The following is a 55899-nucleotide window of genomic DNA, read 5'->3' as shown; positions in this document are numbered from 1 at the left end:
CTTCAACGCGCTGCACGGCGCGCCGGGCGAGGATGGCACGGTGCAGGGCATGATGGACCTGATGGGCCTCACCTATACGCACTCGGGGCTCGCAACCTCGGTCATCGCCATCGACAAGGAGCTGACCAAACAGGCGCTCGTCCCCCATGGCGTGCCCATGCCGGGCGGCCGGGTGGTCGAGACCGAGACCCTGTTCACGAAGGACCCGTTGCCCCGCCCTTACGTGCTCAAGCCGGTCAACGAAGGGTCCTCGGTCGGCGTTGCCATCGTCACCGAGGAGGGTAACTACGGCAACCCCATCAGCCGTGAGGCCAAGGGCCCCTGGCAGGAGTTCGACACGCTTCTGGCCGAGCCCTACATTCGCGGCCGCGAACTGACGACAGCGGTGATCGGGGAGCGCGCGCTGCTCGTCACTGAACTCAAGCCCAAGTCCGGTTTCTACGACTTCGATTCCAAGTACACCGACGGCATGACCGAGCATGTCTGCCCGGCTGATGTGCCCGCCGAGATCACCGAGGCGTGCAAGGCGTTGGCACTGCGGGCCCATCAACTCCTGGGGTGCAAGGGCACCAGCCGTTCGGACTTTCGCTGGGATGACACGCAAGGGGTGGAAGGCCTGTTCCTGCTGGAGACCAATACCCAGCCGGGCATGACCCCGCTCAGCCTCGTGCCCGAACAGGCCAAGGCCTGCGGCATCGAGTATCCCGACCTTGTCGAGGCGATCATTGCCGAGGCGCTTGCCGATGCCGCCGCCAGGAGCAAGGCGGGCGCTTCGCCGGAAGGGGCATCTTCGCCATGAGCCAGACGATCAAGCGCAAGGGCAAGACTGCCCGCAAGGCCGCTGCGGCACAGGGTAACCGCGCCAAGGTGCGCAGCGCCAAGGCCACCGGCGGCAGCGCGCTCGACATGGCGATGGGCTGGCTGCCCTTCACCGAAGCGCAGCTCCAGCGTCTGTTCGTGCTCGCGATCCTGGCTGCCGTGGCCGCGCTCGCCTGGGTTATCGCCTCGGCTGCAGGCGTGCCGGGCATGGCCGAAGCGCGCTTTGCGCAGATCTCCAAGCAGGCCGGTTTCGAGGTCAAGCACATCGAACTGCGGGGCGTGAAGAACATCAACGAACTCAAGATCTACGAGCGGGCGCTCGCGCAGAAGTACCGCGCGATGCCGCTGGTCGATCTGGAGCAGTTGCGCAGTGAACTGTTCGAACTGCCCTGGGTCGAGGATGCGCGCGTGTCGCGCCAGCTGCCGACGACCCTTGTCATCGACATCGTCGAGCGCTCCCCCCGCGCGGTGCTGCGCAAGGCTGATACCTATGCGCTGATCGACGAGACCGGGCACGAACTCGAAGTGATCGACCGGTCGGCGGCCAAGGGCAAGCTCATCGTCTCGGGCGAGGGGGCAGGGCAGGAGATCATCCAGCTCTCGCACCTCCTGGAGGCCGCACCCGCGCTCAAGCCCCGCGTGCGCGAGGCGCAGTGGGTCGGGAACCGGCGCTGGAATCTCGTGTTCGAGACAGGCCAAGTTCTCGCGCTGCCGGAAGGCGTCAAGGAATCGGCGGGGGCTCTTGTCACCTTTGCGCGTCTGGACGGCACCAACCGCCTGATCGGGGGCAGGGCCATCGCCATCGACATGCGCGCGCCTGACCGGGTCTACCTGCGGGTGCCCGAGGGCGAGGTTCAGGAGATTTCGACCAAGGGCGGCGCGGTGGCGCTTGCCTCGGGCGGGAACGGGCAGTGAGGCACCGCGCGGCGCTTGTGCGCGCGGCAACAGGGGAAGGGCACGCCTGATGGCGGCGACACGCATCAGCAAGGTTTTCGGGGCGGTCAACATTGGCTCGTTCCGCATTTCCGCAATCATTGCGGGCATCTCCGAGAGCGGTGAGCTTGTCGTGCTCGGCTCGGGGCATCGCGCCAGCCAGGGCATCAAGCGCGGCTTCGTGACTGACATGGCCGCGGCGACCTACGCGGTGCGCGACGCCATCGAACGCGCTGAGCGCATGGCGGATGTGTCGGTCCAGAAGGTGTGGATCGGCTGTTCGGGGGCGGGGCTTGCCAGCCGTCTCCAGCCCTTCGATGCCGAGATCGGCGGACGCCGGATCGAGCAGGAGGACATCGACCAGCTGCTCGTCGCCGCGCGTGATGCGATCCAGCCCGACGGGCGCATGGTGCTACACGCCCAGCCCGCGCAGTACCGGCTCGACGGCGCGCACGGCGTGGGGGATCCGTGTGGTCTTCATGCCGAGCGGCTTGGCGTCGATATCCATGTCATGCTGGCTGACGGTGCTCCGATCCGCAATCTGACCGAGGCGGTGCAGTCCGCACACCTCGAGGTCGAGGCGGTGGTAGGCTCGCCGATTGCGGCCGGGCAGGCCTGTCTTTCGCCCGAAGAGCGGGACCTGGGCGTCGCGCTCGTCGAATTCGGTGCGGAGGTGACCAATGTCTCCCTCTATGCAGGCGGCATGCTGCGCGACATGATCTCCATTCCCATCGGGTCCGCCGATATCACCGACGCGATTGCCTCGGCCTTTGGCATCCGTCGCTACCAGGCCGAGCGCCTGAAATGCGTGAACGGTTCGGCCATCGCCTCGCCCCACGACCATCGCGAGATGATCCCGGTGAACGCTCCGGGCGAAGAGGGCACGGGCCCCATCGCGCGCCACGCCGACGACAAGAACCGCATTCCGCGCGCCGAACTGATCGGTGTCATCACCGGCCAGCTGGGAATGTTGATGGAAGAAGTCAGCAAGGCGCTGAAAGTCATGCAGTTCTCCAGCCAGCGCGGCAAGCAGGTGGTTTTTACCGGCGGCGGCGCGGAACTGGTGGGGCTGGCCGATTACGCGCAGGCGGCGCTCGGCCGTCCGGTCCGCATCGGACGCGTCCCGCACCTTCCCGGCCTTGCCGAAGCGCACCTCAAGCCCGGCTTCTCGACGCTGACGGGACTGGTTCTCTACGCCGCGAATGACCCGGTCGACATCCGCAGTTTTGCCCGTCCTTCGAACAGAACCGTGAAATTGGGCTGGAACACAATGTTTTCCCGGATCTTTCAGGCGGTTCGAGAGTATTTCTGAACGCGCCTCCTGGCCGTTCGGTTCCCCGCCCAAATAGTGGCTGTGGACAGGACGTGCGAGAGGCGCGACAACGTGGCAGAAACCGCCGGTATCGGGCGTTTTTGCCTGTGGACAACACAAGGCTATCCTTTGCCTCGCCAAGTCGAAGCGTGCAATCAGGATGGTCGAGAAATATCTGACGCGCATGTGTCTGGCAGGAGTCACTAATGAGCATTAACATCGGACTGCCGACGATCGACGAACTTCGCCCGCGTATCGTCGTCATCGGCGTAGGCGGGGCAGGCGGCAACGCCATCGCCAACATGATTGAGGCGCAGGTCGAAGGGGTCGATTTCGTCGTCGCCAACACCGATGCGCAGGCTCTCAACAACTCGATCGCGGAAACCCGCATCCAGCTCGGCCACGAGATCACGCAGGGGCTCGGCGCAGGGGCGCGTCCCGAGGTCGGTCGTGCGGCCGCCGAGGAATCGCTGGAAGAGATCGGCCGTGTGCTCGATGGCGTGCACATGGTCTTCATCGCGGCCGGCATGGGCGGCGGCACCGGCACCGGTGCAGCCCCGATCATCGCCCAGGCTGCACGTGAACGCGGCATCCTGACCGTCGGCGTCGTCTGCAAGCCATTCCTGTTCGAAGGCACGCGCCGCATGCGCGCGGCCGAAGCGGGCATCGAGGAACTGCAGAAGAACGTCGACACGCTCATCGTCATTCCCAACCAGAACCTGTTCCTGATCGCCAAGGCGGAAACGACCTTCAAGGAGGCCTTCCAGCTTGCCGACGAGGTTCTGCAGCAGGGCGTGCGCTCGATCACCGACCTGATGATCATGCCGGGTCTCATCAACCTCGACTTCGCCGACGTGCGCTCGGTCATGGGCGAGATGGGCAAGGCGATGATGGGCACCGGGGAGGGCGAAGGCCCCAACCGCGCGCTCGAGGCGGCCGAACACGCCATCGCGAACCCGCTGCTGGACGGCGTTTCGATGCAGGGCGCCAAGGGCGTCATCATCTCGATCATCGGCGGCGAGGACATGAAGCTTCTCGAAGTCGATGAAGCGGCAAACCATATCCGCGAACTCGTCGATGCGGATGCGAACATCATCTGGGGTTCGGCCTTCAACCCCGAGCTCGACGGCAAGATCCGGGTTTCGGTCGTCGCGACCGGCATCGAGCAGACCGCCGAGCAGGCCGACGCTCCGGCGCGCCCGATGGCGATCGGGGGCGGCCGCGGTCCGGTCCGTCCGGCCGTGCAGGCGCCTGCCCCCAGTGCTCCCGCCCCGGCACCGGCTCCGGCGCCCGAGCCTGCTCCGCTCGATCTCTCGACCCCGGCTCCGGAAGCCGAGAGCGAGAAGACCCCGGAGGCGGCCAGTGGTTCCAAGCCCTACGTGCCCGAACCGTTCTCGCCGTCGGCGGAGCTGGAGCTTGGCGCGACCGAAGAGCTCGAGGACGAGGACGAAGGTCAGGACGACACCGACGAGAGCAACTACGCCAGCATTTCGGGCTCGCGCAGCTTTGCTCCGCGCAGTCCGCAGCAGACCCCGCCGACCCGTCAGGACGAGCTGTTCGGCGGTGAGAACAAGGCGGCCGCACCTGCGCCGAGCCCGGCACCCGCTCCGGCTCCGCAGCGCCCGGTCGGCGGTGGTGGCAGCACCCTGTTCGAACGTATGACCAGCCTTTCGCGTCCCAAGCCCGCCGCGCCCTCGCGCGAGGCCGGTGAGAGTGAGGACGATAGCGGATCGCTCAGCATTCCGCGTTTCCTCAACCGCCAGAACAACCAGTAAGGCCAGGCCTGAGGGGCGCCCGGCGCAGAGAAACTGTTCCGGACCGTTCTTTGCCAGGCCTCACAGTATGAAGGGCCGCGGATGCGCATAGCAGCGCATCTGTGGCCCTTTGTCTATCCGGTGGGCGGTATCCTGCTTTGCGGGATGGGGCGGGCCGTGGGGGCGCTGCGGCCAGAGCGCTTGGCCTGCGGGCATCATGAGGATATGGTGTATCCCAGATAACAGATGGTCCGAGGTCGCCGTGGCTGCGCGGACCCCATGACACGAGATGCAAGGTCCCAGATGATCCGGCCCAAGGCCCCGAGCGTACTTCGCGCCGCGCTGCGCGCGTCCATTTCCGCTTCCCGTCCCGCGTTCCCCATCCTTCGCTATGCGCTGGGCTGCGCCTTGCTGACCGGGGTTTCCGGCCTGGCCGTGCAACCGGCTATGGCCAGCGAAGTGGTTCAGGCGCTTCCCGATCCCAACACGGCGCGCCTCGGCGATGCGCTGACACGCCTGGCGCGTGACCAGAACGATCTGGAGGCCTTGCTGGACGCGGGCAACGCCGCGCGCGAACTGGGTGACTTCGATGCGGCCAAGGGTTTCTTCGAGCGGGCGCAGGAGGTGGCGCCGCGCGATGGCCGGATCGCGGAAGGTCTGGCCCGCACCACGCTTCGGGCGGGCGATCCAGTCGGCGCGATCACGTATTTCGAGAATGCCCGCAAGGCCGGGCGTCCGATTGCGGCCCTGGCAAGCGATCAGGCGCTTGCCTACGACATGGTCGGGGATACGCTCGCCGCGCAGGCGCTCTATCGCCGCGTGCTTTCGGGGGGGGCGCTCACGTCGGATGAGGAAAGTCTGGTGCGCCGGCGGCTTGCGGTCAGCCAGGCGATCAGCGGTGATCTCGAGGGTTCCGAGGACACACTGATGCCGCTCTTGCGGGCGCAGGATAAGCCCGGTTGGCGCACGCGCGCTTTCACGTTGGCGATTGCGGGGGAGACGAAGGAAGCGGTGAAGCTGGCCGAGCGCATCCTGCCTGCGCCGCTCGCCGAGGACGTTGCGCCCTATCTGCGTTACATGCCGCGCCTGACCGCGGCCCAGCAGGCCGCTGCCGCCAATCTGGGGCGCTTCCCCAGAGCATCGGAGATCGGTCGCGACAGCGCGCGGATCGCGGCCTACGAACCCGCTCAGCCTATCGTGCCTGCCGCTACGGCGGGCTCGGGCGCGCCTGCCGTCAGTACGGCAAAGCCCGTAGGGGCGGCCGAGGCACAGGCGCCGAGCCGTCCTGCGCGCCGGGCACGACGCTCGCTGCGTCTGGGCGAACGTAATTTCGACGAGCCCGCACCGCGTGAAAGCGCGCGTCGCCCGGTTCGCAAGCCGGAGGCAGAAGCCGAGGTCGAACGTGTGGCGCCGCCTGAGCCCAAGCCCGGCATCGAAGTGGTCCCGGGCGATGGCGGCCCTGTGCTGGGTGCCAATGGCGAACTTCCTCCGGTTTCGGCGACCGCTTCGGCTGCTGCGCGTGACCGGATTGCCCGCGCCGCGCCGACCCCGGCGCCGCTGCAGCCGGCGGGCCCCATGGCGGCGCCAGCGGCTGCTGCATCCTCAGCCAGTGTCCCGGCTTCACCGGCAACTGCGACACCCGCTGTTGCTGCAACGGCAAGCCCGGCCTCGGGGGGCTCGATTCCCTCGCGTTCGACTGTGCCCGGATTCGATCTGGCGCGGGCAAGCCAGGTGGGGGCAAGCCAGGCCGGTGCGCCGCCTACGCGCAGCGGCGAAGGTCCCTCGAGCGCAGCGGAAGAGGCCGTTGCGCAGATGTCGCTCAGCGAGGCTTTCGCGGACCTCGGCAAGCCGCGTTCGCCCGATACCCCTGTCTCGGGCGCGGTCGATATCCGCAAGGTGACACCGGCGCGTCCAGCGCCTCCTCCGCCTCCGCCCAAGCCCAAGAAACCGGCGCATCCGAGCCGGATCTGGGTGCAGATTGGCGTTGGCCGCGACACCGATGCCATCGCCTTCGACTGGCGGCGCTACACGCGTCGCAATCCTGCGCTGTTCAAGGGGCAGGACGCGCATATCACCGATATGGGGCGCACCCATCGTATCCTTGTCGGCCCCTTCGCCACGCGCAAGGCGGCGGATGGCTTCGTCGAGGATTTCGCCGAAGCGGGCAACGGCCGGGCGCTGGTCTGGACCAGCCCGGCGGGCCAGGTCGTCGACGCGCTTGACGCTGGGGGCTAGATTTTCCAAGGGAGCACAGCGCGCTAACGCTGCCTTTGGAACGGGGCGGGAACAGCTGTCCCGGGATCGGACACGCAGCGTGCTTATCCACATCCTGTAAACAGACTTGTCGGGTTTTGCCCCGGTGATGGAGGCCGCTCCATTGTGCTGACAGGGGCAGGCAAAGCATCCCTCTATCCGAACACGCGGATAGGGGGCTGCTTAGCCAATATGAGAATTGTGCGCGACACTATCGGACACGACGACGACGCCGCTCCCGTGGAGATGCTGGCGTCGCTCTTCGAGGCGCGCGACTGGCCTATTGCCCATGCCAGCGAGGACGAGATTTCGGCCGAGCTGAAGGGTGCCTGGACGACCTACCAGTTCCAGGCGATCTGGCGGCGTGAGGACCATGTCCTGCAGCTTCTGTGCCTGCCTGAGCTGCGCATTCCCGAAGAAAAGCGAGCCTACGTCTACGAGGCGCTGGCGCTGATCAACGAGCAGCTGTGGGTTGGCCACTTCGATCTGTGGTCGAACGGTTCGGTCGTGCTCTACCGCCACGGGCTGATGCTGGGGCAGGACGGCCTTCTGGGGCCAGGTCAGGCGCAGATGGTGGTCGAGGCCGCGATCGAGGAATGTGACCGCTTCTACCCGGTCTTCCAGTTCATCCTGTGGGGCGACAAGACGCCGCAGGAAGCGCTCGTGGCGGCGCTCGTGGACGCGCACGGCGAAGCCTGATCCGGTCCATTTCGGACTAAACGGGAAGGGGCAGGGGCGCCCTTCCGTCGCGCCAGCGGCGCTACCGAGGTGCGGCGCTGGCCTTGCCCGATCCGGTTCCCGTCCCTAAGTCGAAGCCCGATTTCGACTGACAGCAGACAACGGGAAACGCACCATGGCGAACTTTGAATCCATCCTCATCTACGGCTGCGGCAACATGGCCGGTGCCATGCTGGACGGGTGGCTCGCCGGTGGCATTCCGGCCTCGACCTTCACGGTCTACAACCGTACGCCCAAGCCCGTGCCCGAGGGTGTCGAGCAGGTGAACGAGGTCCCGACGGGCCGTGATTTCGATGCCGTGATGATCGGCGTGAAGCCGCAGGTTCTTCCCACCGTCCTCGACACGATGGAGCCGCTGGTCGGGCCGGGCACGACTGTCTTCTCGATCCTGGCGGGTAACGAACTGGCGAGCCTTGCCGCGCAGTTCCCGCGCGCCCACGCGGTCCTTCGCATCATGCCCAACCTTGCCTGCGCGCTTGGAAAGTCGCCGATCGCGCTCGGTTCGAGTGGTCTTGGCGAAGAGGAAAAGGCCGAGATCACCAAGCTCATGGAGCCGCTGGGCACGCCGGAATGGCTTGAGGACGAAGAGCAGTTCCACGCCGTTACCGCGCTTGCGGGCAGCGGTCCGGCCTATGTCTACCGCTTTATCGACGCGCTCGCCAAGGGCGCGGCCGAGCTGGGCGTGGAGCCGGGAACGGCGCAGCGTCTCGCGACCGCGATGGTCGAGGGTGCGGCCTCGCTGGCGAGCGCGTCCCCGCTCACCGCGGGTGAGCTTGCGGACAAGGTGGCGAGCCCGGGTGGCACGACGCGTGCGGGCATGAATGTGCTCGACGAGGACGGCGCGGTGAACGCGCTGATGCTCGCCACGCTGACCGCTGCGCGCAATCGCAGCGCGGAAATGGCCGAGGAAGCGCGCGCCAAGGACTGAGCCCGGCGGGGCGCTTATGTGCCCACGACACATTTCGTTACACGAAAGCGGCGCCGGTTTTCCTTGAAAACCGTGCCGTGAAGGCAGATATTGGCAAGGTATCGGGAAGCGGCATCATGCGCGCTTCCCCCAAGGGAGTTTAACATGGCAAATTGGAACGACCCCCAGCCCCGTCAGGGCTTCGGTGCGTCTCCGATTGATGGACGCACCGCTGGCCGCGCCACCTACGATGCGGGCCTGCGCAAGTACATGCTGTCGATCTACAACTACATGGCCTCGGGCGTGCTGCTGACGGGCATCGTGGCGATGCTCTTCGCCTCGTCGGGGCTGGCCTATTCGGTTCTGACCACGCCGCTGCGCTGGGTGGTCATGCTTGCCCCCTTCGGCTTCGTCCTCGCGATGAGCTTCGGTCTCAACAAGATGAAGACCTCGACGCTGCAGATCCTCTACTGGGGCTTTGCCGTGGTCATGGGTCTGTCGCTCTCGTCGGTCTTCCTCGTCTACACCGGGGAATCGATTGCAACGACCTTCTTCGCGACGGCCGCTGGCTTCGCTGGGCTGAGCCTGTTCGGCTACACCACGAAGAAGGACCTTTCGGGCTTTGGTCGTTTCCTGATCATGGGCCTGGTCGGCATTCTCGTGGCCATGCTCATCAACCTGTTCGTGCAGTCGAGCGCGCTCCACATGGCGATCTCGATCCTGGGCGTGCTGATCTTCGCGGGCCTGACCGCCTACGACACCCAGAAGCTCAAGATGCAGTACCAGTCCCTGCAGGGCACCGAATTCCTGGGCAAGGCCGTGATCATGGGTGCGCTGACGCTCTACCTCGACTTCATCAACATGTTCCTCTTCCTCCTCAACTTCCTCGGTCAGCGCGACTGAGGACGCGGGAAGAGCCTCCTTTACCGCGTAAAAGCGGTAAAGCGTGGAAACAATGCGATGCCCGGTGCGAAAGCTCGCGCCGGGCATTTTCTTTGTTGGACAGAGCGCGTAATATGGTTGGTAACGAGGTAACTTCTTTCTTGAGGGTGGGTACGAAGGTGAAGAGCACGCTTTCCGGGCTTCGGCGGATGCTGAGTGGCGCAAGCCTGATGGGGCTCGCAGCCCTGGCCGCCTGTGGCCCCAAGGAGCACGTCGTGACCGCGCCGCCACCGCCGCCGGTCGTGGTCATTCCGCCCAAGCCCACGCCGCCCAACGGCGCGCAGCTGACCATGAACATTCCGCCGGTGAACGAGCAGGGCGAACGTCACACCGTGAACTACGGCATCTCCACACCGCAGGCGGTGTGGAACCTGCGCTCGGCCTACAATGTGGCCGCGCTCAATTGCATCGAGCCCAAGTATGCGCCGATCCTTGAAGGCTACAAGCGCTTCCTCACGCTCTATGATGCCTCGCTCGACAAGGCGAGCGCGGCGATCGACCGCAGCTTCCGCCAGGGCCATACCCGCCGAGATGCGATCAAGGCGCGCGAGAGTTACCAGACCCAGGTCTACAACTACTTCTCGCTTCCCCCTGTCGATACCGGCTTCTGCGAGGCCGCGATGGGCGTGACGCAGGACCTGGAAACGGTCGATCCCAGCCAGTTCGAGACCTGGTCCTTCATCGGACTGGCGAAGATGGAAAAGCCCTTCAAGGAATTCTTCGACGCCTTCGAGCAGTACCGCGCCGATCTGGCGGCCTGGGAATCGGCCTATGGAGGCGGCCTTGTCACCGTGCGTCCCAGCTTTGAACAGCAGACGGCCCGCGCTCAGGAAACTTACGAGCAGTAAGCTGGGGCTGCGAGCCCGCCCTGACGTGGCTGGAGCGCAGTCCTCTCGCTCGCGTTTTGCGAAAAAGGGGGCTTTTCAAGCGTCCCAAGCTTCGCTAAGGGGGCGCTCCTGCCACGGCAAAGCCTGGGGCAGGGCGATACTGGAACGGGGCCGTAGCTCAGATGGGAGAGCGCGTCGTTCGCAATGACGAGGTCAGGGGTTCGATCCCCCTCGGCTCCACCAGTACCACACGCCAGATCACGATCCGGTACAGGCCGGATTTCCGCCCGGTCGCCATGGCCGGGTTTTTTGTTTATGGGCATAGGGCGCACCGTGGCGCGCGACGTGCCCCTTTTTGGAACCGTTGGGACCCCTAGCCCATGCATTTTCTCGACCAGGCCAAGATCTACATCCGCTCGGGCGCCGGTGGCCCCGGAGCGGTCTCGTTCCGCCGCGAGAAGTACATCCAGTACGGCGGCCCCGACGGCGGCAACGGCGGCAAGGGCGGTGACGTCGTGTTCGAGGCCGTACCCGGTCTCAACACCCTCATCGACTTTCGCTACACGCAGCACTTCAAGGCGAAGCGCGGCGGCCATGGCATGGGCAAGAACCGCAATGGCGCGGCGGCTGACGATCTGGTCATCAAGGTCCCCGTGGGCACGCAGGTGATTTCGGACGAGGACGGCGAGACCGTCCTGCTCGATCTCGTCGAGGCGGGCCAGCGCGAGGTTCTGCTCGAAGGCGGCATGGGCGGTCGTGGCAACGCCAGCTACAAGACCAGCACTAACCGTGCCCCGCGCCAGCACCAGCCGGGCATCCCCTATGAGGAGATGTGGGTCTGGCTGCGCCTCAAGCTGCTTGCGGACGTGGGCCTTGTCGGCCTGCCCAACGCAGGCAAGTCGACCTTCATCAACAAGCTCTCGAACGCCAAGGCCAAGGTCGGGGCCTACGCCTTCACCACGCTGCGGCCGCAGCTGGGCGTGGTCTACCACAAGGGCCGCGAGTTCGTGCTGGCCGACATTCCGGGCCTGATCGCGGGCGCTGCGGATGGGGCAGGAATCGGCGACCGGTTCCTCGGGCACATCGAGCGCTGCCGCGTTCTCCTTCACCTCATCGACATTTCGGTCGACGATCCGGTCGAGGCGATGAAGGTCGTCGAGCAGGAACTGGAAGCCTACGCGGGCGAACTGGCCGACAAGCCGCGCCTTGTCGCGCTCAACAAGGTCGATCTGGTCGATGACGAGCTCGCCGCCGAATACGCGCGCGAGCTGCTCAAGGCCGGTGCGCATGAGGTCTTCCCGATCTCGGGTGTGACCGGGCAGGGCCTTCCCGCGCTGCTCGATGCGGCGATCGAGCATCTGCCAGCCGCCACGGTGACCGAACGTCCCGAAGGCGAGCAGGAAGAGGCCAACGAGACGCCCTGGTCGCCGATCTGATTCGGCGCTTGAGCCAGACGGGCATCGGCTCTGGCCGGGCCGCCATCATGGAATGACGCGAAGAGCGCGCAGGAGGCCAGGTGCCCCCTGCGCGCTCTTCGTTTGGGCCGGAGCGGCCCGCATTTGCGGCCTTCGTCGCCCGACAGGTGATTCGCCATTCGCGCGCGGGATCTGCGTCAAAATGGCCGCGACGGATCTTGTGCAAGTGCGAAAAGAGGGATGTGAGAGGGAACATCCCAGATGTGGCTGCGTTGAAAATTGCTCACAGCACGAAAAGGGGACTTTCGTGCGGCTTCCACGTGCCGAAACGCCGGTACGCTGCGCCGGTTCGTTGGGTCCACCTTTGCACTCTTGCGCAATTCTTCTAGAAGCCGAGCTTATGCCTATTACCAAACTTTCCGACCTCGCCGATCCTGAACTCAATCCCTGTCTCGTCATCAAGGTGGGTTCGTCCCTTCTTGTCGACGATGACGGGGTCCGTACGGTCTGGCTCAACGGCCTCGTCGGTGAAATCTCCGAAGCGCGTCGGCGCGGGCAGAATGTCATTGTCGTGTCCTCCGGCTCGGTGGCTCTGGGCGCGCGTACGCTCGGCCTCGACAAGGGCGGGCGCGGCTCGCTTGCAGATGCGCAGGCTTCGGCCGCCGTCGGCCAGATCGCGCTCTCGGGCATGTGGGCCCAGCTTCTGGGCAACCACGGCCTGACCGCCGCGCAGATGCTGGTCACGCTGATGGATCTTGAAGATCGCCGCCGTTACCTCAACATCACGGCGACCATCGAACGCCTGCTCGATGCGGGCGTCGTGCCGGTCATCAACGAGAACGATTCGATCACGACGCAGGAGCTGCGTTTTGGCGACAACGACCGCCTGGCCGCGCGTGTCGCGCAGGCCGCGGGCGCCAGCTCGGTCCTGCTGATGTCGGACATCGACGGCCTCTATGATCGCCACCCCAAGGAGCCGGGCGCCACGCGGCTCGAAGTGGTCAAGGGCATCACGCCCGAGATCAAGGCCATGGCGTCCACCGAATCGAATTCCGGCATGGGCTCGGGCGGCATGGTCTCCAAGCTTCAGGCTGTCGAGATCGCTGCGATCGCGGGCGCCTGCGTTGTCATCGGCAACGGCTTCCACGAACGACCGGTCGAGCGCGTCATGGGCTCGCGCGACGAGGCGGGCGTGGGCACGCTGTTCCTGCCGCGCCGCCGCCGCGGAGCGAGCAAGCCGGGCGCGCGCAAGGTGTGGCTGGGCGGACGCCTGCGCACCAAGGGCAAGATCATCATCGATGATGGCGCGATGAAGGCGCTGATCCACGAAGGTGCGAGCCTGCTCGCCAAGGGCGTGATCGATGTCGACGGACGTTTCCGCCGCGGCGATCCGGTCTCCATCGTCAATTCGGAAGGGACCGTTGTCGCCAATGGCCTGTCCGAGTACGACGCCAAGGAGATCCACGCGATTCGGCGCCTGCACTCGAATGAACAGCAGACGGTCCTGGGCTACGCGCCGCGTTCCTCGGTCGTTCATCGCGACCTCATGTCGATCAAGTATGTGCCGCCTGTCGCCTGATTTTCGGGCACGGGATAAGGCCTGAAGGACTACACACCGCATGCACAGCGAGAGCCCCATCGTCGCGCTTACCGGCGCGACGGGTTTTGTTGGCCACAGTGTTCTCACAGAAGCGCTCGCCCAGGGCTATCGCGTGCGCGCGCTTACACGGCGCGAACAGGAGCCTCGCGAGGGCGTCACCTGGGTGCCGGGCGATCTCTCGGACACCGCCGCGCTCTCGGAACTCACGCGCGGGGCCGAGGCGACGATCCACGTGGCAGGCGTGACCAACGCGCCCGATGCGGCGGGTTTCGAGGCGGGTAACGTCGCAGGTACGCTCAACCTCATCGAGACGGTGGTGGCCAAGGGCATTCCGCGCTTCGTCTTCGTCTCCTCGCTCTCGGCGCGCGAACCGGGCCTGTCGGCTTACGGCGCGTCGAAGGCGCGTGCGGAGAAGCTCCTGAAGGCAAGCCCGCTCGACTGGACCATCGTGCGCCCGCCGGCGATCTTCGGGCCACGCGACAAGGAGATGATGGAGCTGTTCCGGGCCGCGCGCTGGGGGCTTGTCCCGGTTCCGGCCGAGGGGCGCGCCTCGATGATCCACGTCGAGGATCTGGCGCGCCTGTTGGTAGCTCTTGTCGTGCCCGGCGAGGCGGTCCACCGCATGACCTTCGAGCCCGACGACGGCAAGCCCGAGGGCTGGGAGCACACCGAGATGGCGCTGGCCATCGGGCAGGCCATGGGGCGCCGTCCCAAGGTGATCGGCCTGTCGCAAAAGGCGCTTGAACGGGTCGCCAGCCTCGACAACTTCGTGCGCGGCACCAAGGCCAAGATGACCAAGGACCGCGCGGCCTATTTCGCGCATCCCGACTGGGTAGTTTCGCCCGGTGCGCGGCCGCCCGAGACGCTATGGCGCCCGCAGATCGAGACCCGTGAGGGCCTTCGTTCGACTGCCGAGTGGTACCGCGCCAACAAGTGGCTCTAGGGTTCGGGTCCCCCTTCCAGCAGGGTGCTCTCAAAATTCTATGCGCGCAGTGTCATAAACAGGTACTGGCCCCGCAAGGCGGCGGCGGCTAAGCGCAAGGCCATGCAGAGCCTCGTCAAACGCCTCAATCTCGACCCCTACATGCTGGCGCTTGTCAGCATGGTGGTGCTCGCCAGTTTCTTTCCCGCGCAGGGCATCTGGGCGCAGATTGCCGACAGGGCGACCGATGTCGCCATTGCGCTGCTGTTCTTCCTCCATGGTGCCAAGCTCTCGCGCGAGGCGGTGATCGCGGGCGCCAAGGCGTGGAAGCTGCATCTGGCGACCATGGCGATCACCTTCGTCCTCTTCCCGATTCTGGGGCTGGGCCTGCGCGCCATTCCGGGGATGGATGCGAACCTGGGGACGGGTCTCCTGTTCCTCACGCTCCTGCCTTCAACGGTGCAGTCCTCGATTGCCTTCACCGCGATTGCTGGCGGCAATGTGGCTGCGGCCGTGTGCGGGGCTTCGTTCTCGAACCTTGCCGGCATCTTCGTGACGCCGCTTCTCACCGCGCTGTTCATTACCGGGCAGAGTCAGGGCTTTTCGACCGATCCCGTCATTGCCATCGCCTCGCAGCTGCTTTTGCCGTTCGTGGCGGGCCATCTGCTGCGGCCGGTGATCGGGGGCTTCGTGACCCGCCACAAGAAGATGGTGGGCTATGTCGATCGCGGCTCGATCCTGCTTGTGGTCTACACGGCTTTTGGGGCCGCCGTGCTCGATGGCCTGTGGCAGACGGTGACGCTGGGCGAGCTTGCACTCATCGTCGTCATCGCGCTTGCTCTCCTGGCGGTGGTGATGACGGCCACGAACCTGCTGGGCCGGGCCATGGGCTTCGCGCGCGAGGATCGCATTGTCATGCTCTTTTGCGGTTCGAAGAAGAGTCTGGCGAGCGGTGTACCTCTGGCTGGCGTGCTGTTCCCGGCGGCGCAGGTGGGCGTGGTGATTCTGCCCGTCATGTTCTTCCACCAGATCCAGTTGATGGTCTGTGCGGTGCTCGCGCGGCGCTATGCCGCCGAGACGGCCGAGCTGGAAGCCAAGGGCGAGGCGGCTTCGGCCTGAGGGGCTGCAAAGGCCGGTCGATAACCCGTGGCGCGCTCTGGACGGGGCGCGGCGGCCGTGCCTAACGGCGCGCCATGAGTATCATCGCAACCGTCATGAATTCGACCACCGGCCTCGCCATCCAGAAGATGAAGTTCGAGCGCATGCCCAAGCCCTGGGTGACCTTCCATCTGGAGAACGGCGAGCAGGTCACCGCCGACCGCGTTCACGTTGGCAAGCCCGCACCGGGCAAGTTCATCACTCCGGTCGAGGTCTGGGTTACGCCCAAGGGCTGAACAAGGGCCATTAGCAAGTGTTGATCCCAGGGCCATTGCCCTCGGGCTCCCCGAACTGTTCAGGCCATCTCTCCCGGGGCAATGCCGGGAGAGAGAGGTGAGGGGGAGCGTTGCAGCTGGCGGGGTTAGATTTCTGGCGCAGGCGCGATAACCCCGCGGCACTCGCCAAAGCCGATGCTTCGGCGTCCTTCGGCCATGAAGCGGCCTTTCAGCACGACTTCGTCGCCATCCTCCAGAAACGTGCGCTTCTCTCCACGCGGCAGTTGCAGCGCTTCCGCACCGCCGCGGGTGATCTCCAAGAGCGAGCCCTTGCTGCCGGGCTCGGGGCCGGAGAGCGTACCGGTCCCTAGCAGATCGCCGCTTTCGAGCGCGCAACCGTTCACAGTATGGTGCGCCACCATCTGGCCCAGCGTCCAGTACATCGCGCGGGCCTGCGTGTGGCTGAGCACCTGCGGCTCTTGCGCGCGTGCGCGCATCGCGGCGCTGGAGAGTGTAACCTCGAGGTCGAGCGCGAGCGCGCCTTCGCTCTGGTCCTGCGGATCCTGAAGATAGGGCAGAACGCCCGGGTCCGCTTCGGCGCGAGGAGGCTGGGCGATCCGGAAGGGGGCCAGGGCTTCAGTGGTCACGATCCAGGGCGAGACAGTGGTGTGGAAGCTCTTGGAGAGGAACGGGCCGAGGGGCTGGTATTCCCAGGCCTGAATGTCGCGCGCGGACCAGTCGTTGAGCAAAGTCAGGCCGGCCATGTGCCCCCAGGCCTGCGCGAGGGGGATAGGCTCGCCTTGCGTGTTGCCCGGACCGATCCAGAGCCCCAGTTCCAGTTCGAAGTCGAGACGCTGGGTCGGGCCGAAGCGTGGCGCGTCGACGTCGATCCCTCGGGTCTGGCCGTTGGGGCGGATGACCGGGGGGCCACTTGGCCGGATCGTTGAGGCGCGGCCGTGATAGCCTATCGGGATGTGCTTGTAGTTGGGCAAAAGCGGCTGCTCGGGGCGGAACAGGGCGCCGACTTCGGCCGCATGATGAATGCCGACGTAGAAGTCGGAATAGTCGCCGATGCGGGCCGGAAGGTGCATCTTGGCGCGGTGTGCAGGAACAAGCAGGGGCGTCACCTCAGGCTGTTTCGGGGACCCCGTCGCCAGCAGCGCGCTGACGGCGCGGCGCAGCGCCCGGCGTGTTCCTGATCCCAGTTCCAGAAGGGGATTGAGCGTGGGGCCCGAGGCGGCCTCCGCAGCGGTCTGCGCCTCGCCTTCCAAGAGGCCGCTGTGCGCCAGCGCAGCGAGGTCGAGGATCATCGCGCCAATGGCGATGCCCCCGCGCGGCGTCTGCCCGTCCACGGAAAAGACCCCGAGGGGAAGGTTCTGGATCGGAAAGTCAGGGTGCGTGTCGGCACCGTCCACCCACGAACCAAGGTCGGGGGCGTGGGTCTCGTCGATGGTGAGTATGCGGGTGGGCATGGGGTCCTCTCGCCTCGTCTTTTGCCCGGCAGCCTAACGCGCGAGGGGCAAATGCAAAACCATCATCGCGCGAGGTCTCAGGACGGCTCGGCCTCGTCCGAGGCGGGCGGGGCCAGTTCAATCGGATCGGAGAGGCGGATGCCATCGAGGAGTTCGGCCGTGGCGTCGCGGACCTGCAGCATGAGGGCGCGTGTGCGGCATTCGGCCTCAGGCACGCAGTTCTTGCAGGTCTCATGTGCGTTACGGCTCGCACAGGGCACCAGCGCGACCGATCCGCGCACGAGCCGCACCAGGTCGCCGTAGCTGATCTCCTGCGGCGCAAGGGCCAGCCAGTACCCGCCATCCTTGCCGCGCTGCGAATCGATGAGCCCGGCACGGGACAACTCGGATAGGATCACGGTCAGGAACTTGCCCGGTATGTTCTGGCTCTCGGCGATTTCGGTAAGCTGGATCGGGCCCTGTCCATGCCGGTCGGCCAGATGCTGCATGGCGCGGATGGCGTACCGGGTCTTCTGCGCAAGCATGGGGAACGCGACTCCGCAAAGCAGGAGGAAACAAAGAGTCCTCCTTGGGGTGCAATGGCTTGTAGCGTCAAGTCGGGCAAGAGGAAGAGGCGGCGGGCGCTGGCCCGACGCGCGAAAACGCAGGTCCCAGCCGCAGGTTTCCGCCCTTCCGGAAAAATAAAAGCCGATCGCGCAAATGTCCAATACCGGAACTTTTGGGGGGCGCCCTCCGTTTAGGATGCAACAGACACAGACTTTTCGGAGACGGACCTATGACACTTCTTCTTATCCTTCTCGTCGGCGGTATCCTGGGCTGGCTGGCCTCGATCCTCATGCGCACCGACGCGCAGCAGGGCATCTTCCTGAATGTGGTCGTGGGCATCGTCGGCGCACTGATCGCCGGCTTCATCATCACCCCGCTCATTGGTGGCGCGCCCATCACCAGCGGTTCGTTCGATCTCATGAGCCTGATCTCGTCGTTCCTCGGCGCGGTTGTCCTCCTGGCGATCGTCAACCTCTTCCGCCGCGGTTCGGTGCGTTAATCCGGACAGGGACGGGCCCTTCAATGAAGGGCCCACCCGGCCAAAGGGGACGGCAGCCGTTTGCGGCTCCTGTCCCTTTTCGCCGTTCGGGCTTCCCGCAGGCGCGCCTTCGCCGCCCGAGATGTTCAAAATGTTTAAAATGCCACATTTCCACGCTTGAATTGTGGCGCTGCAACACAGACATAGGCGCTGTGTTTTGCGTAAGGCCTGGCGGAACGCGGCCGGGCTTCGCACACGAAGGCTTCGACTTCGGGGCCACGCGTTCGAAAACTCGAGAGAACAGGAAAGACTAGCCATGACCATTTCGCTGATGCCGCTGCCCTACGCGCACGACGCCCTCGAACCGCACATCTCGAGCAAGACCCTCGAAATCCACCACGGCGCGCACCACAAGACCTACGTCGACAAGCTGAACGCGGCCATCGAAGGCACCGAGAACGCCGGCAAGTCGGTCGAGGAAATCACGAAGTCGGCTTCGGGCGGCCTGTTCAACAACGCGGCGCAGACCTACAACCACGGCTTCTACTGGATGAGCCTGTCGGGCGAAAAGACCGAGCCCAGCGAAAGCCTCGCGGCGGCGATCACCAACGACTTTGGCTCGATGGACGCGCTCCTCGAAGCGCTGACCAACGAAGCGGTTGGCCACTTCGCCAGCGGTTGGGCCTGGCTCGTCGTCGACGCGGGCAAGCTCAAGGTCATCTCGACCCATGACGCGGCCACCGCGATCACCGAGGACGTGAACCCGCTTCTCACCATCGACGTGTGGGAGCACGCCTACTACATCGACCAGATGAACAAGCGCCCGGCCTACGTGAAGGCGGTCCTGGAGAACCTCATCAACTGGAAGTTCGCCAGCGACAACTTCGACCGCGGCACGCCCTGGACCTACCCGGCCTGAGGCAGCGCGGACGAACCCGGTTACCGCGCCGCCCGTACCGGCAGGCGCGGACCGGACCGCATGGAAAAGGGGGCGCTCCCGGCAAGGGGAGCGCCCCCTTTTTCGTGGGCTGGCGGCAGCGGAGGCGGTCCTGCGGAAGGTTTGACGGCAAAAAGGCGGGCAAACGGGACAAGACTGCTGCCGGCTAGGGGAATTTCGCAAGCAACGTCGCTGCTGGCAGGGGTAGCTTCCCCGAGGCCTGCGGACAGGGCCATCCTCGTTCCAGGAGTGCCATGCGCGGTCTTCTCGTTCCTGCCTTTTGCCTGCTTGCGACAGTGTCGGCGCCTGCCCATGGGGCGCAGGCGGATCTGTGGCAGGGCACCATTGCCTTCACGGCAGCCCCGACACCGGGCCGCGAAGCGGGCGGTGAAGAACGCAGCGGCGATCAGAACCAGAGCAGCTACGCGCTGCGCCTGCGCATCACACGCCGGGAGGTGCCGCTGGTGGGGCAGGTGAGCGCGGAAGTCGAAAGCAACTACCGCCCCGATTACCTGAAGCGCGGTCCGCAGTCGCGGCTGCGGCTCCATTCCGTCCTCGGCAATGCGCCCATCGTGCTGGGGGAAAAGGTCGCAGGGGCGCGCGCCGACACGCTTCGCCTCCGTCTCGACATGTTCCATGACAAGGTGTGGAGCGTGTGCCGGGCCGAAGATGGCAGTTGCCCGAAAAACCCTTCCGGTTTCTTCGAAGGCGAAGTGCGCCGGGATGTGACGGTGGGGGCAGGGGCGGTCTATGCCACCCACCTTCAGGTTTCCGAGCCCGATATCGAGCTGCGGCTCGCCGCGAGCGCCCGTCGCCTGTGGTCAAGCCGTGCTGAACGCAACCGCTGGACCCCGCGCGCGCAGGCGAGTGTCCTCGTCGGACCCCTTGGCCCGGGGATTCGGCCTTTCGTGCAGGCCGCCTACGATCTGCGGGTCTATGACCGGCCGTGGTCGGGAATGGACCGCGCGCGGCGTGACCGCAACCTGCAGATCGGGGCAGGGGCGGACCTGGAGGAGTGGGTCGGCCACGGAATCGATGCGCTCCAGATCGGTGTTCTCTACTACCGCCGCCGTTCGAACCGGGCGAATGCTGGCTACACGCGCGGCTTTTTCGCCCCGCGCCTCACGCTCGCCCGGCGGTTCTGAAAGTGTCTGGCGCGGCCGCTAGTGCGCCGCGTCCACGTCGTCGGAGCGATGGGCCAGCGACAAGACTTGTCCGAGGTCCTGGCCCGTCCAGTCCGGCTCGGCGTTCAGCCGGGCCAGCAGCGCACGTGCAGCTCTGGCCTGGCTGCCCCCGTGGGGGTTGTAGGCAACCGGCTGGAGATGGCGCAGCGCGCGCTTGCCCTTGCCCAGACCGATCAGGGTCGTGGCAACATTCATCTGCAGGCTGAGATCGAAGGGGGCAAGCTCACTTGCGCGCTCGAGCCCCTGCACCGCGAGCTCGGGCGGCTTGACCCCGGCCTCGGCAAAGCTGCGGTAGTAGTAGACCAGAGGCAGCGGGTGATCGTTCTCGATCTTGTTGAGCGCCAGGAACGGTGCGCGCGCCGCCTTGTAGGCCGCTGCGTCGGCCTCCTCGGCGTCGCGTGCCTTGGCAAAGAGGGCATAGCCCTTCTGGAGGTAGGCGTTGACAGTGCGCGGGTCGGCGGCGAGCGCCTGGTCGGCCGCTGCGATGGCGGCATCGTAGTGGCCTGTGTCGTACTCGGCTTCAGCCAGTTCGGAGAGGACGGCCGGGTCGTTGGGATACCGCGCCGCAATTTCGCGCGCTTCGGTGACGATTTCGGCCGCAGCCTCGCTGTCGACACCACGCCGGCTCTCGATGGTGAGCGGCAGGATCTCGGCCTCGCCCTCACGCAGGCGCGTGATTGTCACGGCTGCGGCGGGGAGGTTTTCCGGGCTGAGATTGATGGCTGAGATGCGCCGCTGGTCGAGATAGTCGTCGAGTTCATCCTCAAGCGTCTCGAAGTCGCCGAAAACCTCCTCGGCTGCCGCGCGCTCTCCGGTACCTTGCCCGATACGGGTGAGATAGGCGCGCATCTGTCCCTTTCGGGACGGTGCAAAGGTCAGGTAGTGGTAGAGCAGCCAGCTGCGGCCATAGAAGGCATCGTAGCCCTTGCCGCGGTGTGCCTCGTAGAGTTCGGGATCGAGCAGATCCTCGACGGGCACACTCTTGGCGTTGAACAGTTCGTAGCCGCGGTGCTGCGCGGCACGCCCCATCAGGATCGAGCCGTCGCGCTTGAAGGTGCTGGAGGCGAAGAATTCGGCCGCGCCCTCGCTCATCCAGCGCGGCATGGTCAGGCTCTGGCCCGAGAGCAGGAAGTGGTGCGCGTATTCGTGCAGGAGGGTGATCAGGGCCGTATCGGGCGTGCCGGATGTTGACCCGAGACGCGGCACGATGGCGAGCGACTTGCCCGCGCGCGGCACGTAGAAGCCGTTGACGTACTTGTCGTCGCCCCCGTGGAGGCGGCGCACCTCTCGTTCGCCGCTGACCACGAAGATGGTCACCCTGTTGGACGGGCTGGGTGGCTCAGCGGTGTCGCCAGTCACCAGTGCCATGGCTTGGTGGAAGCGCTCCAGCCGGGTGGTGAAGGTCTCCAGATCCTTGCTGCTGTCCTTGGCATAGACGACGAAGTGCGGACTTGCCGCCTTATACCAGTCTGCCGCCATGGCCGAGCCTGGAAGAAAAGTGGCGGCCACGCAGGCCGCCAGCGCCAGTCGTTTCATCAGTCCCCCCGTTTCAAGGGAGGTACTAAAGCTCTCGGGCCCTTGCTTGGCAAGTGTCTTGCCCAGTTAACGCTTTGCAAGACATGGCCCGTCTCGGGTGTGCGGGGCGCTCTCAGCGCGCCCCGATCTTCTCCGGTTCATCTGCCAGCATACGCGTGAGGTCGGTCCGGGCACGGGCCACGCGGCTCTTCATCGTGCCGATCGGACAGCCCGCAATGTCGGCCGCCTCCTCGTAGCTGAAGCCCGAAGCGCCCACCAGCAGGACAGCCTCGCGCCGTTCAGGCGCCAGCTTCTGGAGGGCCGTTTCCATGTCGCCCAGATGCACCGGCCCTTCCTGGTCCGCTTCCATGACCAGCATGCGCTCCATGTCGGCGTCCTCGACGTCGGTCTGGCGCTTGGACTTGCGCAGCTCGGACAAATAATGGTTGCGCAGGATCGCGAAGGTCCAGGCCCGCATGTTGGTGCCGACCTGGTAGCGTTCGCGCGCGGTCCAGGCCTTGACCGCGGTCTCCTGGACCAGATCATCGGCAAAGTCATGACGGCCGCACAGGCCACGTGCGAAGGCGCGAAGGTGCGGCAGCACCCCCATGAGTTCGCGGCGGAATGCCTCGTCGCCCGAGGTCGGCGTGATCCGCTCAGGCATCGTCGCCGTCGTCCAGCTTCTTCAGGAGGTCCTGGAAGCTGTCCGGCAGCGGTTCGTCCACCACGGAGTTGTACAGCTTCCTCAATCCACCGGCCCAGCCGGGCTCGCCGTCACGGCGCACCTCCGGCGGGAGACCCGGTGTCTTGCCGGGTTGGCCATTCGATTTGGGGTGGTCCAAAGCTGACTCCTTGCTTCAAAGCTCCTTGCGGCCCGCGGGCGCACCGGTCAAGCCTTGCGCGGGCAGCGTGCCGCGCAATTCTCCTCCCAGCGTGCCGGGCAAGGCGCGCCCGGATCGTTCGTGTCATTCTCGGCGCCCGGGCTGCCTTGACCGGCTGGCCTGCGGGCGGATGAAGCTGCGCAACGCTGCGCAAATTGCTCTTACACACGGAACCATTGGGGAGCTGCATGGTTCCCGAATGACGAGTGTCTCGCAATGTGCCGCCGAATTAGCCGAATTAGAAGAATTTAACGGGTAGGCTGGAGGCGGCCGGCATGCCATGGCACTGGCACGTTTTCACCGCGCCAAGCGGCCGAGGTTCGGCCGCCGCGGATCTTGGGGGTATGTACGGTGGTTGACCAGCCTCTGCTGGACAGGGTCGAAAAGCAGGCATGGTTCCACAAGTATCCGCGTGGCTGGCCGTTCCTTCTCTTCGTCATTGCAAGCGTGACGACGGCCGTCTCGGTCATGGCGATCGAGCGTGCGGACCGAGAAACGCGCCGCCTTGCGCTGGAAAGCAGCATGACCGAGGTCTCGTCCGCGCTGCAGCGCCGTGCCACCGAGACGATCGCCCTGCTGCGCGCGGGCAGTGCGCTCTTCGCGACGCAGGAGGATGTAAGTCAGGACCAGTTCGCCGAATTCGTAGGGGACATGCAGCACGAAGGCGATCTCTACGGGTCGCTCGGTATCGGCTGGGCCCCCCTGGTAGAGCGCAAGGACCTGCCGGCCTTTGAAGTGGCCGAAGCCGAGGCGGGGCGGGTCGATTTTCTCGTCCATCCACGCCCGGAACCGGACGACGAACTGGTGGCGCCCATTGTCTATCTGCGCCCTGCAAGCGCAGCGAACCTACGCGCGATCGGCTTCGATATGTACTCCGAAGACGTGCGCCGTGCCGCGATGGAAAAGGCGATGGAACTGGGGCGGCCGATTGCCTCGGGCAAGGTTCGTCTGGTCCAGAACAGCCGCGGCGATGATTCGGCCGGGTTCCTGATCTACATGCCCGTTCTTGTCGACACCTGGGGGGGCAAGCGGGTCAAGGGCTTCATCTATTCGCCGTTCGAGGCGAGCGAATTTCTCGATTCGGCAAGTGAGTTGTTCTCCAGCTCGCGCCTCGAGATGTCGATCTACGACGAGAAGGTGGACCCGGGAAATCTGCTCGCCGAACACCGTGTCGAAGGGACGGGCGGGCCCATGCTGGCCCGCCGCCTCGAGGTCGCAGGGCACCACTGGGTGCTGCAGGTACGCGACAAGAAGAGCGGTCTGCTTTCGCCGCTTTCGCGCATCACGCTGTTTTTCGGGGCGATTGCCTCGCTCATGGTCATGGCGATCGGGCGGCTGATCACCAAGCGCGCGGCCGAAGACCGGCGGGTGCTCGAATGGCTGCGCAGCCAGGCTTCGATCCGGGATTCGCTGACGCGTGAACTCAACCACCGGGTGAAGAACACGCTGGCCAATGTCCTGTCCATCGCCGCGCTGACCCGGCGCCGCTCGAAGGACATCGACGACTTCACCGACAGCCTGACGGCGCGCATCCGTGCGCTGTCGGCGACCCATGATCTGCTTTCGCAATCGGACTGGGGCTTTGCCGCGCTCGGCGATGTCGTGGCCTCCGAACTGGCGCCGTACATGGAGGGCAGTGAGAGCCACGTCGAGATGTCGGGGCCGGACATCAAGCTTGCGCCCAACGATGCGATGTCGCTGGGCCTCGCCATCCACGAGCTGGCGACCAATGCGGCCAAGTATGGCGCGCTCAGTGTCGGTGAAGGCCGGGTTCACGTCGACTGGGCTCTTGTCAGCCATGACCTGGCAACGCTCCGTTGGCGTGAAGAGGGCGGCCCGCCGGTGACCGAGCCGGTCAAGCGTGGGTTCGGGCGCGATCTCATCGAGAAGATCGTGGCGCACGAGTTGAAGTCGCAGGTCAATCTCGAGTTCAAGCCCGGCGGCGTCGAGTGCGAACTCAAGGTGCCGGTGCGTGTCTCGCGCGACTTCGTGCTGCGCAGCCAATAGCCCTGAAGGGGCCTGCCGGAAAAATTCGGGTGGGCACCGCTTTTTCATAGTTTTCAGATATATAGTTGTTTCTTAGGTATTTTCCCGAGGGTTGCTTTCGGGGCTTGGTAATGCTGCAGCGCAAAAGCGGGTCGCAGCCGCAACTAGAGCCGAGAACAAGACCAGAAGGAAAACGAAACATGGGTTGCACCACCAGGGCCAGCCGTTGGCTTGCGCAGGCGGATGAGATCGCACTTGTCTGCAGCGATGCCGAGGACCAGCAGCAGGGCGCCTGCCTCGTGGCGATGATGCAGTTCCTGCGCCGGCACCAGAATCTGGACGCGACCGCCGAGGCGCGCGCCGCGCGGTTTCTCTCCGTGGATGCCTATGCCGATGCGGCGCTGGCGTTGTTGCCAGCGCGCTGCGCGTCGATGATCTCGCAGGCAGGACGTGGCGGGCTGGCCTGCGCGAGCGTGCGGCTCGATGGGCACAATGGCTTGGAGGCGACCGCGACAGCGCGCACGCCCGGGCTGGCTCTTGTTGCGGCCTATGCGCAGGCACTGGTCGAGGCGGAGCTGTCGCTCGCCGCCTGAGACAGGCCACCTGCGGGCATGAAAAAAGGGGCCGTCCTTCTGGGCGGCCCCTTTTTTCAGGAACATGGGAGCGGGAAGCTCAGCCCAGGGGCTTGCTCAAGCCGAAGAACAGCGCCTGGCTGATCGCCGCGCGCACCGTCGCCTCCTTGAAGGGCTTGGTCACCAGGTAGGTGGGCTCCGGGCGTTCGCCGGTGAGCAGGCGTTCGGGGTAGGCGGTGATGAAGATCACCGGCACGTCTCCGAACTTGAGCAGGTCTTCCACCGCGTCGATCCCCGAGCTGCCGTCGGCCAGCTGGATGTCGGCAAGGACGAGTCCGGCGGGTTCGCGCTCGAACATTTCCAGAGCCTGCGTGCGCGTGGCGGCCGTGCCCACGACCGTGTGGCCCACGTCCGAGACCAGACTTTCGAGCTGCATCGAGATCAGGGGTTCGTCCTCGATGATGAGGACGCGCGTTGCGCTCTCGCCCTCGATCTCGGCGATGGCCTGCGCGATCAGGGCGTCGACGGCGTCGGGCGTGACGTCGAGGATCGTGGCGGTATCCTCACGGCTGAATTCCTCCACCGTGTTCAGGAGCAGGGCCTGGCGGTGGGTTGGAGCAATCGTCGAGAGGCGCGCCTGGGCGGCCTGCTCGTGACGGTTGTCGGCAAGGTCTGCGCCCAGTTCGCCTTCGACGTGGCCTGTCGTCCAGATCCGCGTGAACGCGCCATAAAGGGCCGCGCGGCTCTGTGCGATGGCGCTGCGCAGCTCGGTGTCGGCCAGTGCCGCCTCCAGCGTTGCGCGCACGTAGGTGTCACCCGACTGCTGGGAGCCGGTGAGCGCACGTGCATAGCGGCGTAGATAGGGAAGCTGCAGTGCGATCTGATCTGAGACGGACATCCGTATTCCTCGTCCTTGCAATCTGTATTTCCTGTGTACCCGTCCTTGCTCCCTGAAGAGGGGCACGGCGTTGGGTGCGGCGCGATCGGGCAGGGGCTGTACCGGAAGGGGTGTCCGGGGCCTTTCCCGAGCCAGCATTGGCGCGCGGACCTTGTTCAAGGTCTGGCGCGGAGCCGGCTTGAGAGCAACATCAAAATTTTTCCTCCGTGCGACCAATCCCGGGAACCAATTTCCGGAAGCGGCGTTACGCCTGTGTTGCCGCCGGAGACCACCCCCACCCCCCGCGATCCGGCGTCAACCTGATCCCAAGAGGCCTCCGATCACGAGCGTGATCGGAGGCCTCAAAGTTTGGGCAAGGCATATGTTCCCGTGCTGGTGCAATTTTTTGAAGGCGTACCGCGGTTGCATGGCACAAACTCAGTTCATCGCGCAGAGGGAACGCTCTGTCGCCGCAGAGGCGTTCGATGTGTGCATTCCGGAACTTTTCGCGCCCGCGTCACGTTGGCTTCACAACGGAATTCAACGGAGGGTAATCCAGATGACCGCACAGCTGAGCGAAGCCGGCGAAACCACAGCGCTTACGGACGGGGAGTTCAAGCGCGCGCTTGCCGACGTCGCACCGCACCTGCGTGCCTTTGCGCGGGGCCTTTGTGGCAACCGCGATCGGGCCGACGATCTGGCGCAGGAGGCCATGCTGCGGGCCTGGGCCGCACGCGAGCGCTATGCCGCGGGCACCAACTTCAAGGCCTGGACTTTCACGATCCTGCGCAACCACTTCTATTCCGAAGCCCGCCGCGCGCGTTTCCATGGCGAGTACGACGAACTGGCCGCCGAGCGTATCCTGCGCACCGATGCGACTCAGGAAAGCGCCATCGAACTGGCGGACGTGCTGCGCGCGTTGGAGGCGATCCCGGCCAACTACCGCGAGGCTCTGATCCTGGTGGCCGCGGGCAACCTTTCCTACGAGGAAATCGCGAGCATCTGCGATATCGCGCTGGGCACGGTGAAGAGCCGTATCTGCCGTGCGCGCGCCATGCTTTCCAAGATCATCGAGTCGGGCCAGCTGCCGGACTCGCGCCACGAATTCGTGCTCACCGGTGAGGCCATCGACGCCTTCTTCGCCGAGCTGGGCAAGGTTTCCAATGTCGAGGAGCTGCGCCGCATCGCGGCCTGATCTTCCCTCATTCGGTGTGCCCCCTTTGAGGGGGCTCCCCCCAGCCGGACCCTGATACCCCATGCCCCATGCGGCCAATATCCTGATCGTCGAAGACGAATTTCTGCTCGCCCTGCAGCTTGAAGACATCCTCATGGATGGCGGCCACGCGGTGGTCGGAACCGTAAGCGAGCGATCTGCGCTCGATACGCTGGCTCAGAACCAGGTGCGGCCCGACATTGCTCTGGTCGATCTCAATCTGCGTGACGGGCTGACCGGGCCGGAAGTGGCGCGTGATTTGTGCGACAAGTTCGGGGCCCATGTCATTTATGTGACGGCCAATCCTGCTCAGATTGGTGATCCGGCCTCGCGTGCGGTGGGCGTGGTTCAGAAGCCATTCGGGCCGGAATCGATCCTTGCGGCCATTCGCTACGTCCTGGATGGGTGTCCGGAGACGGCGCGACCGGCCGGGCTCGACAAGCTTTCAATGGCGTCGCGCTAGGCGCGGGACTATCCTGTTTTCGAATAAGGGCGCTGTTCCGAAAGGGGCGGCGCCCTTTCTCGTGCGCGGGCTGTGGAGGGGAGCAATCTATCAAGACATGCGGAAGAGGGGCTCAGGATAGGGGGCTGCTGCCTGTACCCTGTCCATGAAAAAAGGCCTCTTCCGCATGACGAAAGAGGCCTCCTCTCAGGAGCGATTCCGGCGGGGGGATGTCGGCTCGCTCTCTCTCCCAGGGGTACGGGGCGAGCGCGGTGGGGGTGTGGCGCTCGCCCGGTGTCTCTAAGGCTTACTCGCGCTCGTCGCCCGGGCCCTGGTCTTCGGCGAGTTCCAGTTCCTTGGGCTTGCGCTTCTCGAAGACCTTGGCGATCTTGGCTTCGGTCTCGGCGGTGAGGCCTTCGGCGGCGGCGGGGAACATGTCCTCCTCCTCCTCCTCGATGTGGTGCAGGTAGCGATGGCGCATGTCCTTGAAGGTCATCAGCCAGGCGTTGCTGCTCATGTCGGTGTCGGCCAGCTCGGCAAGGAAATCGTCGATCTCCTTGTGCTCGGCGACCGAGTGGCGCGCTTCGTCGCGCAGCTTGGGGTCGGCGAGCATGGCCGCGTAGAGCGATTCCTCTTCGGCCGCGGCGTGGGCCTGCAGTTCCTTGCTGAGCGCGGCGAAGAGCGTGCGGCGCTCCTCGCTGTCACCGTGCGTTTCGCCGAGCTTGGCCAGCATGTCGCGGTGACGATCGTGGTCGGCCTTGAGATCGGCGAAGATCCGTGCGTCTGCCATGGGGCGTCTCCAAATCCTGTGGTTGTCGGTTTTGCCGATAACAACGGGCAGGAGACGCTTTTGTTTCCCGAGGATGCGCCCTTTTTAGCGCTGTTCCACGCTGGCCCGCGCGATAGCCGAGCGCAAGTCGCGCTCGCCATACGGCTTGGTTACCACGGGAACGCCGGTGAAGTTGCCTTCGGGCAGCGTCCGCTCGCCATAGCCACTGGCGAAGATGAAGGCGATGCCCCTTTCGCGCAGGGCTTCGGCGATCGGCGCGCTGGTGTCCTTGCCCAGGTTGATGTCGAGCATGGCAAAGGCGATCTCGGTGTGTTCGAGGATATCCATCGCGGCCGCCACCGATCCCGCCACGCGGCAATCGGCAAAGCCACAGGCGCGCATGTGGTCCTCGGCCTCCATCGCGATGATGACATTGTCCTCCACGATGAGGGCGGCGCCTTCAGGCAGCTGTGCGCGAAGGTCGGTCCCCTCGGGCACATCGACCACGCCCTGGCGTGGGTCCGCACCGGGTGTTTCGAACGTCGCGACATGGTCATTGGGAATGAGGAAGAAGGCCTGCATTCCGGCCTCGGGGTAGATCACCGAGGCGCTGCCACCCAGTTCGTGCGGGATCGTGCGCTCGATGATGGTCGAGCCGAAGCCGCGCCGGGTGGGCGGGGTAACGGGCGGACCGTCCTCCTCGCGCCAGTCGATCTCCAGAGCGCCATCGTCGCTGCGCGCGATGGTGACATGGACCGTGCCCTGGCTGTCCGACAGCGCGCCGTACTTGCACGAGTTGGTCATCAGCTCGTGAATGACCAGTGCCAGCGTGGTGAAGGCGCTGGGGGCGATAAGGGCATCGGGGCCCTCGATCACGACGCGGTCCGTGCTGTGGCTGGCATAGGCGGCGGTTTCGGTGCGGATGAGGTCGTAGAAGGAGGAGGGGCGCCAGTCCTTCTCGGTCACTTGGTCGTGCGCGCGGGCGAGGGCATGGATGCGGCTGCCCACGATCTCGGCGAACTCGTCGATGGTGCTGGCGCCGTCCTTGCTCTGCGAGACCAGGCCACGGATGAGGTTGAGGATGTTGCGCACGCGGTGGTTGAGTTCCGCGATCAGCATGTCCTGCTGCTGGCTTGCCTGCTCGCGCTGTGCGTGGGCGGCGTCCGACATGCGCAGGACGACTTCGAGGAGCGTGATGCGCAGCGATTCCGCCGCGGCCGTCTCTTCCTCGGTCCAGGGGCGTGAATAGCCGCGGCGCTCTTCCTTCCAGAGGTCGAAGCTTTTTCGCGGGGTAAGGCGCGCGCCGTTCGGTCCGAGTTCGACCGACTTCTCCGGATTGCCCGCCCAGTTCACTTCGCGCAGCTGCTCCTTTCGGAACAGGACGATGTAGTCGCGCGGGGAGCGGCTGACGGGAAGGGCCATGACGCCCGCCGCCTTGTCGGCCCATTCGCGCGCAGGCTCGAAGATCGACGTGATGTTGTCGGTCGCCCACACGGTGCTGGCGCCTGCGGTGTTGAGGAAGCGGGCAAGCTGGCCGAACTGGGCGCGGGTCGGGGTGAGACCGTCGGCCATGAATTCGCCGTCGACCCAGCCGATGGCACCGTCAAAGCCGATCACCCGTCCGATCGACTCGCTGAAGTCACCAAAGGCGTCGAGCAGCGAACCGCCACCGGCGACCCGGCTCATGATCTCGTCGTGCAGCTTCATCGAATCGCCGCGGCGTTCAAAGGCCGCGTCGGTTTCCTTCTGCTCGAGCAGGTAGGCGAAGAACTCGCCGAACAGTTCGGCTGCGGTACGTACCGAGTAGGACAGGCGCAGCGGGCTGTAGTGATGGCAGGCCATCAGGCCCCACAGCTTGCCCCGGCGCATGATCGAGACCGACATCGAGGCCTTGACCCCCATGTTGCGCAGGTACTCGATATGGATCGGGGAAACCGCGCGCAGGCCCGACATCGAAAGGTCGAGCGGATCGCCCGTCGGCCCCGTGGCCGGGATGACCGGCACGGTGGGATCGTCGATGTCGGTGATGATGCGCAGCAAGTTGCGGGTGTAGAGCTTGCGTGCCTGCTTGGGGATGTCCGAAGCCGGGAAGTGCAGGCCCTTGAAACTGTCGACAAGGCCGTTGAGGCTCTCGGCGATGACTTCGCCTGCGCCTTCTTCCGAAAAGCGGTAGACCATGACCCGGTCGAAGCCGGTGAGGCCGCGCAGGTGGCGTGCCGCGCTTGCGCACAGCTTCTCGATCGATTCGGTCTGGCGCATCCGCTCGATCATCGGGCGCACGTAGGAGACGAAGTCGCGGCGACGCCCGCTCTCGTGCTCCTCGATCTCGACCACGAAGGAGCGGCCCGAGGTGTGCACGGCAAGGTCGAAGAGGCGCCCATCGTTCAGGAGATCCACCTCGAAGATGCGCTCGACCGTGTTCGAGGAGCCCAGGATCTGCAGGCGCGAGCGGATGTCGTGCATGGCGCTGGGCGAGAGGAACTGCGCGGCGTTGAGGCCGATCAGGTCCTGCGCGCTCTGCCCGAACAGGGCATCGCAGTTGCGCGAGGCATGGTTGATGATCCAGTCGCTCGAGAACGAGATCAGCCAGCCGAAACTCTGGATCCGTCCAATGATGTGGATCGGTTCCAGGTCGCAGGTGGTGAGGTCGACTTGGTGTTGGTCTTCAGCCATCGGCGCGAGGTGTCTCCATGTTCGACCCGACGGCGAAGGCGGTCTCGAAGTGAGCGAATGTGGCAAGGGCAGCGGCTTCGACCGCACGCTCTTCGGACGGGCCGAAGCTGCGCGCGCGCGCCCAGGTGTTGAGGGCCTTCCAGACGGCGTGGCCGGTATCGTCTTCCATGTAGCGCGAGGGCAGGCCCGTTTCCCGGCCATGGTAGCCTTCGGCGCGGATCACCGCGTTGCCGAGGCGCGAGCCGGCGATGACGTAGGCCACTCCGGCGCCGCCGCAAGGGGCGTGAACGCAGGCATCGGGTTCGGGGGCGGGAAGGGCGGGCATGGACAGGCCGCGTTCGGCAAGGTCGGCGGCGAGCATGGCGGGAAAGTCCGGGCAGGGCATGTCGAGCTCTTCCTCGACGAAGCGGCGGAACGGCGCGTCAAGGCTCTTCACGGCCACGGCGTGCGCCGCAAGAAAGCGCGCGCAGTCATCCGCAGCGCCCAGATCGAGGGCGCCGAAGGCCGCATCGAGCCGGTCGTGCGAAGCTCGTGTCACTGCGCGCAGATGGCTCAGCATGAAGAAGTCTTTCGGGCCTTTGTCATCAACGTCGGGAAATCCATTGCATGATCGAATAGTTGAACCGCCGCCATTTGCAAGGAGGGCTAAGTGAGGGGGGAGCGTTCCACGCACCGCGACCGGACGCCGCGTTCTGTGCGCCGCGTTCGTGAGGTCGAACGTCAAGGTTCGAGAAATGTTCCTGAGGCACGCAATAGCAGCGCGTGAGACGCCTGTCTGTGCATTAGCGCACAGAACTCGAAAGTGACAGTTTGTGTCAGGAACATGCGCGGGAGCGGCTCGTTAGGCAGGGATCAACACATGTGACTGGCGGCGCGCAGGCGTCGGGAAGACCTTATGGACGTTATGGCCCTGAACAACGACAACGCCCTTCTCGAGCGGCTGGAAGCGCACGATCGCGACGCGCTGTCCTCGGCACTGGAGGAGGTTCGCTTCGAATCCGGCGCGGTGCTTTACGAGCCGGGCACCAATATCGACTACTGCTATTTCCCGACGGGTTCGGCGATCTGCTCGTACTTTGTCGAAATGGACGAGGGCGTGGCTGTCGAGACCATCCTGATCGGCCGGGAAGGCGCTCTTGGCGGGGTGGTTAGCCATGGCAATCTGCCCGCCTTTGCCCGTTCCAATGTGCTGCATGGCGGGCTCTTCCAGCGTATCGCGCTGCGCGATCTCGACCGGTTGAAGCGCGACAACCCGGCGGTCGGGCACCTGATGAACCGCTACAGTGATTGCGTCATGGCGCAGGTCTTCCAGTCGATCGCCTGCAACGCGGTCCACACCATCGAGCAGCGGGCGGCCAAGTGGCTGGTTGCGGCCGTGGCGCGCATGGGCCGCCCCAGCGTGACGATGACGCAGGAACAGCTTGCCTCGATGATGGGGGTCGGGCGCAGCTACGCCAGCCGGGTCCTCCAGCGCTTCAAGCGCGATGGCCTGCTGCGCACACGGCGCGGGGGCATCGAGGTGCTTGACCGCGATGGACTCGCCAAACGGGCCTGCTCCTGTAACGATCATGTCGATGCGCACTTCGAGCGGGTCCTGGGTGGGCTTTACTGATTGGCTAGAGTTTGGCGGCCTGGCGGCTCGCCAACGGACACGAAAAGGCGCGCAAGGACAGATATATCCTTGCGCGCCTTTTCATATCCTGAGGTCCGTTCGCGCGGCACTCGGCAAACCGCGCGAACGGAACGGGAGTTTATCAGAAGCGGACGCTGACCGTGCCGCGGTAGGACTGGTAGCTCAGGTCATTGCGCCACACGGTCGTTTCGGCATGGAGCGAAACCGCGATCTGGCCACCGGTGGTGATGCCCACGCCAATCTCGCCCCAGTCCTGGTCGTCGCCGGGCAGCGCGAAGAAGGCGTCGGGGCCACGGCCACCCACGAAGTTCGCGCCGAAGAAGCCCGGCTTGTCCTGGAAGTCATGGACATAGGTTGCCGAGATATAGGGCTTGATCGCCCCGTTGGCGGCGAGGCGTGCGCCGGCACGCGCCTGGGCGCTCTCGTAATCGTCCATCTCGTACTGCAGGGCGGGACCGCCGCCGACTTCCTTGGTGCGGGTGAAGTCGACCGAAGCGTAGCGGAAGGCAACGCGCGGGGTGAAGCTCAACGCGCCGCCCATGCCGATCATCTGGCTGATGCCCGCCTCGCCGCTCAGCACGAGAGGCGAATCGTCGGCGCGCAGCGACCATTCGCTGGTACCGATCATCACGTCGCGCTGCGTCTTGAAGTCCCAGAAGCCGCCGCTCAGTTGGGCATCGATGCCAAAGCCGCTCGCCGACCGGGTGCCGCCATAGAAATTGACCTGGAACATGTCGCCGGTGACGTCACGCGTGGGATAGCCCGGGTCGCCCTCCATGCGGGTGTACGAGAGCGCCATGCCGAGGAAGCCGGTGCCCCCGTCCGAGATCTCGAGGCCGCCAGCCAGATAGTAGCCGTCGAACTTGTCGCCGGCATAAGGCCGGGCGGTCGGGGCACCATCGCTCTTGCCGTCGATGTAGCCACCGGCCACGAAGGCGCTCATCGTGTCGGGCAGGGCGCCCTCGATGACCGAACCCGGGGCGCCGCCTGCGCCCGCCATGGACGGGGCCGTACCGGCGGTGTTGCTGGTGTCGAACGCCGACAGGGCGCCGCTGGGGCTGCCGTAGTAGGAGAGGGTACCCCCCGAATTGCCCGCGGTCACGGTCGCGATACGTTCGCGCAGGAAGCGCGAATTGGTGTCCAGTGCGGCGGTGGCCATCGACTGGAGAAGCGGCTGCTCACGCGGGGCCAGCTCCTCGAGCGTGCCCTGGATGCCCGCGATCCCCATCATGTCGAGCGGCCCGTAGACCCCGGCAAGGTTGCCGTAGTACGCGCGGTTCTGATCGAGCAGTTGCGCGTAGGCGGACTGCACGTTCGAGGAGGGATCGATGACATCTGCATAGAGCCCGGCCTCGATGGTGACGAGGACCTCGGTGTCGGTGTAGCTCAGCTCGGGCGTCAGGATGGCGCTGATCGCGTTCCAGTTGTCGAACTCGCCCTCGATGCCGCCCGTGGCGGTGAGGATGGTGTATTCGTCGCCGTCGCGCACCATGCCGGTGGGATTGAACATGACGAGACCGCCGATGTCGGCCATGCCGTCGAGCGGAACGTCGGCGGGGTCGAGTATGGTCGGGTTGACCGCGATCAGGTCGGATGTGCCCGAAGGCCCGAGGTCGACGAGGTAGGTGCTGCCCGAGGAGAGGATCACGTTGCCATTGAACGTCAGCGTGCCGATCTCGCCCACGCCGCCCGGCGCGATCACGCCCGCAACGTTGGTGAAGTAGGGCGTGGTGATCATGCCCGAACCCTGCAGGCCGCCGGTCATCAGCATGTAGTCGCCATTGGTGGCCAGTTCACCGTCGACGCGCACCATGCCCTGGTACTGGTTGATCGACATGAGCGAGGTGAGCGAGCCTTCCTCGGTGATGTCGAGGGCGGCGCCCGCACCGTCCATGGAGAAGCGGTCGATGGTGACCGCGCTCGAGAGCGTCGTCGTACCGTCTGCGCTCAGTGTCACGTCGTAGTAGGTCGGACGCACGCCGTTCGCGGGATCGCCCGCATCGTTGTCCGGTACGAAATCGCTCGCACCGGGAAGGCCGTTGGCGATGGTGGGCGCGTCGAGGACAAACGGTGTATCCGTGGCCTGGGCCGCGTCGTCGGCGCGGGCGAGCAGCTCCCCGATGGCGACGGTCGCACCGGCATCGGTGGTGACCGGCGTGCTCGCATCGACAAGTTCGCCGTCGATGTAGATGTCACCAGTCGCCATGTCCTCGCAGATGTCGTCGCCGCCCAGCTGGAAGCAGGCGTGGCCAAACGAATCCGGGCTGCCCGCCGACCCGGCGCCAGGGGCATCGGGTACGCCGTTGACGAGGTTGCCGTCGGCGTCGAGCACCATGTAGTTGGGATCGGTGATAGTCACCCAGTGCTCGGGATCTTCCCAGGCTCCGTCCCCCTCGACAGCGCTGGCGTAGCGGTAGGGGTTGTTGGCCGCGATCCAGTCCCAGTACAGATAGAGCGGCTGGTAGAAGCTCATCGTGCCATACGTGCTGAAGGGCTGGGGGCCGAAGAAGCGGCTGCCGCCCGAGAGCACGCCGATGACGACGTCGATGTCGTAGGTTTCATCCAGGATCAGCGGACCGCCCGAGTCGCCGCCTGCGGTCGTGCCCTCGTTGGGCGTGGCCGCATCCTTCCACAGGTTGAAGTCGTAGGGGTTCGCGTCCGGCGTTCCGCGCAGCGGGTCGTCGAAGTCGAGCATGTAGAGGTTCTGCGGGAGTCCTGAGGTGCTGCCGAACAGGAACAGGTCGCGCTGGTCAAGGCTGGCGAGGGCGCCGAGCATGTTCTCGGCGGCGCGGCGGCGGTAGTCGATGCCGCCGGTGTCGCCCGTCGAGCCCGAGCCGTTGCGGCCATAGCCGGTGATCTTGACGTGGTAGCCGGTGCCATTCTCGTCGGTGATCTCATCGGGCGTGGGCAGCGGCGAGAACATCAGCGCCCAGGTCGGTACGTCGGCGGCAGGCGTGTCGAGCGAGGCCATCGCGACGTCGCCATAGAGGAACGAGATCGCGGCGGGTTCGAGCGAGGCGGGGTGATAGTTCACCCAGTCCGCGTTGTAGAAGGCCAGGTCCGGGTTGGTCTGGTTTCCCCCGAAGTACCAGTCGAGAAGGCCGTTGTAGTTGTCCTGCGCGAAGCCGAAGCCGATCGGCACGCCGCCGGTGGTGGAGCCGTAGGTGGTGGGATCGCGATCGTTTACGCAGTGCGCGGCGAAGATCACCGTGCGCGGGTTGATCAGCGTTCCGGTGCACAGGCCGATGAAGCCGTTCTGCTGGTCGATGATCATCTGGCCAACGCCGTTCACATCCTCGGGGTCGAGGCTGGTGGTGCTGTCGCCGGGGTCCGCGACCACGATGTGCGGCGCGTTCACGACGTCGGGCGCCTGAATCTGGCGGTAGGCGGCTTCGAAGACGGTGGTGGCATCACTGCCCGCGCCATGCGCGGTGTTCCAGGCCTGCCCCGGCCGCTCCTGCGCGCCGGCCTCGACCGACAGGAGCGCGAGCCCCGCCGCCGAGCCCAGAAGCAGGCTGCGGCGCATCACCTTGCGAGACGAAACTTGTGCAATCCTCATAAAAGCCCCGGTTCTGCTGTGCCGGCTGCCTTCGCGAGTGTGCATTCCTGACCCGCTACGGCGCGACCGGCGGATTACGGCCCGGCCTTCGGTGGCCGGTGCCTTGTGATGGATATGTATCGTGTGCCCATCGAGCCACGGTGGCGCGTTGGACGGTTGCAAGGTTCGGCAGACCGGGGCGGATCGCAATAGGGATTATCGGTAGTGTCTAAGTATTTGCCGAAGGGTGTTGCAATTTGGTCATTCTGGTGTGGCGAGGGATAATTAAATCAATGGCTTGTTGCATGTCTTCGGGGGGCGGTTCCCGCAATTGTGGTCGGTATTTTATCTGACGCAACTTGTCACTTTTCGCTCTCGCGGTGGAGGATCGGCTAGTGCGCGGCGCGGAAGTTGCCGAACAGCAACTGGGCGTTGTTGCGCGTGCGGGTCGGGGCGCTGATGAAGAAGTAGCGCGGAAGCTGGCCTGTGAAGGCGCGGGTGTCGGCAATCTTCTGATCGTCGAGATAGACCCGTAGCATCTCGCCCTCGACCGCGATGGAGACGTGCATGACTTGGTTGGCGTAGTGGCGCAGGTCGAGGCGTTCGGCGTGGTAGTAGTCGGTCGCGCTGCTGGAGACGTTGCTGCTGCCCGTGTAGTTCACGTGGACCGACGCGATGGCGCCGTGGTTGTGGGCGTCCATGATGTAATCGGCAACGCTGTTGTCCCGCGCGAAGCCGAAATAGAATCCCGAAGCATCGCGCGCAGTGTCCGCCGCTGTGAGCACGTCGAATTCGACCGTGAAGCTTTCGGGCAGGGCCTTGCTCTCGTTCAGCTTGTAGGTGGCAAAGGGCTGGAGCTTGAGCCAGTTGCCTGCGATCCCGCCGACCGAGACGACGGCGCCCGAGCCGTTGGTCTTCCAGGCATCGGGCATGGTGCCGAGCGGTGCGTCGGCAAAGTTGGTTGCGACGATGGTCCGGCTGCCGGGGGTGAAGGCGAAGCCTTCGTTGATCTGCAGCCTCTGGCCGCCTGCGGCACTGTCCTGCGAGCCCGACGTGTTGCCGCCGGTGCCGCGCACCTGCCGCTCGACTTCCTGCTCGACCTGGTTCTTGATCGCTCCGAAGACGTCTCCGAACTGTGCGGACGCCGGAGCAGTTGCCAGCAGCAGGGGACTGGCAAGACCGGCAAGGAGAAGCGGGCGGGCAAGATAGCGCATTGAAAAGGTTCCCGAACAGCCTGAAGGAGTAAGGTGGGGCGTCGTAGTTGCGAGGCCCATCCTGTTCAAGATGTTCGTGAAGTGTGACGTGGTGTGGCCCCATGCGTGCGCGCGGACCTGGATCCCGCATTTGCGAGGAAGCATTCGTTTGCATGTTGCGCGCTAGTGTGGCGCATTTTTTTGTATGCAGGCGTGAGATTGACTGCGCCGACGCCGCATCTGCTCGGTACAAAGTGGGGCGGCGGGCGCATCTGCCCGCCGCCCAAACGGAATCAGTAGCGGTCCGCGTTCATCACCTTGGTCCAGGCTGCGACGAAGTCGGAGACGAACAGGTCCTGAGCGTCAGCCGAAGCATAGACTTCCGAGACCGCGCGCAGCTCCGAATTCGAACCGTAGATCAGGTCGACCGGGGTGGCTGTCCACCGGGCCTCGCCGCTCGCGCGGTCCTTGCCCTCGTAGAGGCCGGGGGTGGCCGACTTCGACCAGACGGTGTCCATCGTCAGCAGGTTGACGAAGAAGTCGTTGGTAAGCTGGCCGGGACGGCTGGTGAAGATCCCCGCCGTGGACCCGCCTGCGTTGGCGCCGAGCGCGCGCATACCGCCGACAAGAACGGTCATTTCGGGGACGGTCAGGCCCAGCATGTCGGCCTTGTCGACCATGGCATCGGCCGGTGCGTAGTTGGCACCTTCGCTGTAATAGTTGCGGAAGGCATCGGCCTTGGGCTCCAGATAGGCGAAGGAGGCCGCGTCGGTCATGTCCTGCGTGGCATCGACACGGCCGGGCGTGAAGGGCACCTTGACGGGGTGTCCGGCATCGCTCGCGGCCTTTTCGATCGCGGCCGCGCCGCCCAGAACGATGAGGTCGGCCATGGAGATCGGCGAGCCTGCATCGGCCGCGCTCGCGCGGACCTTCTCCAACTGGTCCAGCACCATCTTCAGTTCGGCCGGATCGTTGACCTCCCAGGAGGTCTGCGGATCGAGCCGCAGGCGCGCGCCGTTCGCGCCGCCGCGCATGTCGGTGCCCCGGTACGTCGCGGCCGAGGCCCAGGCGGTGCGCACGAGCTGCGGCACGGTGAGCCCTGAGGACAGGATCGTCGACTTGAGCGCATCGGCCTGCGCGTCGCTGAGCGGGGCGAAGCTGGGCTCGGGCAGCGGGTCCTGCCACACGAAGGTTTCACCCGGGACGTCGGCGCCCAGATAACGGGCCTCTGGGCCGAGGTCACGGTGGGTCAGTTTGAACCAGGCGCGCGCGAAGGCCTTGGCGAACAGGCTCGGGTCCTGCTGCCAGCGTTCGAGTACCGCGCGGAAGCCCGGATCGCGCTTGAGGGCGATGTCGGTGGTGAACATGATCGGCGCGTGGAACTTGCCCTCGACATGGGCGTCGGGGACGAGGCTTGCGGCGGCCGGGTCGGTCGGGATCCACTGCGTGGCTCCGGCCGGGCTCTTGGTCGTCTTCCACTCGAAGTTGAGGAGGTTGTCGATGTACTGGGTGGTGAATCGGGTGGGGGCGGCGGACCAGGCGCCTTCAAGCCCCGAGGTCAGCGTGTCCTCGGCGTTGCCCTTGCCGCAGCTGTTCTTCCAGCCAAGGCCTTGGCTCTCGACACCCGCCGCGGTGGGCTCGTCACCCAGGCAGTCCTCGGGCTTGTGCGCGCCGTGCGCCTTGCCGAAGGTGTGCCCGCCCGCGATGAGCGCCAGCGTTTCCTCGTCGTCCATCGCCATCTGGCCGAAGGCGACGCGGATGGCCTGCGCGGCCGAGACCGGATCGTGGTTGCCACCCGGACCTTCCGGGTTGACGTAGATGAGGCCCATCGTGGTTGCCGCGAGCGACTTCTGCAGCTTGCCGTCCTTGGTGTAGCGCTGGGAGCCCATCATCTCTGTTTCCGGGCCCCAGTAGACGAGGTCGGGCTGCCAGGCATCGACGCGCCCGCCGGCAAAGCCGAGCGTCTTGAAGCCCATGTCTTCCAGGGCCACCGTGCCCGAGAGCACCATGAGGTCACCCCAGGAGAGCTTGCGCCCGTACTTCTGCTTGATCGGCCATACGAGGCGGCGGGCCTTGTCGAGGCTGACATTGTCGGGCCAGGAGTTCAGCGGATCGAAGCGCTGCTCGCCGCCGTCCGAGCCGCCCCGGCCATCGCCCACGCGGTAGGTTCCGGCCGAGTGCCAGGCCATGCGGATGAAGAAGGGGCCGTAATGTCCGTAGTCGGCCGGCCACCAGGGCTGGGAGGTGGTGAGGACCTTGCGGATGTCCTCCTTGACCGCGGCAAGGTCGAGGCTGGCGAATTCGGCGGCGTAGTCGAAGTCGGCGCCGTAGGGGTTGGACATCGCCTCGTGCTGGCGCAACTGGGCGAGGTCGAGACGCTGGGGCCACCAGTCCTCGTTGGTCATGCCGTGGATCTTGGCGCGGACCGAGGTGTCCTCTTCCATCACGGTTTCGTTCTCGGCCGCGGCGAATGCGCCCTGCGGAGCCAGAAGGGTGAGCGCACTGCCCAGAAGGGCGGCGCGAAGGGTCATCTTTGTGTTCTTGGGCATGGAGCCTCTCCACCTGTTGCGACGAACGCGGCGCTGGTTTCAGCGCGCTGGAGAAAGGGTAGGCCCGTGCGCGGGCGGGCCCAAACGGGGAGGCCAGATAAGTGTGATCGATTGTACCGATCAAATTGGCAAAGTTTCAGCAATATTGCGATTGGTTCGCGTTCGCGCCTGCGCCAAGTTCCGGTTGGAAAATAGAAAATTTGCGAGGAGCGCGATGAAACGCATTGAATGTGCGACCTAAGGATATGTCGCGGGTAGGGCCGATCCGGCAAGCATCGTCATCTGCCACGATGCGATCCTGTCAATTTCGGGCTTTCTACCCTGCACGCCTTGGGTTTTGCGACTCGGGTGGCTATGTCCTCGGCCTATGCAGACAGGAACCTTGATATCGTTAACCCTCTACTTTGTCCTGATGCTTGGCATCGGTCTCTATGCTTGGAAGAAGTCCACCGAGGACTCTGAAGGCTATCTGCTGGGCGGGCGCAACCTGCACCCAGCCGTCGCGGCGCTCTCCGCCGGGGCCTCGGACATGTCGGGCTGGCTCCTCATGGGACTGCCGGGCGCGCTCTATGCCTCGGGGCTGGTCGAAGCCTGGATCGGCATTGGCCTTTTCCTGGGCGCACTGGTCAACTGGGTGGTCGTTGCCCCGCGCCTGCGCGAGCAGACGGTTTCCTACGGCAACGCGCTGACCATTCCCGAATTCCTCGCCAATCGCTTCCCCGACAAGGCGACGCTGCTGCGCGTGGTGTCGGCGGTCATCATCGTCGTCTTCTTCACCGTCTATACCGCGGCCGGTCTCGTCGGCGGCGGCAAGCTCTTCGTTACCAGCTTTGCCGGGCTCTTCGGCGATGTCGGCATGAGCGACTACATGTTCGGGATCTGGATGACCGCGGGCGTGGTGCTGGCCTACACGATGATCGGCGGCTTCCTCGCCGTTTCGCTCACCGACTTCTGCCAGGGCTGCATCATGGTCGTCGCGCTGATCCTGATGCCGATCGTGGTCCTCTGGGGCGGGCAGGGCGATGGCTTTGCGCAGATGGAAGTGACGCTGACCGAGATCGACCCCAACTTCCTCAGCCTCACCCATGGCCTGACTTTCATCGGCTGGCTTTCGGCCGTGACCTGGGGCCTGGGCTACTTCGGGCAGCCGCACATCATCGTGCGCTTCATGGCCGTGCGCAGTGTCGAGGACGTCAAGGTTGCGCGCAACATCGGCATGGGCTGGATGCTGGTCTCGCTGATCGGCGCGCTGGGCGTGGGCCTTGCAGGCCGCGCCTACATGCAGCGCAACGGCATTCCGCTCGACGATCCCGAAACGATCTTCATCGCGCTTGCGCATCTGCTCTTCCACCCGCTCATCACCGGCTTCCTGCTCGCCGCGCTCCTTGCCGCGATCATGAGCACGATCTCCTCGCAGCTGCTGGTCTCGTCCAGCTCGCTGGCCGAGGACTTCTACCGCCTGTTCCTGCGCAAGGACGCATCGGAGCGCGAGATCGTGAACGTGGGGCGCGTGGCGGTCCTGATCGTCTCGCTGGCGGCCATCGCCATCGCGGGTGATCCCGAGAGCGAGGTGCTCCAGCTCGTCTCGAACGCCTGGGCCGGTTTCGGCGCGGCCTTCGGACCGATGATCCTGCTTGCGCTGACCTGGCGCGGCATGTCGGGTGCGGGCGCGGTTTCGGGCCTCATCGTGGGCGCGCTGGTCGTGATCTTCTGGATCGCCATGGAGTGGAACGCGAGCTTCCTGGGCGGACCCGGGGTCTACGAGATCATTCCGGGCGTGATCGCGTCCACGCTCGCCATCTTCGCTGTCAGCAAGATGACGTCCAGCAAGGAAGCGGCCGCAGCCATGGCGTGATCGCCGGCTGGACACGAGCCTGAACAGACAAAAGGGGCGTCCCGGGATCGGGGCGCCCCTTTTTTCGTGCAACGCTTCGATGGAGGCGTCAGTCGCAGCTGGCGACGGTCAGGCCTTGCGCGTTGCTCAGCTCCTGGTTCTGCCGCCCGCGCACGTTGAAGGCGCTTTCGTACCGGATCGTGCCAGTATCGAACAAGGCAGCGACAATCAGCGGCTGGTAGGTGTAGCTGGCTTCCACGAACATGATCGCCGTGTTCGAGGAAGCGGCAATGCGGTGCCCGTTGCGGCCCATGCCTTGTGACAGCGCGTTGTTGGTACGGCCCGTGCCTTGGGTGCCGTAGGCGGGATCGAAGTCGCCTTCGCCCCAGCAGCGCTGCCAGCGGATCATCTGGCCGGCATTGCGTCCGCTGCGGCCGTTGGTCTCCAGCGAGGAGAGGACGATGCGGCCATTGGCCTCGAAATCGATGCTCTCGCCGATGGAAGCGGCTCCGGCGAAGACCTCCTGGACGTTGGCCTCGTCGATCCCGCCCATGACGCGCCCGGCGTTGTCGGCCACGCTCATCGCGATCTCGCTCACGCGCAGCTGCGCGCGGGCGTAGTTGGCGAGTTCGAGGCCGGTACACAGGACCATCAGGAAGAGCGGCGCGATGAGGGCAAACTCGATGATCGCAACGCCGCTCTCATCGGCTCCGAGTTCCTGCAGGCGCGAGGGCAGGGGCTTCATCGCCGCCGCTCCCCGCACAGGACCGGGGGTACGGCCTGGGCGCTGTAGGGCTGGTTTCGAAAGGCGCTCTTCGCGGTGAGGGAAACCGCCGCGTCGCCGCCTGTGAAAAGATGGACGGGAAGCAGGCGGTCGACCTCGATCGTGGCCTCGTAGAAGGCGATGTCGTTCGCGCCGCCGATGCCGCTGCGCCCGGCATCGAGGTCGTATTCGCCGTTCCCGTTGCTGTCGAGCCAGCAGTCGCCGTCGTAATAGTCGAAGCGACCATTGCCGTTGACGTCGGTCATCAGCTTCTCGGCATTCCCGATGCCGCTGAACTCGTAGTAGTTCCGAATCGTGATCTGCGGAGTGGCATTGGGGGCAATGCTGGCGAGCTGTGCGCGGATCTGTGCGGCCACGCGCTCCTCGGTCGTGTCCCCCTCGGTCATGAACTCGGGCTCTTCCACGGAGGCGCGCCGCGCGGCGTCCGAGAGCGTGCCCTGCAGCACCGAGAGCACGTAGGACTGGTAGCCCAGGTCAAAGGCGCCCGTCAGGAGCACCATCAGCGGGCCGATGAGAAGTCCGAACTCGACGGCGGTGACGCCGCCCCGGTCCCGCCTGAGGCGGCGCAGGAGGGGAGGCAGCCTCATCGCGTCAGCCTCAGGTTGCCGATGCCGCGGCCGATGTCCTCGAAGATCTGTTCGAGGTCAGAGCCATCGCTGGTGTAGAACTGCGAAGAGCTGGTGGCGCAGCTTTCGATATCGTCGGTGTCGGTCACATCGAGCGCGATGACCCAGATCGTGATGCCCATCGACTTGGCAACCGTGCAGGCCGAATCGAAGCGGCTGATATGGCGGTTGCGCATCGCACCCGAACCCTGCACGCGCTGCTGGAAGCGCTGCAGGCCATAGGCGCTGTAGAGGTCGTTGGAGCCATCGGCCTTGTCGGTGTCGAGACGGCCATCGGTCATGAAGACGATGTGCTGGCGTACGGGCACGTCGTCGCGCTCGGTGGGGTTGTCGCTGGAGAAGAAGCCCGTGCGCGAGATGAAGCGCACACCCCAGAGCATGCCGATGTCGTGATAGGTGCCGCCCGTCACGCGCGCGGTCGCATCATTGATCGCGGTCTGGAAGCTGCTTTCGGAATTGTACTCACGCAAGGTTGTCGCCTCGGAGGGGCAGCCCGACTGGGTCTCGGCCTCCTGTACGGCGGGGTCGTAGCGGCCAAACTGCAGCTCGGGCTCATTGCCCGCGTTGCCCGCACGGGTGTCGATGTCGGCGCGCGAGATGCTTGTCTCGATCTCGAAAGGATCGAGCGTGTTGCCGATGGAGGGGCGCTCCTCGATACAGCCGTCGCCGCTGGTCCGGAAGTTCTGCGTGTTACCGCCCGTGCTGCCGCCACCTTGCCCGTTGTTCCAGGAGGATTCGTTGATGTGGACCGTCTTGGTCGCAGCCCGATTGTAGCAATATTGGTTGCCGTAGTAATAATAGCACTCACGCTCCACGTGCACATAGGACTGTTCCTTGAGGATGTCCTTGTTCATCAGTGAGCGACCGACGTTCACCGTGTGCGAATAGGGCATGATGCCGAAGCGCGTGACGGAGCCGTTGTCCTCGTCGAGCGCGCGGTAGAGGCCCATGGCGCCCGAGCGCAGGCGCCGGATCTTGGTCGAGCCGCCCGAGCTCGGCGCATCGTTCATCGAGCCGGTGACGTCGAGCACGAGCATGACGTCGTTGTGGCCCATGTCGCGCTTGGCGTTGCACTCGACCGTGACTTCGGTCTGGGTGTAGCCGAAGATGCGCATGAGCGACATCGGCACGGTTGCCTGCGCTGTCCCGAGGATCTCGTTGCTGTCGTCCGGGTTGGGGGTCGCCTCGAAGGCAACTGCGCGTGTTCCCAGCAAGCCTTCTTCGAAATTGAAATCGAAGAAGCGGTCGGCTTCGTCCTCGGCGGTCCGGTTCCAGCGCGAGCCTTCCATGATCTGGCGCCCCGCGAGCACCCCGGCATCGCATGCATTCTGCAGCTTGCCGCGCACCAGGTAGGCCACGCTCATGTCGAGCCCGCCTCCGATGATCGCGATCAGGGGCAGAAGCGCGGCCGCGACGATCAGAATGGTATTGCCGTCGCGCTCGGCGATCAGGCGTTTGAGGAACGGCGGCATTGCCATGCTTCGGGACTCCGGCTTCACTAGTGCCGCGTGGTTAATTCTCCATTTGTAAAGAATTCGATAAATTACAGATTAAGCCCAGTAATTGGTGATGAACGCAGGTCTGCTCCAGTCGCGATTTCCCGTGGCTGTCGCGCTGCTGGAAGGTGTGTCATATAGCCCGCGCCGTGATGGTCTGGGCTGGTTCGTGCCAAGCGGGTAGGGCGCGGGCGGGCTATGCCTCCCTTGCAGGCCTGACGTGCTACCGGCGCAGGTCCCTCCGAAACGCCTTGGCCTATGCCGACCTTGACCCAACCGGCGCTTTTGCGTAAGGGCGCGCATCTCCTCCGGACATGGTTCGGGGGGACAGCATAGAGCTGAACACTGCTTGTGTGTGGTTTTTGGTGGGTTTCCAGCCTCTTGATGGTGGAAGCCGCAATCCTTCCGGATTGCCTTATGGTCCGATTCGGTCCGCAAGTCGCCACGAAGCCCGCGAGCAGAGTAATCCGGTGCCGACTGGGCCGGGTGGAGTGTTTTTCGGCTCGCGCTGGATACGGCGTAACGCGCAGGTGTCTCGGTTCAGAGGCTGGCGCGCAATTTGCCGAATTCCGCGCGACGCGTTTGCACTCTTCCTTTCCAGCCTTGCATCGGCCCTGAGACCCGGGGTGCGAAGGGTCCGTCCCGTGGTCGGGTTTGCGCCACGGTGCGGGCCGGATCCATCGCACTCCCATTTGAAAGAAGAGTATAGATGCCCACTATCAACCAGCTGATCCGCAAGGGTCGCGAGCCGCAGAAGGCCAAGTCCAAGGTCCCGGCCATGGAGCAGAACCCGCAGAAGCGTGGCGTCTGCACCCGCGTGTACACCACGACCCCGAAGAAGCCGAACTCGGCACTTCGCAAGGTCGCCAAGGTGCGCCTCACCAACAGCCGTGAAGTCATTTCGTACATCCCGGGCGAAGGCCACAACCTGCAGGAGCACTCGGTTGTGCTCATCCGCGGCGGCCGTGTGCGCGACCTTCCCGGTGTGCGTTACCACATCCTGCGCGGCGTGCTCGACACGCAGGGCGTCAAGGACCGCAAGCAGTCGCGCTCGAAGTACGGCGCCAAGCGTCCCAAGTGATCCGGCAGCGGTGCGTCTCGCGCATCGCTCCATGACATTTCACGGTTGGTGATGCGCTTCGGCGCCCGACCGCAAGAACAAGGAATTCAAAACGATGTCACGTCGTCGTCGTCCCGAGAAGCGGGAAATCCTGCCGGATCCGAAGTTTGGTGATCTGGTCCTGTCGAAGTTCATGAACAACCTCATGTACGACGGCAAGAAGTCGGCTGCCGAGCGTATCGTCTATGGCGCGCTCGACACCATGGAAACCCGCGCCAAGGCCGATCCGGTCCAGCTGTTCCACGATGCCCTGAACAACGTGAAGCCGCAGATCGAGGTCCGCAGCCGCCGCGTCGGTGGTGCGACCTACCAGGTCCCCGTCGAAGTGCGTCCCGAGCGCGCCCAGGCCCTGGCCATCCGCTGGCTCATCTCGGCCGCCCGCGGTCGTCCCGAGACCACCATGTCGGCTCGCCTCTCGGGTGAGCTCATGGATGCGGCGAACAACCGCGGCAACGCCGTGAAGAAGCGCGAAGACACGCACCGCATGGCGGACGCGAACCGCGCCTTCTCGCACTACCGCTGGTAAGACGCTTCGTGACGCGCCTTGGCACCGTTTCGGCGGCGTCATGGGCGCGTCACACTTTCAATTCAGGAGGCACGGGTTTATTTGGGCCCGCATCCGCCTCCAAACCCTCCTGCTAAGGAACCTGCACCATGGCACGTAGCCATCCGATCGAACGCTACCGCAATATCGGTATCATGGCGCACATCGACGCCGGCAAGACCACCACGACCGAGCGTATCCTCTACTACACCGGCAAGTCCTACAAGATCGGCGAAGTGCACGACGGCGCCGCCACCATGGACTGGATGGAGCAGGAGCAGGAACGCGGCATCACCATCACCTCGGCTGCCACCACCACCATGTGGAAGGCGGAAGACGGCGAAGGTGAAGAGCACCGCATCAACATCATCGACACCCCGGGCCACGTCGACTTCACCATCGAAGTCGAGCGTTCGCTGCGCGTCCTCGACGGCGCGGTTGCCGTGTTCGACGGCGTTGCCGGCGTTGAGCCGCAGTCGGAGACCGTGTGGCGTCAGGCCGACAAGTACGGCGTTCCGCGCATGTGCTTCGTCAACAAGCTCGACCGCACCGGCGCCGACTTCTACTACTGCGTCCAGTCGATCATCGACCGCCTCGGCGCGACCCCGCTGGTCCTGACGCTGCCGATCGGCGCCGAAGCCGACCTTTCGGGCGTCGTCGACCTCGTCAAGATGCGCGGCATCGTGTGGGAAAACGACGGCCTCGGCGCGTCGTTCAAGTACACCGACATCCCTGCGGACCTGGCTGACAAGGCTGCCGAATACCGCGAGAAGCTTCTTGAGACCGCCGTCGAGCAGGACGACGATGTCATGGAAGCCTACCTCGAAGGCACCGAGCCCGACGTCGACACGCTCAAGAAGCTGATCCGTAAGGGTACGCTCGAGCGCGCCTTCGTGCCCGTGCTGTGCGGCTCGGCGTTCAAGAACAAGGGCGTGCAGCCCCTGCTCGACGCCGTTGTCGACTACATGCCGAGCCCGATCGACGTTCCCGCGATCAAGGGCGTCCTGCCCGACAGCGAGGAAGAGCAGACCCGTCCTTCGAGCGACGATGCTCCGTTCTCGGCGCTGGCGTTCAAGATCATGAACGACCCCTTCGTCGGCTCGCTGACCTTCTGCCGTATCTACTCCGGCATGCTCACCAAGGGTTCGTACCTGAACTCGGTGAAGGACAAGAAGGAAAAGATCGGCCGCATGCTGCTCATGCACTCGAACAACCGTGAAGACATCGATCAGGCTTACGCCGGCGATATCGTCGCTGTTGCGGGTCTGAAGGAGACCACGACCGGTGACACGCTGTGCGCCGAGAAGGCTCCGATCATTCTTGAGCGCATGGAATTCCCCGAGCCCGTCATCGAGCTGTCGGTGGAACCCAAGACCAAGGCCGACCAGGAAAAGATGGGCCTCGCCCTGTCGCGCCTGGCTGCCGAGGATCCCTCGTTCCGCGTCTCGACCGACCACGAATCGGGCCAGACCATCATCAAGGGCATGGGCGAGCTTCACCTCGACATCATCGTCGATCGCATGAAGCGCGAGTTCAAGGTCGAGGCCAACGTCGGCGCGCCGCAGGTGGCGTACCGCGAATACCTCGGCAAGCCCGTCGAGCTGGTCTATACCCACAAGAAGCAGTCGGGTGGTTCGGGTCAGTTCGCAGAAGTGAAGGTCAAGCTCACCCCGGGTGAGCGCGGTGCCGGCATCAACTTCATCGACTCGATCAAGGGCGGTAACATTCCGCGCGAATACATCCCGTCTGTCGAGAAGGGCATGCGTGAGACCGCCGACACCGGCGCGCTCATCGGCTTCCCGATCGTCGACTTCGACATCGAGCTGATCGACGGTAAGTACCACGACGTCGACTCGTCGGCCCTGGCCTTCGAAATCGCCGGCCGTGGCTGCATGCGCGAAGCCGCGCAGAAGTCGGGCATCAAGATCCTCGAGCCGATCATGAAGGTCGAGGTTGTGACCCCGGAAGAGTTCATGGGCGACGTTATCGGCGACATGAACAGCCGCCGTGGTCAGATCCAGGGCACCGACAGCCGTGGTAACGCCCAGGTTGTCGAGGCCCACGTGCCGCTCGCCAACATGTTCGGCTACGTGAACCAGCTGCGTTCGTTCACCCAGGGACGCGCTCAGTACTCGATGATCTTCAGCCACTACGACGAGGTTCCGGCCAACGTCGCGGCGGAAGTGAAGGAGAAGCTTGCTTAAGGGCAAGAATGGTTCTAGGGGCGGCGCCTGCGATTCTGTGGGAGCCGCCTCGAATTCCCCAGATTCAAGTTCATTGTGAAAGAAGGTTTGTAAGATGGCCAAGGCAAAATTCGAGCGGAACAAGCCGCACTGCAACATCGGCACCATCGGTCACGTCGACCATGGCAAGACCACCCTCACCGCGGCGATCACCAAGGTTCTGGCAGAAGCCGGCTTCGGTGAAGCCGTCGACTTCGCCAACATCGACAAGGCTCCCGAAGAGCGCGAGCGCGGCATCACCATCTCGACCGCGCACGTCGAGTACGAGACCGCCAACCGTCACTACGCGCACGTCGACTGCCCGGGTCACGCTGACTACGTCAAGAACATGATCACCGGTGCGGCTCAGATGGACGGCGCCATCCTCGTGGTGAACGCTGCTGACGGCCCGATGCCCCAGACCCGTGAGCACATCCTGCTCGCCCGTCAGGTTGGCGTTCCGGCTCTCGTCGTGTTCCTCAACAAGGTTGACCAGGTCGACGACGAAGAGCTCCTCGAGCTCGTCGAAATGGAAGTCCGTGAGCTTCTCTCCTCGTACGACTTCCCGGGCGACGATATTCCCATCGTCAAGGGTTCGGCTCTGGCCGCTCTCGAAGGCCGTGACGACGAAATCGGCAAGGACAAGATCCTTGAGCTCATGGCTGCCGTCGACGAGTTCATCCCGCAGCCCCCGCGTCCGACCGACCAGAACTTCCTGATGCCCGTCGAGGACGTGTTCTCGATCTCGGGTCGTGGTACGGTTGTCACCGGCCGCGTCGAAACCGGCATCATCAAGGTTGGCGAAGAAGTCGAGATCGTCGGCATCCGCGACACCCAGAAGACCACCGTCACCGGCGTGGAAATGTTCCGCAAGCTGCTCGACCAGGGTGAAGCTGGCGACAACATCGGCGCCCTGATCCGTGGCCTGAAGCGCGACGAAGTCGAGCGTGGCCAGGTTCTCGCCAAGCCGGGCACCGTGACCCCGCACACCGAGTTCTCGGCTGAGGTCTACGTGCTCTCGAAGGACGAAGGTGGCCGTCACACCCCGTTCTTCGCGAACTACCGTCCGCAGTTCTACTTCCGCACCACCGACGTCACCGGCGAAGTGATCCTTCCCGAGGGCACCGAAATGGTGATGCCGGGCGACAACGTGACCATCTCGGTCAAGCTGATCGCGCCGATCGCCATGGACGAAGGTCTGCGCTTCGCAATCCGTGAAGGCGGCCGCACCGTCGGCTCGGGCGTTGTTGCCAAGATCACTGCCTAATCCGCAGGTCTTTGACGACTAACGTGATTGGCCCGGTCCTGCGCAAGCAGGGCCGGGCCTTCGCGTTTCTGGCGCTGTGGCTGCGAGTCGCGGGTAGCTCTTGAGGCTTCGTGCGTGGACGGCCAGCTGCCCGAGTGCGCCTGGTGTGATCGCTTCGCGGCGGGGCTTGCCCGTGATAGAATCGTGCGCCGCCATGGCCTTGTTGGATACGGGGCTGGCGGGGCGCAGAAAATCGCAAATCAGGGCTTGCTAGACTGCGCATCAGCGTGTAGTTGCGCGGCTCGAATTTAACAGGGCTTCGCGCCCTTTGGCTCTTTCTCATCGGTAGCAGGTACATGGAAGCTCAGAACATCCGCATTCGCCTCAAGGCGTTTGACCACCGCGTGCTCGACCAGGCGACTGGCGAAATCGCTGACACGGCCCGCCGCACCGGCGCGCTCATTCGGGGCCCCATTCCGCTGCCGACGAAGATCGAGAAGTTCACCGTGAACCGCGGTCCGCACATCGACAAGAAGTCGCGTGAGCAGTTCGAAGTCCGCACGTACAAGCGTCTGCTTGACATCGTGCAGCCGAACGCTGCCACCGTCGACGCTCTGATGAAGCTGGACCTCGCGGCCGGGGTGAACGTCGAGATCAAGCTGGCCTGATCCAGCTCGGGGTCGCCTCAGGTGACCCCGTCCGTCTTTCTGATCGGACGTTAAACGATCGGGCGAAATTCGGACCTTCGGGTCCAGATAACCTTGTCGATCCACTGAGATCGGCTTTGCGCGGCAAAACGCGCAGAGACAGAGCCTCCAGAGCCATCGGCCCGAGAGGACACAAGGGATACCTCTGGTTTCCTCCTTCGGGATGAAGCTGGGAATGCGTCCCCCGTCTCGTTTCCGCCGGGCCATTCGGGCCTTGAGCAGGGAACATTCCAGCCCGGACGGGGCATGCATCACATCATTGGGCTGGACACGCCTGTTCGGGATGGGCCCGGGCAGGCCTCTGTTGAGGAGACAGATCATGCGTACTGGCGTGATCGCCAAGAAAGTCGGGATGACCCGCCTTTTCCAGGAGGACGGCCGGCATGTGCCCGTGACCGTTCTGGCGCTGGAAGATTGCCAGGTGGTTTCGGTCCGCACCAATGATCGTGACGGCTACGTCGCGGTTCAGCTCGGTGCCGGCGAAGCCAAGCAGAAGAACGTTGCCAAGCCGCAGCGCGAGCACTTCGCCAAGGCGGAAGTTTCGCTCAAGATGCGCGTTGCCGAGTTCCGCGTCGCCGACGACGCGCTGCTCGAAGTCGGCTCGACCATCGCGGCCTCGCACTTCGTGCCCGGCCAGCTCGTCGACGTTGCCGGCCACACCCAGGGCAAGGGCTTTGCAGGCGCCATGAAGCGTTGGGGCTTCGGCGGTCTGCGCGCCACCCACGGTGTGTCGCTCTCGCACCGTTCGCACGGTTCGACGGGTAACCGTCAGGATCCGGGCAAGGTGTTCAAGAACAAGAAGATGGCCGGCCACATGGGCGACCGTCAGCGCACCCAGCAGAACCTCGAGATCGTCCGTGTGGACGACGAGCGTGGCCTGATCTTCGTCAAGGGCTCGGTCCCGGGCGCGAAGAATGCCTGGCTCACCGTTTCGGACGCCGTCAAGGTCGCCCGTCACGCCGAGGCTCCGTACCCCGCCGGCCTCAAGACGGCCGCCAACAGCAACGATTCGGCTGCTGACACCCCCGCGGAAGACACCGCGGCTGTCGAAGCGACCGAAGGCCAGGAGGGCTAAGTCGTGAAGGTTCAGGTCCTCAATATCGACGGTTCCGCCGGTAACGGCGACATCGAGCTGTCGGATGACGTGTTCGGCCTCGAGCCGCGCGCGGACATCCTGCACCGTGTCGTTACCTGGCAGATGGAAAACCGCCGCGGCATCGCCCGCGCCACCCGCGAACGCTCGGACGTTGCGCGCACCGGCAAGAAGTGGGGTCGCCAGAAGGGCGGCGGCACGGCTCGTCACGGTGACCGTGCAGCTCCCGTCTTCATCGGCGGTGGTAAGGCCCATGGTGCCCGTCGCCGCGAGTTCGGCCAGTCGCTGAACAAGAAGCTGCGCGCGCTGGGTCTCAAGATGGCGCTCTCCTCGAAGGCCAAGGCCGGTCTCGTCATCGTCGACACGCTCGACGTTGCCGACGCCAAGACCAAGGTCCTCGCCGGTCAGCTCGCCAAGGCGAACTTCGGCAAGAAGGTGCTCGTGATCGACGGTGAAGCCGTCAACGACAACTTCGCCAAGGCCGCTCGCAACCTCATCGGCGTGAACGTTCTCCCCGCCCAGGGCGCGAACGTCTACGACATCCTGAAGCACGACACGCTGGTGCTCACCCGCGCCGCTGTCGAAAAGCTGGAGGCGCGCTTCAATGGCTAAGACCGCTGCAGAAATCCGTCACTACGACGTGATCCTTGCACCGCACATCACCGAAAAGGCGACGCTTCTCTCCGAGAACAACGCGGTCGTCTTCAAGGTGGCCGGCGATGCGACCAAGCCCGAGATCAAGGCTGCCGTCGAGGCGCTGTTCGACCGCAAGGTCAAGAGCGTCAACACGCTGGTGACCAAGGGCAAGACCAAGCGCTGGCGCGGTAAGGACTACCGCCGCAGCGACGTGAAGAAGGCGATTGTCACGCTGGCCGAAGGTCAGCAGCCGATTGACATCACCGAAGGCGTACAGGGCTGATCCGATGGCACTCAAGCATTACAACCCGACCAGCCCCGCCCGCCGCGGCCTGGTCCTCGTCGACAAGTCGGCGCTGTGGAAGGGCAAGCCTGTCAAGGCTCTGACCGAAGGCAAGCGCAAGACCGGTGGCCGCAACAACAAGGGTCATGTCACTTCGCGTGGCATCGCCGGTGGTCACAAGCAGAAGTACCGCTACATCGACTTCAAGCGTCGCAAGTGGGACGTTGAAGGCACCGTCGAGCGGATCGAGTACGATCCCAACCGCACCGCCTTCATCGCGCTCGTGAACTACGCTGATGGCGAACAGGCCTACATCATCGCTCCGCAGCGCCTTGCTGCTGGCGACAAGGTCATCGCCGCCGAGAAGTGCGACACGAAGCCGGGCAACGCCATGCTCCTGTCGCAGATGCCGGTCGGCACGATCTGCCACAACGTCGAGATGAAGCCGGGCAAGGGTGGCCAGATCGCCCGTTCGGCCGGTGCCTACGTCCAGGTCGTCGGTCGTGACCGCGGCATGGTCATCGTGCGCCTGAACTCGGGCGAGCAGCGCTACCTGCGTGGCGACTGCATGGGCACGGTCGGTGCGGTGTCGAACCCCGACAACCAGAACCAGACCCTCGCCAAGGCAGGCCGCAAGCGCTGGATGGGCCGTCGCCCGCTGACGCGTGGTGTTGCCAAGAACCCGGTCGACCACCCGCACGGTGGTGGTGAAGGCCGCACCTCGGGTGGCCGTCATCCGGTTACTCCGTGGGGCAAGCCGACCAAGGGTGCCCGCACTCGCAACAACAAGCAGACGGACAAGATGATCATCCGTTCGCGCCACGCCAAGAAGAAGAGGTAAGACACGATGGCACGTTCCGTCTGGAAAGGCCCCTTCGTCGACCTGTACCTTCTCAAGAAGGCCGAGGTCGCGCAGGATGCCGGCAACCGCGCTGGTCCGATCAAGACCTGGTCGCGTCGCAGCACCATCCTTCCGCAGTTCGTTGGTCTGACGTTCAACGTCTACAACGGGCACAAGTTCATCCCGGTCTCGGTCAACGAGGACATGGTCGGCCACAAGTTCGGTGAATTCGCGCCCACGCGCTCGTTCCCGGGCCACGCTGCCGACAAGAAGGGCAAGCGCTAATGAGCAAGCAGGCAGCACCCCGCCGCGTCGGCGAAAAGGAAGCCCTGTCGGTCGGCACCACGATCCGTGGTTCGGCGCAGAAGCTCAATCTCGTCGCCGCCCTGATCCGTGGCAAGAAGGCTGAGGAAGCGATGAACATCCTCGCTTTCTCGAAGAAGGCCATGGCCGTGGACGCCCGCAAGGTTCTCGCTTCGGCGATTGCCAACGCGGAGAACAACCACAACCTCGACGTCGACGCTCTCGTCGTCGCCGAGGCGTCGGTCGGCAAGTCGATCACCATGAAGCGCTTCCACACCCGTGGTCGTGGCAAGAGCACCCGGATCCTCAAGCCGTTCTCACGTCTGCGGATCGTCGTTCGCGAAGTCGAGGAGGCCTGATCCATGGGTCATAAGAGCAATCCGATCGGTCTGCGTCTGCAGATCAACCGTACCTGGGACAGCCGCTGGTTCGCGGAAGGCCGGGACTACGGCAAACTGCTTGAGGAAGACCTCAAGATCCGCAAGTTCATCCTCGAGAACGCGCCTCAGGCGGCTATCTCGAAGGTGGTCATCGAGCGTCCGGCCAAGCTGTGCCGCATCTCGATCTACGCGGCCCGTCCCGGTGTGATCATCGGCAAGAAGGGTGCGGACATCGAGAAGCTTCGCAAGAAGCTTGCGGTGATGACCTCGAGCGAAGTGAAGCTGAACATCGTTGAAATCCGCAAGCCGGAAGTCGACGCCAAGCTGATCGCTCAGGGCATTGCGGACCAGCTGATCCGCCGCGTTGCCTTCCGTCGTGCGATGAAGCGCGCGATGCAGTCGGCCATGCGTCTGGGTGCCGAAGGCATCAAGATCATGTGCGGTGGCCGTCTGGGCGGCGCCGAAATCGCTCGCGTCGAGCAGTACCGCGAAGGTCGCGTGCCGCTTCACACCCTGCGTGCGAACATCGACTATGCCGAAGCCGAGGCGCTGACCGCCTACGGTATCATCGGCATCAAGGTCTGGGTCTTCAAGGGTGAGATCCTGGGCCACGACCCGACGGCGCAGGACCGGCTGATGATGGAGGCTCAGACCTCCGGCGTCCGCCCGGCGCGCTGAGGCTTAGGATAGAGTAAGCACCATGCTGCAACCGAAAAAGACCAAGTTCCGCAAGGCTTTCAAGGGCAAGATCAAGGGCGCTGCCAAGGGCGGCACCGATCTGAACTTTGGCTCCTATGGCCTCAAGGCTCTCGAGCCGGAACGCATCACCGCCCGCCAGATCGAAGCGGCTCGCCGCGCGATCACGCGTCACATCAAGCGCCAGGGTCGCCTCTGGATCCGCGTCTTCCCCGACGTGCCGGTTTCGAAGAAGCCTGCTGAAGTCCGTCAGGGTAAGGGCAAGGGTTCGGTGGAATACTGGGCCGCGCGTGTGAAGCCGGGCCGAATCCTGTTCGAGCTGGACGGCGTTGCTGGCCCGCTCGCCGCTGAGGCTTTCAGCCGCGCTGCGATGAAGCTTCCCATCAAGACCAAGGTCGTTGCCCGTCTCGGCGACACCTCGCACCTGGAGGGTTAATTCATGGCTGCCAAGACTGAAGACTTCCGCGCCAAGACCGACGACCAGCTTACGGAAGAGCTGGTCGCTCTGAAGCGCGAGCAGTTCAACCTTCGTTTCCAGGCCGCCACGAGCCAGCTCGAGGCACCGGCCCGGATCAAGGAGGTCCGTCGCAACATCGCACGCATCAAGACGCTCCAGGCTGAGCGTTCGGCTGCGGCGAAGTAAGGAGGAAACACGATGCCCAAGCGTATTCTGATCGGTACCGTCGTTTCCGACAAGACCGACAAGACCGTTACCGTACTCGTCGAGCGCCGTGTGAAGCACCCGCTTTACGGCAAGATCATTCGCCGCTCGAAGAAGTATGCCGCCCACGACGAAGAGAACGCGTACCACATTGGTGATCGCGTCCGCATCGAG

53 protein-coding genes and 1 tRNA gene (2 of these 54 cut by a window edge) are annotated in these 55899 nt (G+C 64.9%); 39 read left to right on the top strand and 15 right to left on the bottom strand.

The genetic code is table 11. The annotated features are described in order from the left end of the window. From MTR65_RS02010 to MTR65_RS01940, 15 genes are all read left to right on the top strand, one after another. Positions 1 to 799, top strand: the 3' portion of a protein-coding gene (locus MTR65_RS02010; RefSeq protein ID WP_243796637.1) for a D-alanine--D-alanine ligase. Its footprint begins 182 nt before the window's first position; only the last 799 of its 981 coding nucleotides appear in the window; its start codon lies off the left edge, out of view; the stop codon is at positions 797 to 799. Further along, positions 796 to 1734: a cell division protein FtsQ/DivIB gene (locus MTR65_RS02005; protein ID WP_243796635.1), complete on the top strand. Its 939-nt coding sequence runs from the start codon at positions 796 to 798 to the stop codon at positions 1732 to 1734. Before MTR65_RS02010 ends, MTR65_RS02005 begins: the two co-directional genes overlap by 4 nt. A 49-nt stretch (positions 1735 to 1783) precedes the next feature. After that, on the top strand, positions 1784 to 3064 hold the full coding sequence (ftsA, locus tag MTR65_RS02000; RefSeq protein WP_039388124.1) for a cell division protein FtsA: 1281 nt from the start codon (positions 1784 to 1786) through the stop codon (positions 3062 to 3064). Between the two features lie 206 nt (positions 3065 to 3270). Beyond that, positions 3271 to 4839: a cell division protein FtsZ gene (gene ftsZ, locus MTR65_RS01995; protein WP_243796632.1), complete on the top strand. Its 1569-nt coding sequence runs from the start codon at positions 3271 to 3273 to the stop codon at positions 4837 to 4839. 282 nt (positions 4840 to 5121) lie between these two features. Further along, a complete protein-coding gene (locus MTR65_RS01990; protein WP_243796630.1) occupies positions 5122 to 7053 on the top strand; it encodes a tetratricopeptide repeat protein in 1932 nt (643 codons plus the stop codon). Between the two features lie 210 nt (positions 7054 to 7263). Continuing rightward, positions 7264 to 7770, top strand: a complete 507-nt coding sequence (locus tag MTR65_RS01985; RefSeq protein WP_226633251.1) for a type III secretion system chaperone family protein — start codon at positions 7264 to 7266, stop codon at positions 7768 to 7770. A 154-nt stretch (positions 7771 to 7924) separates the two neighbouring features. Continuing rightward, positions 7925 to 8737 carry a pyrroline-5-carboxylate reductase gene (gene proC, locus MTR65_RS01980; RefSeq protein WP_243796629.1) on the top strand — a complete coding sequence of 271 codons (813 nt, stop codon included), beginning with the start codon at positions 7925 to 7927 and terminating at the stop codon, positions 8735 to 8737. Positions 8738 to 8881: 144 nt separating this feature from the next. Next, positions 8882 to 9619, top strand: coding sequence for a Bax inhibitor-1/YccA family protein (locus MTR65_RS01975; protein ID WP_243796628.1), 738 nt, complete (start codon positions 8882 to 8884; stop codon positions 9617 to 9619). A gap of 158 nt (positions 9620 to 9777) precedes the next feature. Continuing rightward, a complete protein-coding gene (locus MTR65_RS01970) occupies positions 9778 to 10506 on the top strand; it encodes a hypothetical protein (protein ID WP_243796627.1) in 729 nt (242 codons plus the stop codon). A gap of 146 nt (positions 10507 to 10652) precedes the next feature. Further along, positions 10653 to 10728: transfer RNA gene (locus tag MTR65_RS01965), tRNA-Ala, on the top strand. Positions 10729 to 10865: 137 nt separating this feature from the next. Next, on the top strand, positions 10866 to 11921 hold the full coding sequence (obgE, locus tag MTR65_RS01960) for a GTPase ObgE (RefSeq protein WP_243796625.1): 1056 nt from the start codon (positions 10866 to 10868) through the stop codon (positions 11919 to 11921). A gap of 379 nt (positions 11922 to 12300) precedes the next feature. Beyond that, complete coding sequence (gene proB, locus MTR65_RS01955) at positions 12301 to 13479, top strand: glutamate 5-kinase (RefSeq protein WP_226633260.1); 1179 nt, start codon at positions 12301 to 12303, stop codon at positions 13477 to 13479. 40 nt (positions 13480 to 13519) lie between these two features. After that, entirely contained in the window at positions 13520 to 14443 is a 924-nt protein-coding gene (locus MTR65_RS01950) for an NAD-dependent epimerase/dehydratase family protein (RefSeq protein ID WP_243796623.1), read from the top strand. 102 nt (positions 14444 to 14545) lie between these two features. Continuing rightward, positions 14546 to 15541, top strand: a complete 996-nt coding sequence (locus MTR65_RS01945; protein WP_243796620.1) for a bile acid:sodium symporter family protein — start codon at positions 14546 to 14548, stop codon at positions 15539 to 15541. A 74-nt stretch (positions 15542 to 15615) separates the two neighbouring features. Then, positions 15616 to 15816, top strand: a complete 201-nt coding sequence (locus MTR65_RS01940; protein ID WP_199904325.1) for a hypothetical protein — start codon at positions 15616 to 15618, stop codon at positions 15814 to 15816. Between the two features lie 125 nt (positions 15817 to 15941). Here MTR65_RS01940 and fahA read toward each other — a convergent pair whose 3' ends face one another. Both fahA and MTR65_RS01930 read right to left on the bottom strand, forming a co-directional pair. Then, positions 15942 to 17267, bottom strand: a complete 1326-nt coding sequence (fahA, locus tag MTR65_RS01935; RefSeq protein ID WP_243796618.1) for a fumarylacetoacetase — start codon at positions 17265 to 17267, stop codon at positions 15942 to 15944. A 77-nt stretch (positions 17268 to 17344) separates the two neighbouring features. Then, positions 17345 to 17791: an RrF2 family transcriptional regulator gene (locus MTR65_RS01930; RefSeq protein ID WP_243796617.1), complete on the bottom strand. Its 447-nt coding sequence runs from the start codon at positions 17789 to 17791 to the stop codon at positions 17345 to 17347. 251 nt (positions 17792 to 18042) lie between these two features. Between MTR65_RS01930 and MTR65_RS01925 the strand changes: the two genes are divergently transcribed. From MTR65_RS01925 to MTR65_RS01915, 3 genes are all read left to right on the top strand, one after another. Beyond that, positions 18043 to 18312, top strand: a complete 270-nt coding sequence (locus MTR65_RS01925) for a GlsB/YeaQ/YmgE family stress response membrane protein (protein WP_039388112.1) — start codon at positions 18043 to 18045, stop codon at positions 18310 to 18312. Positions 18313 to 18607: 295 nt separating this feature from the next. Next, positions 18608 to 19210: a superoxide dismutase gene (locus tag MTR65_RS01920; protein WP_226633268.1), complete on the top strand. Its 603-nt coding sequence runs from the start codon at positions 18608 to 18610 to the stop codon at positions 19208 to 19210. A 272-nt stretch (positions 19211 to 19482) separates the two neighbouring features. Next, entirely contained in the window at positions 19483 to 20373 is an 891-nt protein-coding gene (locus MTR65_RS01915) for a hypothetical protein (protein WP_243796616.1), read from the top strand. Positions 20374 to 20391: 18 nt separating this feature from the next. Here MTR65_RS01915 and MTR65_RS01910 read toward each other — a convergent pair whose 3' ends face one another. The 3 genes from MTR65_RS01910 to MTR65_RS01900 form a co-directional block, all read right to left on the bottom strand. Then, entirely contained in the window at positions 20392 to 21948 is a 1557-nt protein-coding gene (locus MTR65_RS01910) for a hypothetical protein (protein ID WP_243796615.1), read from the bottom strand. A 112-nt stretch (positions 21949 to 22060) separates the two neighbouring features. Then, the gene (locus MTR65_RS01905) at positions 22061 to 22591 is read right to left on the bottom strand and encodes a sigma-70 family RNA polymerase sigma factor (protein WP_226633273.1); all 531 of its coding nucleotides are present in this window, start codon (positions 22589 to 22591) and stop codon (positions 22061 to 22063) included. After that, positions 22584 to 22769, bottom strand: a complete 186-nt coding sequence (locus MTR65_RS01900; RefSeq protein ID WP_039388108.1) for a NepR family anti-sigma factor — start codon at positions 22767 to 22769, stop codon at positions 22584 to 22586. The genes MTR65_RS01905 and MTR65_RS01900 overlap by 8 nt, the downstream gene beginning before the upstream one ends. 390 nt (positions 22770 to 23159) lie before the next feature. On the opposite strand from MTR65_RS01900, the gene MTR65_RS01895 reads away from it, so the two are divergent. Then, on the top strand, positions 23160 to 24815 hold the full coding sequence (locus tag MTR65_RS01895) for a CHASE domain-containing protein (protein WP_243796614.1): 1656 nt from the start codon (positions 23160 to 23162) through the stop codon (positions 24813 to 24815). Between the two features lie 179 nt (positions 24816 to 24994). Continuing rightward, positions 24995 to 25387: a hypothetical protein gene (locus tag MTR65_RS01890; RefSeq protein ID WP_243796610.1), complete on the top strand. Its 393-nt coding sequence runs from the start codon at positions 24995 to 24997 to the stop codon at positions 25385 to 25387. A 79-nt stretch (positions 25388 to 25466) separates the two neighbouring features. On the opposite strand, the gene MTR65_RS01885 is transcribed toward MTR65_RS01890, so the two are convergent. Next, positions 25467 to 26264: a response regulator gene (locus tag MTR65_RS01885; RefSeq protein ID WP_243796607.1), complete on the bottom strand. Its 798-nt coding sequence runs from the start codon at positions 26262 to 26264 to the stop codon at positions 25467 to 25469. 538 nt (positions 26265 to 26802) lie between these two features. Between MTR65_RS01885 and MTR65_RS01880 the strand changes: the two genes are divergently transcribed. Beyond that, the gene (locus tag MTR65_RS01880; RefSeq protein WP_052321915.1) at positions 26803 to 27438 is read left to right on the top strand and encodes a sigma-70 family RNA polymerase sigma factor; all 636 of its coding nucleotides are present in this window, start codon (positions 26803 to 26805) and stop codon (positions 27436 to 27438) included. A gap of 61 nt (positions 27439 to 27499) precedes the next feature. Continuing rightward, positions 27500 to 27919, top strand: coding sequence for a response regulator (locus tag MTR65_RS01875; RefSeq protein WP_243796605.1), 420 nt, complete (start codon positions 27500 to 27502; stop codon positions 27917 to 27919). 286 nt (positions 27920 to 28205) lie between these two features. Here MTR65_RS01875 and MTR65_RS01870 read toward each other — a convergent pair whose 3' ends face one another. The 3 genes from MTR65_RS01870 to MTR65_RS01860 all read right to left on the bottom strand — a co-directional run bounded on the left by MTR65_RS01870 (position 28206) and on the right by MTR65_RS01860 (position 31899). Beyond that, a complete protein-coding gene (locus tag MTR65_RS01870; protein ID WP_226633282.1) occupies positions 28206 to 28688 on the bottom strand; it encodes a hemerythrin domain-containing protein in 483 nt (160 codons plus the stop codon). An 84-nt stretch (positions 28689 to 28772) separates the two neighbouring features. After that, positions 28773 to 31340, bottom strand: coding sequence for an HWE histidine kinase domain-containing protein (locus MTR65_RS01865; protein WP_243796604.1), 2568 nt, complete (start codon positions 31338 to 31340; stop codon positions 28773 to 28775). Beyond that, a complete protein-coding gene (locus tag MTR65_RS01860) occupies positions 31333 to 31899 on the bottom strand; it encodes a biliverdin-producing heme oxygenase (protein WP_226633286.1) in 567 nt (188 codons plus the stop codon). The genes MTR65_RS01865 and MTR65_RS01860 overlap by 8 nt, the downstream gene beginning before the upstream one ends. 336 nt (positions 31900 to 32235) lie before the next feature. On the opposite strand from MTR65_RS01860, the gene MTR65_RS01855 reads away from it, so the two are divergent. Next, on the top strand, positions 32236 to 32952 hold the full coding sequence (locus MTR65_RS01855) for a Crp/Fnr family transcriptional regulator (protein WP_243796603.1): 717 nt from the start codon (positions 32236 to 32238) through the stop codon (positions 32950 to 32952). A gap of 142 nt (positions 32953 to 33094) precedes the next feature. Here MTR65_RS01855 and MTR65_RS01850 read toward each other — a convergent pair whose 3' ends face one another. The 3 genes from MTR65_RS01850 to katG form a co-directional block, all read right to left on the bottom strand. Continuing rightward, positions 33095 to 36499: an autotransporter domain-containing protein gene (locus tag MTR65_RS01850; protein WP_243796602.1), complete on the bottom strand. Its 3405-nt coding sequence runs from the start codon at positions 36497 to 36499 to the stop codon at positions 33095 to 33097. Positions 36500 to 36903: 404 nt separating this feature from the next. Then, positions 36904 to 37725 carry a hypothetical protein gene (locus tag MTR65_RS01845; protein ID WP_243796601.1) on the bottom strand — a complete coding sequence of 274 codons (822 nt, stop codon included), beginning with the start codon at positions 37723 to 37725 and terminating at the stop codon, positions 36904 to 36906. Positions 37726 to 37997: 272 nt separating this feature from the next. Next, a complete protein-coding gene (gene katG / locus MTR65_RS01840; RefSeq protein ID WP_268739200.1) occupies positions 37998 to 40253 on the bottom strand; it encodes a catalase/peroxidase HPI in 2256 nt (751 codons plus the stop codon). Between the two features lie 382 nt (positions 40254 to 40635). Here katG and putP point away from each other — a divergent pair, with 382 nt between their 5' ends. Further along, positions 40636 to 42108, top strand: a complete 1473-nt coding sequence (gene putP, locus MTR65_RS01835; RefSeq protein ID WP_327194307.1) for a sodium/proline symporter PutP — start codon at positions 40636 to 40638, stop codon at positions 42106 to 42108. Positions 42109 to 42196: 88 nt separating this feature from the next. On the opposite strand, the gene MTR65_RS01830 is transcribed toward putP, so the two are convergent. The 3 genes from MTR65_RS01830 to MTR65_RS01820 are packed head-to-tail and all read right to left on the bottom strand — an operon-like array spanning position 42197 to position 44975. Further along, complete coding sequence (locus MTR65_RS01830) at positions 42197 to 42832, bottom strand: TadE/TadG family type IV pilus assembly protein (protein ID WP_243796598.1); 636 nt, start codon at positions 42830 to 42832, stop codon at positions 42197 to 42199. Then, positions 42829 to 43458, bottom strand: a complete 630-nt coding sequence (locus MTR65_RS01825; RefSeq protein WP_243796597.1) for a TadE/TadG family type IV pilus assembly protein — start codon at positions 43456 to 43458, stop codon at positions 42829 to 42831. The genes MTR65_RS01830 and MTR65_RS01825 overlap by 4 nt, the downstream gene beginning before the upstream one ends. Then, positions 43455 to 44975 carry a Tad domain-containing protein gene (locus MTR65_RS01820; protein WP_243796596.1) on the bottom strand — a complete coding sequence of 507 codons (1521 nt, stop codon included), beginning with the start codon at positions 44973 to 44975 and terminating at the stop codon, positions 43455 to 43457. The genes MTR65_RS01825 and MTR65_RS01820 overlap by 4 nt, the downstream gene beginning before the upstream one ends. 727 nt (positions 44976 to 45702) lie before the next feature. Between MTR65_RS01820 and rpsL the strand changes: the two genes are divergently transcribed. The 15 genes from rpsL to rpsQ all read left to right on the top strand — a co-directional run. Next, positions 45703 to 46074, top strand: a complete 372-nt coding sequence (gene rpsL, locus MTR65_RS01815; RefSeq protein WP_007682177.1) for a 30S ribosomal protein S12 — start codon at positions 45703 to 45705, stop codon at positions 46072 to 46074. Between the two features lie 94 nt (positions 46075 to 46168). After that, positions 46169 to 46639 carry a 30S ribosomal protein S7 gene (gene rpsG, locus MTR65_RS01810; RefSeq protein WP_039388094.1) on the top strand — a complete coding sequence of 157 codons (471 nt, stop codon included), beginning with the start codon at positions 46169 to 46171 and terminating at the stop codon, positions 46637 to 46639. Positions 46640 to 46767: 128 nt separating this feature from the next. Beyond that, positions 46768 to 48861, top strand: coding sequence for an elongation factor G (gene fusA, locus MTR65_RS01805; protein WP_243796595.1), 2094 nt, complete (start codon positions 46768 to 46770; stop codon positions 48859 to 48861). 94 nt (positions 48862 to 48955) lie between these two features. Further along, positions 48956 to 50146 carry an elongation factor Tu gene (tuf, locus tag MTR65_RS01800; protein ID WP_226633303.1) on the top strand — a complete coding sequence of 397 codons (1191 nt, stop codon included), beginning with the start codon at positions 48956 to 48958 and terminating at the stop codon, positions 50144 to 50146. A 335-nt stretch (positions 50147 to 50481) separates the two neighbouring features. Further along, positions 50482 to 50793 (top strand): 30S ribosomal protein S10, encoded by a 312-nt coding sequence (gene rpsJ, locus MTR65_RS01795; RefSeq protein WP_007011873.1) that lies wholly within the window; start codon positions 50482 to 50484, stop codon positions 50791 to 50793. Positions 50794 to 51151: 358 nt separating this feature from the next. After that, complete coding sequence (rplC, locus tag MTR65_RS01790) at positions 51152 to 51907, top strand: 50S ribosomal protein L3 (RefSeq protein ID WP_039388091.1); 756 nt, start codon at positions 51152 to 51154, stop codon at positions 51905 to 51907. A 3-nt stretch (positions 51908 to 51910) separates the two neighbouring features. Then, positions 51911 to 52537, top strand: coding sequence for a 50S ribosomal protein L4 (gene rplD / locus MTR65_RS01785; protein ID WP_039388090.1), 627 nt, complete (start codon positions 51911 to 51913; stop codon positions 52535 to 52537). After that, positions 52530 to 52844, top strand: a complete 315-nt coding sequence (locus tag MTR65_RS01780; protein WP_039388089.1) for a 50S ribosomal protein L23 — start codon at positions 52530 to 52532, stop codon at positions 52842 to 52844. Before rplD ends, MTR65_RS01780 begins: the two co-directional genes overlap by 8 nt. 4 nt (positions 52845 to 52848) lie before the next feature. Then, the gene (rplB, locus tag MTR65_RS01775) at positions 52849 to 53685 is read left to right on the top strand and encodes a 50S ribosomal protein L2 (RefSeq protein ID WP_243796594.1); all 837 of its coding nucleotides are present in this window, start codon (positions 52849 to 52851) and stop codon (positions 53683 to 53685) included. Between the two features lie 6 nt (positions 53686 to 53691). Further along, entirely contained in the window at positions 53692 to 53970 is a 279-nt protein-coding gene (gene rpsS, locus MTR65_RS01770; RefSeq protein WP_039388086.1) for a 30S ribosomal protein S19, read from the top strand. After that, complete coding sequence (gene rplV / locus MTR65_RS01765) at positions 53970 to 54347, top strand: 50S ribosomal protein L22 (protein WP_213501118.1); 378 nt, start codon at positions 53970 to 53972, stop codon at positions 54345 to 54347. The genes rpsS and rplV overlap by 1 nt, the downstream gene beginning before the upstream one ends. Positions 54348 to 54350: 3 nt before the next feature. Then, on the top strand, positions 54351 to 55046 hold the full coding sequence (rpsC, locus tag MTR65_RS01760) for a 30S ribosomal protein S3 (protein WP_243796593.1): 696 nt from the start codon (positions 54351 to 54353) through the stop codon (positions 55044 to 55046). Between the two features lie 22 nt (positions 55047 to 55068). Further along, entirely contained in the window at positions 55069 to 55500 is a 432-nt protein-coding gene (gene rplP, locus MTR65_RS01755; protein ID WP_148627595.1) for a 50S ribosomal protein L16, read from the top strand. A 3-nt stretch (positions 55501 to 55503) separates the two neighbouring features. Then, positions 55504 to 55707 (top strand): 50S ribosomal protein L29, encoded by a 204-nt coding sequence (gene rpmC, locus MTR65_RS01750; protein WP_039388078.1) that lies wholly within the window; start codon positions 55504 to 55506, stop codon positions 55705 to 55707. Between the two features lie 12 nt (positions 55708 to 55719). Then, positions 55720 to 55899 carry the 5' portion of a 30S ribosomal protein S17 gene (gene rpsQ, locus MTR65_RS01745; protein WP_039388075.1) on the top strand. Its footprint extends 108 nt past the window's final position, so only the first 180 of its 288 coding nucleotides appear in the window; it begins with the start codon at positions 55720 to 55722; the stop codon falls past the right edge of the window.

It is taken from the genome of Novosphingobium mangrovi (genome assembly GCF_022818885.1).
GTDB classification, from domain to species: domain Bacteria; phylum Pseudomonadota; class Alphaproteobacteria; order Sphingomonadales; family Sphingomonadaceae; genus Novosphingobium; species Novosphingobium mangrovi.
Note: the sequence above shows the minus strand (reverse complement) of the source record. Positions and strands in the feature narration are given on the sequence as shown.

Coding starts and splice junctions, on each gene's coding strand:
- MTR65_RS01855 (WP_243796603.1), top strand. CDS start 32,236: ATGGACGTTATGGCCCTGAACAACGACAACGCCCTTCTCGAGCGGCTG.
- proB (WP_226633260.1), top strand. CDS start 12,301: ATGCCTATTACCAAACTTTCCGACCTCGCCGATCCTGAACTCAATCCC.
- MTR65_RS01950 (WP_243796623.1), top strand. CDS start 13,520: ATGCACAGCGAGAGCCCCATCGTCGCGCTTACCGGCGCGACGGGTTTT.
- ftsZ (WP_243796632.1), top strand. CDS start 3,271: ATGAGCATTAACATCGGACTGCCGACGATCGACGAACTTCGCCCGCGT.
- rpsJ (WP_007011873.1), top strand. CDS start 50,482: ATGGAAGCTCAGAACATCCGCATTCGCCTCAAGGCGTTTGACCACCGC.
- rpsG (WP_039388094.1), top strand. CDS start 46,169: ATGTCACGTCGTCGTCGTCCCGAGAAGCGGGAAATCCTGCCGGATCCG.
- ftsA (WP_039388124.1), top strand. CDS start 1,784: ATGGCGGCGACACGCATCAGCAAGGTTTTCGGGGCGGTCAACATTGGC.
- rpsS (WP_039388086.1), top strand. CDS start 53,692: ATGGCACGTTCCGTCTGGAAAGGCCCCTTCGTCGACCTGTACCTTCTC.
- fusA (WP_243796595.1), top strand. CDS start 46,768: ATGGCACGTAGCCATCCGATCGAACGCTACCGCAATATCGGTATCATG.
- rplV (WP_213501118.1), top strand. CDS start 53,970: ATGAGCAAGCAGGCAGCACCCCGCCGCGTCGGCGAAAAGGAAGCCCTG.
- MTR65_RS01905 (WP_226633273.1), bottom strand. CDS start 22,591: ATGCCTGAGCGGATCACGCCGACCTCGGGCGACGAGGCATTCCGCCGC.
- MTR65_RS01865 (WP_243796604.1), bottom strand. CDS start 31,340: ATGGCTGAAGACCAACACCAAGTCGACCTCACCACCTGCGACCTGGAA.
- rplP (WP_148627595.1), top strand. CDS start 55,069: ATGCTGCAACCGAAAAAGACCAAGTTCCGCAAGGCTTTCAAGGGCAAG.
- obgE (WP_243796625.1), top strand. CDS start 10,866: ATGCATTTTCTCGACCAGGCCAAGATCTACATCCGCTCGGGCGCCGGT.
- MTR65_RS01945 (WP_243796620.1), top strand. CDS start 14,546: ATGCAGAGCCTCGTCAAACGCCTCAATCTCGACCCCTACATGCTGGCG.
- MTR65_RS01985 (WP_226633251.1), top strand. CDS start 7,264: ATGAGAATTGTGCGCGACACTATCGGACACGACGACGACGCCGCTCCC.
- MTR65_RS01845 (WP_243796601.1), bottom strand. CDS start 37,725: ATGCGCTATCTTGCCCGCCCGCTTCTCCTTGCCGGTCTTGCCAGTCCC.
- rplB (WP_243796594.1), top strand. CDS start 52,849: ATGGCACTCAAGCATTACAACCCGACCAGCCCCGCCCGCCGCGGCCTG.
- MTR65_RS01990 (WP_243796630.1), top strand. CDS start 5,122: ATGATCCGGCCCAAGGCCCCGAGCGTACTTCGCGCCGCGCTGCGCGCG.
- rpmC (WP_039388078.1), top strand. CDS start 55,504: ATGGCTGCCAAGACTGAAGACTTCCGCGCCAAGACCGACGACCAGCTT.
- MTR65_RS01910 (WP_243796615.1), bottom strand. CDS start 21,948: ATGAAACGACTGGCGCTGGCGGCCTGCGTGGCCGCCACTTTTCTTCCA.
- MTR65_RS01885 (WP_243796607.1), bottom strand. CDS start 26,264: ATGTCCGTCTCAGATCAGATCGCACTGCAGCTTCCCTATCTACGCCGC.
- MTR65_RS01820 (WP_243796596.1), bottom strand. CDS start 44,975: ATGGCAATGCCGCCGTTCCTCAAACGCCTGATCGCCGAGCGCGACGGC.
- rpsL (WP_007682177.1), top strand. CDS start 45,703: ATGCCCACTATCAACCAGCTGATCCGCAAGGGTCGCGAGCCGCAGAAG.
- MTR65_RS01825 (WP_243796597.1), bottom strand. CDS start 43,458: ATGAGGCTGCCTCCCCTCCTGCGCCGCCTCAGGCGGGACCGGGGCGGC.
- MTR65_RS01780 (WP_039388089.1), top strand. CDS start 52,530: ATGGCTAAGACCGCTGCAGAAATCCGTCACTACGACGTGATCCTTGCA.
- MTR65_RS01860 (WP_226633286.1), bottom strand. CDS start 31,899: ATGCTGAGCCATCTGCGCGCAGTGACACGAGCTTCGCACGACCGGCTC.
- MTR65_RS01930 (WP_243796617.1), bottom strand. CDS start 17,791: ATGCTTGCGCAGAAGACCCGGTACGCCATCCGCGCCATGCAGCATCTG.
- rpsC (WP_243796593.1), top strand. CDS start 54,351: ATGGGTCATAAGAGCAATCCGATCGGTCTGCGTCTGCAGATCAACCGT.
- MTR65_RS01920 (WP_226633268.1), top strand. CDS start 18,608: ATGACCATTTCGCTGATGCCGCTGCCCTACGCGCACGACGCCCTCGAA.
- tuf (WP_226633303.1), top strand. CDS start 48,956: ATGGCCAAGGCAAAATTCGAGCGGAACAAGCCGCACTGCAACATCGGC.
- MTR65_RS01890 (WP_243796610.1), top strand. CDS start 24,995: ATGGGTTGCACCACCAGGGCCAGCCGTTGGCTTGCGCAGGCGGATGAG.
- katG (WP_268739200.1), bottom strand. CDS start 40,253: ATGCCCAAGAACACAAAGATGACCCTTCGCGCCGCCCTTCTGGGCAGT.
- rplC (WP_039388091.1), top strand. CDS start 51,152: ATGCGTACTGGCGTGATCGCCAAGAAAGTCGGGATGACCCGCCTTTTC.
- MTR65_RS01850 (WP_243796602.1), bottom strand. CDS start 36,499: ATGCGCCGCAGCCTGCTTCTGGGCTCGGCGGCGGGGCTCGCGCTCCTG.
- MTR65_RS01925 (WP_039388112.1), top strand. CDS start 18,043: ATGACACTTCTTCTTATCCTTCTCGTCGGCGGTATCCTGGGCTGGCTG.
- MTR65_RS01870 (WP_226633282.1), bottom strand. CDS start 28,688: ATGGCAGACGCACGGATCTTCGCCGATCTCAAGGCCGACCACGATCGT.
- MTR65_RS01875 (WP_243796605.1), top strand. CDS start 27,500: ATGCCCCATGCGGCCAATATCCTGATCGTCGAAGACGAATTTCTGCTC.
- MTR65_RS01830 (WP_243796598.1), bottom strand. CDS start 42,832: ATGAAGCCCCTGCCCTCGCGCCTGCAGGAACTCGGAGCCGATGAGAGC.
- fahA (WP_243796618.1), bottom strand. CDS start 17,267: ATGCCCACCCGCATACTCACCATCGACGAGACCCACGCCCCCGACCTT.
- MTR65_RS01940 (WP_199904325.1), top strand. CDS start 15,616: ATGAGTATCATCGCAACCGTCATGAATTCGACCACCGGCCTCGCCATC.
- MTR65_RS02005 (WP_243796635.1), top strand. CDS start 796: ATGAGCCAGACGATCAAGCGCAAGGGCAAGACTGCCCGCAAGGCCGCT.
- MTR65_RS01975 (WP_243796628.1), top strand. CDS start 8,882: ATGGCAAATTGGAACGACCCCCAGCCCCGTCAGGGCTTCGGTGCGTCT.
- MTR65_RS01915 (WP_243796616.1), top strand. CDS start 19,483: ATGCGCGGTCTTCTCGTTCCTGCCTTTTGCCTGCTTGCGACAGTGTCG.
- proC (WP_243796629.1), top strand. CDS start 7,925: ATGGCGAACTTTGAATCCATCCTCATCTACGGCTGCGGCAACATGGCC.
- MTR65_RS01880 (WP_052321915.1), top strand. CDS start 26,803: ATGACCGCACAGCTGAGCGAAGCCGGCGAAACCACAGCGCTTACGGAC.